This window comes from Mucilaginibacter sp. Mucisp86 (genome assembly GCF_047324315.1).
Lineage (GTDB): Bacteria > Bacteroidota > Bacteroidia > Sphingobacteriales > Sphingobacteriaceae > Mucilaginibacter.
Window position 1 is genome coordinate 4,437,105 of the sequence record NZ_CP168503.1, and the last position, 57,671, is coordinate 4,494,775.

At 42.9% G+C, this 57,671-nt stretch carries 49 protein-coding genes and 1 tRNA gene (2 of these 50 cut by a window edge); 29 read left to right on the forward strand and 21 right to left on the reverse strand.

The window, feature by feature from the left end; genetic code table 11:
• The 3 genes in view from ACEN9X_RS18890 to ACEN9X_RS18900 are tightly spaced (at most 12 nt apart) and all read left to right on the forward strand, a layout consistent with a single transcriptional unit that may run on beyond the window.
• Positions 1 to 111, forward strand: partial view of an RNA polymerase sigma factor gene (locus tag ACEN9X_RS18890; protein ID WP_413666595.1) — the 3' portion only. The gene continues 441 nt to the left of window position 1, outside the view; 111 of the gene's 552 nt are visible here — the last part of the coding sequence; its start codon lies off the left edge, out of view; its stop codon occupies positions 109 to 111.
• Positions 92 to 364: a hypothetical protein gene (locus tag ACEN9X_RS18895; protein WP_413666596.1), complete on the forward strand. Its 273-nt coding sequence runs from the start codon at positions 92 to 94 to the stop codon at positions 362 to 364. Before ACEN9X_RS18890 ends, ACEN9X_RS18895 begins: the two co-directional genes overlap by 20 nt.
• Positions 365 to 376: 12 nt before the next feature.
• Complete coding sequence (locus ACEN9X_RS18900; RefSeq protein WP_413666597.1) at positions 377 to 1,072, forward strand: ATP-dependent Clp protease proteolytic subunit; 696 nt, start codon at positions 377 to 379, stop codon at positions 1,070 to 1,072.
• A 112-nt stretch (positions 1,073 to 1,184) separates the two neighbouring features.
• Here the strand turns inward: ACEN9X_RS18900 and ACEN9X_RS18905 are convergent, their stop codons facing one another.
• From ACEN9X_RS18905 to ACEN9X_RS18925, 5 genes are all read right to left on the reverse strand, one after another.
• Positions 1,185 to 2,057, reverse strand: a complete 873-nt coding sequence (locus ACEN9X_RS18905) for a creatininase family protein (RefSeq protein ID WP_413666598.1) — start codon at positions 2,055 to 2,057, stop codon at positions 1,185 to 1,187.
• Positions 2,058 to 2,163: 106 nt separating this feature from the next.
• The gene (locus ACEN9X_RS18910) at positions 2,164 to 4,029 is read right to left on the reverse strand and encodes an ATP-binding protein (RefSeq protein ID WP_413666599.1); all 1,866 of its coding nucleotides are present in this window, start codon (positions 4,027 to 4,029) and stop codon (positions 2,164 to 2,166) included.
• Between the two features lie 203 nt (positions 4,030 to 4,232).
• Positions 4,233 to 4,934 carry an NUDIX hydrolase gene (locus tag ACEN9X_RS18915; RefSeq protein WP_413666600.1) on the reverse strand — a complete coding sequence of 234 codons (702 nt, stop codon included), beginning with the start codon at positions 4,932 to 4,934 and terminating at the stop codon, positions 4,233 to 4,235.
• Between the two features lie 168 nt (positions 4,935 to 5,102).
• The gene (locus tag ACEN9X_RS18920) at positions 5,103 to 5,525 is read right to left on the reverse strand and encodes a secondary thiamine-phosphate synthase enzyme YjbQ (RefSeq protein WP_413666601.1); all 423 of its coding nucleotides are present in this window, start codon (positions 5,523 to 5,525) and stop codon (positions 5,103 to 5,105) included.
• A gap of 97 nt (positions 5,526 to 5,622) precedes the next feature.
• The gene (locus ACEN9X_RS18925; RefSeq protein WP_413666602.1) at positions 5,623 to 5,940 is read right to left on the reverse strand and encodes a hypothetical protein; all 318 of its coding nucleotides are present in this window, start codon (positions 5,938 to 5,940) and stop codon (positions 5,623 to 5,625) included.
• Between the two features lie 176 nt (positions 5,941 to 6,116).
• On the opposite strand from ACEN9X_RS18925, the gene ACEN9X_RS18930 reads away from it, so the two are divergent.
• Positions 6,117 to 6,527, forward strand: coding sequence for a VOC family protein (locus tag ACEN9X_RS18930; RefSeq protein ID WP_413666603.1), 411 nt, complete (start codon positions 6,117 to 6,119; stop codon positions 6,525 to 6,527).
• Between the two features lie 2 nt (positions 6,528 to 6,529).
• Here the strand turns inward: ACEN9X_RS18930 and ACEN9X_RS18935 are convergent, their stop codons facing one another.
• Positions 6,530 to 6,925 carry a hypothetical protein gene (locus ACEN9X_RS18935; RefSeq protein WP_413666604.1) on the reverse strand — a complete coding sequence of 132 codons (396 nt, stop codon included), beginning with the start codon at positions 6,923 to 6,925 and terminating at the stop codon, positions 6,530 to 6,532.
• A 142-nt stretch (positions 6,926 to 7,067) separates the two neighbouring features.
• Between ACEN9X_RS18935 and ACEN9X_RS18940 the strand changes: the two genes are divergently transcribed.
• From ACEN9X_RS18940 to ACEN9X_RS18950, 3 genes are all read left to right on the forward strand, one after another.
• Positions 7,068 to 8,006: a sugar phosphate isomerase/epimerase family protein gene (locus tag ACEN9X_RS18940; RefSeq protein ID WP_413666605.1), complete on the forward strand. Its 939-nt coding sequence runs from the start codon at positions 7,068 to 7,070 to the stop codon at positions 8,004 to 8,006.
• Positions 8,007 to 8,078: 72 nt separating this feature from the next.
• A complete protein-coding gene (locus tag ACEN9X_RS18945; RefSeq protein WP_413666606.1) occupies positions 8,079 to 8,246 on the forward strand; it encodes a hypothetical protein in 168 nt (55 codons plus the stop codon).
• A gap of 45 nt (positions 8,247 to 8,291) precedes the next feature.
• Complete coding sequence (locus tag ACEN9X_RS18950; RefSeq protein WP_413666607.1) at positions 8,292 to 8,543, forward strand: hypothetical protein; 252 nt, start codon at positions 8,292 to 8,294, stop codon at positions 8,541 to 8,543.
• A gap of 17 nt (positions 8,544 to 8,560) precedes the next feature.
• Here ACEN9X_RS18950 and ACEN9X_RS18955 read toward each other — a convergent pair whose 3' ends face one another.
• Together ACEN9X_RS18955 and ACEN9X_RS18960 are read right to left on the reverse strand one after the other, a co-directional pair.
• Entirely contained in the window at positions 8,561 to 8,953 is a 393-nt protein-coding gene (locus ACEN9X_RS18955) for a response regulator (RefSeq protein ID WP_413666608.1), read from the reverse strand.
• Positions 8,954 to 9,212: 259 nt separating this feature from the next.
• Positions 9,213 to 9,566, reverse strand: coding sequence for a hypothetical protein (locus tag ACEN9X_RS18960; protein WP_413666609.1), 354 nt, complete (start codon positions 9,564 to 9,566; stop codon positions 9,213 to 9,215).
• Between the two features lie 379 nt (positions 9,567 to 9,945).
• On the opposite strand from ACEN9X_RS18960, the gene ACEN9X_RS18965 reads away from it, so the two are divergent.
• Positions 9,946 to 10,527 carry an RNA polymerase sigma factor gene (locus tag ACEN9X_RS18965; protein ID WP_413666610.1) on the forward strand — a complete coding sequence of 194 codons (582 nt, stop codon included), beginning with the start codon at positions 9,946 to 9,948 and terminating at the stop codon, positions 10,525 to 10,527.
• Between the two features lie 24 nt (positions 10,528 to 10,551).
• Here the strand turns inward: ACEN9X_RS18965 and ACEN9X_RS18970 are convergent, their stop codons facing one another.
• From ACEN9X_RS18970 to ACEN9X_RS18990, 5 genes are all read right to left on the reverse strand, one after another.
• Entirely contained in the window at positions 10,552 to 11,352 is an 801-nt protein-coding gene (locus tag ACEN9X_RS18970) for an SDR family NAD(P)-dependent oxidoreductase (protein WP_413666611.1), read from the reverse strand.
• Between the two features lie 142 nt (positions 11,353 to 11,494).
• Entirely contained in the window at positions 11,495 to 12,328 is an 834-nt protein-coding gene (locus ACEN9X_RS18975; protein ID WP_413666612.1) for a helix-turn-helix domain-containing protein, read from the reverse strand.
• Between the two features lie 14 nt (positions 12,329 to 12,342).
• Positions 12,343 to 13,389: an SDR family oxidoreductase gene (locus ACEN9X_RS18980; RefSeq protein ID WP_413666613.1), complete on the reverse strand. Its 1,047-nt coding sequence runs from the start codon at positions 13,387 to 13,389 to the stop codon at positions 12,343 to 12,345.
• Between the two features lie 89 nt (positions 13,390 to 13,478).
• Positions 13,479 to 14,492, reverse strand: coding sequence for a phosphotransferase (locus ACEN9X_RS18985; RefSeq protein WP_413666614.1), 1,014 nt, complete (start codon positions 14,490 to 14,492; stop codon positions 13,479 to 13,481).
• A gap of 10 nt (positions 14,493 to 14,502) precedes the next feature.
• Positions 14,503 to 14,934, reverse strand: a complete 432-nt coding sequence (locus ACEN9X_RS18990; protein WP_413666615.1) for a MarR family winged helix-turn-helix transcriptional regulator — start codon at positions 14,932 to 14,934, stop codon at positions 14,503 to 14,505.
• 217 nt (positions 14,935 to 15,151) lie between these two features.
• Here ACEN9X_RS18990 and ACEN9X_RS18995 point away from each other — a divergent pair, with 217 nt between their 5' ends.
• From ACEN9X_RS18995 to ACEN9X_RS19020, 6 genes are all read left to right on the forward strand, one after another.
• Positions 15,152 to 16,363, forward strand: coding sequence for a FecR family protein (locus tag ACEN9X_RS18995; RefSeq protein ID WP_413666616.1), 1,212 nt, complete (start codon positions 15,152 to 15,154; stop codon positions 16,361 to 16,363).
• Between the two features lie 227 nt (positions 16,364 to 16,590).
• A complete protein-coding gene (locus ACEN9X_RS19000) occupies positions 16,591 to 20,121 on the forward strand; it encodes a TonB-dependent receptor (RefSeq protein WP_413666617.1) in 3,531 nt (1,176 codons plus the stop codon).
• 15 nt (positions 20,122 to 20,136) lie between these two features.
• Positions 20,137 to 21,996 (forward strand): RagB/SusD family nutrient uptake outer membrane protein, encoded by a 1,860-nt coding sequence (locus ACEN9X_RS19005; protein ID WP_413666618.1) that lies wholly within the window; start codon positions 20,137 to 20,139, stop codon positions 21,994 to 21,996.
• Between the two features lie 34 nt (positions 21,997 to 22,030).
• Positions 22,031 to 24,868, forward strand: coding sequence for a SusC/RagA family TonB-linked outer membrane protein (locus ACEN9X_RS19010; RefSeq protein WP_413666619.1), 2,838 nt, complete (start codon positions 22,031 to 22,033; stop codon positions 24,866 to 24,868).
• Between the two features lie 24 nt (positions 24,869 to 24,892).
• Positions 24,893 to 26,578 (forward strand): RagB/SusD family nutrient uptake outer membrane protein, encoded by a 1,686-nt coding sequence (locus tag ACEN9X_RS19015; protein ID WP_413666620.1) that lies wholly within the window; start codon positions 24,893 to 24,895, stop codon positions 26,576 to 26,578.
• Positions 26,579 to 26,656: 78 nt separating this feature from the next.
• Positions 26,657 to 27,688: a DUF1735 domain-containing protein gene (locus ACEN9X_RS19020; RefSeq protein ID WP_413666621.1), complete on the forward strand. Its 1,032-nt coding sequence runs from the start codon at positions 26,657 to 26,659 to the stop codon at positions 27,686 to 27,688.
• Positions 27,689 to 27,923: 235 nt separating this feature from the next.
• Here the strand turns inward: ACEN9X_RS19020 and ACEN9X_RS19025 are convergent, their stop codons facing one another.
• Positions 27,924 to 29,294, reverse strand: a complete 1,371-nt coding sequence (locus tag ACEN9X_RS19025; protein ID WP_413666622.1) for a two-component regulator propeller domain-containing protein — start codon at positions 29,292 to 29,294, stop codon at positions 27,924 to 27,926.
• 347 nt (positions 29,295 to 29,641) lie between these two features.
• On the opposite strand from ACEN9X_RS19025, the gene ACEN9X_RS19030 reads away from it, so the two are divergent.
• From ACEN9X_RS19030 to ACEN9X_RS19045, 4 genes are all read left to right on the forward strand, one after another.
• A complete protein-coding gene (locus ACEN9X_RS19030; RefSeq protein WP_413666623.1) occupies positions 29,642 to 30,691 on the forward strand; it encodes a sensor histidine kinase in 1,050 nt (349 codons plus the stop codon).
• Positions 30,663 to 31,430, forward strand: coding sequence for a LytR/AlgR family response regulator transcription factor (locus ACEN9X_RS19035; protein ID WP_413666624.1), 768 nt, complete (start codon positions 30,663 to 30,665; stop codon positions 31,428 to 31,430). The genes ACEN9X_RS19030 and ACEN9X_RS19035 overlap by 29 nt, the downstream gene beginning before the upstream one ends.
• Positions 31,431 to 31,716: 286 nt before the next feature.
• Positions 31,717 to 32,298: a porin family protein gene (locus ACEN9X_RS19040; protein ID WP_413666625.1), complete on the forward strand. Its 582-nt coding sequence runs from the start codon at positions 31,717 to 31,719 to the stop codon at positions 32,296 to 32,298.
• A gap of 132 nt (positions 32,299 to 32,430) precedes the next feature.
• A complete protein-coding gene (locus tag ACEN9X_RS19045; RefSeq protein WP_112575124.1) occupies positions 32,431 to 32,652 on the forward strand; it encodes a DUF6965 family protein in 222 nt (73 codons plus the stop codon).
• A gap of 9 nt (positions 32,653 to 32,661) precedes the next feature.
• Here the strand turns inward: ACEN9X_RS19045 and ACEN9X_RS19050 are convergent, their stop codons facing one another.
• Positions 32,662 to 34,767 (reverse strand): AAA family ATPase, encoded by a 2,106-nt coding sequence (locus tag ACEN9X_RS19050; protein ID WP_413666626.1) that lies wholly within the window; start codon positions 34,765 to 34,767, stop codon positions 32,662 to 32,664.
• A 287-nt stretch (positions 34,768 to 35,054) separates the two neighbouring features.
• Here ACEN9X_RS19050 and ACEN9X_RS19055 point away from each other — a divergent pair.
• Positions 35,055 to 35,127, forward strand: a tRNA-Gly gene (locus tag ACEN9X_RS19055).
• A 36-nt stretch (positions 35,128 to 35,163) separates the two neighbouring features.
• Here the strand turns inward: ACEN9X_RS19055 and ACEN9X_RS19060 are convergent.
• The 3 genes from ACEN9X_RS19060 to ACEN9X_RS19070 form a co-directional block, all read right to left on the reverse strand.
• Entirely contained in the window at positions 35,164 to 35,964 is an 801-nt protein-coding gene (locus ACEN9X_RS19060) for a helix-turn-helix domain-containing protein (RefSeq protein ID WP_413666627.1), read from the reverse strand.
• A gap of 44 nt (positions 35,965 to 36,008) precedes the next feature.
• Complete coding sequence (locus ACEN9X_RS19065; protein ID WP_413666628.1) at positions 36,009 to 37,034, reverse strand: SDR family NAD(P)-dependent oxidoreductase; 1,026 nt, start codon at positions 37,032 to 37,034, stop codon at positions 36,009 to 36,011.
• 546 nt (positions 37,035 to 37,580) lie between these two features.
• The gene (locus tag ACEN9X_RS19070; RefSeq protein ID WP_413666629.1) at positions 37,581 to 37,967 is read right to left on the reverse strand and encodes a VOC family protein; all 387 of its coding nucleotides are present in this window, start codon (positions 37,965 to 37,967) and stop codon (positions 37,581 to 37,583) included.
• A gap of 235 nt (positions 37,968 to 38,202) precedes the next feature.
• Between ACEN9X_RS19070 and ACEN9X_RS19075 the strand changes: the two genes are divergently transcribed.
• Positions 38,203 to 39,315, forward strand: coding sequence for a YncE family protein (locus ACEN9X_RS19075; protein ID WP_413666630.1), 1,113 nt, complete (start codon positions 38,203 to 38,205; stop codon positions 39,313 to 39,315).
• Between the two features lie 340 nt (positions 39,316 to 39,655).
• The gene (locus ACEN9X_RS19080) at positions 39,656 to 43,297 is read left to right on the forward strand and encodes a family 78 glycoside hydrolase catalytic domain (protein WP_413666631.1); all 3,642 of its coding nucleotides are present in this window, start codon (positions 39,656 to 39,658) and stop codon (positions 43,295 to 43,297) included.
• A 413-nt stretch (positions 43,298 to 43,710) separates the two neighbouring features.
• Here the strand turns inward: ACEN9X_RS19080 and ACEN9X_RS19085 are convergent, their stop codons facing one another.
• Both ACEN9X_RS19085 and ACEN9X_RS19090 read right to left on the reverse strand, forming a co-directional pair.
• Complete coding sequence (locus ACEN9X_RS19085) at positions 43,711 to 44,121, reverse strand: cupin domain-containing protein (RefSeq protein WP_413666632.1); 411 nt, start codon at positions 44,119 to 44,121, stop codon at positions 43,711 to 43,713.
• 144 nt (positions 44,122 to 44,265) lie between these two features.
• A complete protein-coding gene (locus ACEN9X_RS19090; protein WP_413666633.1) occupies positions 44,266 to 46,710 on the reverse strand; it encodes an outer membrane beta-barrel protein in 2,445 nt (814 codons plus the stop codon).
• A gap of 125 nt (positions 46,711 to 46,835) precedes the next feature.
• On the opposite strand from ACEN9X_RS19090, the gene ACEN9X_RS19095 reads away from it, so the two are divergent.
• Positions 46,836 to 47,108, forward strand: coding sequence for a hypothetical protein (locus tag ACEN9X_RS19095; protein WP_413666634.1), 273 nt, complete (start codon positions 46,836 to 46,838; stop codon positions 47,106 to 47,108).
• A 19-nt stretch (positions 47,109 to 47,127) separates the two neighbouring features.
• Positions 47,128 to 47,736, forward strand: coding sequence for an alpha-ketoglutarate-dependent dioxygenase AlkB family protein (locus ACEN9X_RS19100; RefSeq protein WP_413666635.1), 609 nt, complete (start codon positions 47,128 to 47,130; stop codon positions 47,734 to 47,736).
• Here the strand turns inward: ACEN9X_RS19100 and ACEN9X_RS19105 are convergent, their stop codons facing one another.
• A complete protein-coding gene (locus ACEN9X_RS19105; RefSeq protein WP_413666636.1) occupies positions 47,737 to 48,645 on the reverse strand; it encodes a VOC family protein in 909 nt (302 codons plus the stop codon).
• A gap of 288 nt (positions 48,646 to 48,933) precedes the next feature.
• Here ACEN9X_RS19105 and ACEN9X_RS19110 point away from each other — a divergent pair, with 288 nt between their 5' ends.
• From ACEN9X_RS19110 to ACEN9X_RS19135, 6 genes are all read left to right on the forward strand, one after another.
• Positions 48,934 to 49,308 (forward strand): hypothetical protein, encoded by a 375-nt coding sequence (locus tag ACEN9X_RS19110; protein ID WP_413666637.1) that lies wholly within the window; start codon positions 48,934 to 48,936, stop codon positions 49,306 to 49,308.
• Between the two features lie 559 nt (positions 49,309 to 49,867).
• Positions 49,868 to 53,128, forward strand: coding sequence for a SusC/RagA family TonB-linked outer membrane protein (locus ACEN9X_RS19115; RefSeq protein WP_413666638.1), 3,261 nt, complete (start codon positions 49,868 to 49,870; stop codon positions 53,126 to 53,128).
• An 11-nt stretch (positions 53,129 to 53,139) separates the two neighbouring features.
• Positions 53,140 to 54,585: a RagB/SusD family nutrient uptake outer membrane protein gene (locus tag ACEN9X_RS19120; protein WP_413666639.1), complete on the forward strand. Its 1,446-nt coding sequence runs from the start codon at positions 53,140 to 53,142 to the stop codon at positions 54,583 to 54,585.
• 15 nt (positions 54,586 to 54,600) lie between these two features.
• Positions 54,601 to 55,293, forward strand: coding sequence for a fasciclin domain-containing protein (locus ACEN9X_RS19125; protein ID WP_413666640.1), 693 nt, complete (start codon positions 54,601 to 54,603; stop codon positions 55,291 to 55,293).
• 172 nt (positions 55,294 to 55,465) lie between these two features.
• Entirely contained in the window at positions 55,466 to 57,157 is a 1,692-nt protein-coding gene (locus ACEN9X_RS19130; protein ID WP_413666641.1) for a glycoside hydrolase family 28 protein, read from the forward strand.
• Positions 57,158 to 57,303: 146 nt separating this feature from the next.
• A protein-coding gene (locus ACEN9X_RS19135) for a polysaccharide lyase 6 family protein (RefSeq protein WP_413666642.1) crosses the window boundary here: on the forward strand, positions 57,304 to 57,671 show its 5' end (the start). It continues 1,051 nt past the right edge of the window; 368 of the gene's 1,419 nt are visible here — the first part of the coding sequence; the start codon lies at positions 57,304 to 57,306; the stop codon falls past the right edge of the window.

Consider the following 57,671-nt stretch of genomic DNA (forward strand, 5'->3'; position numbering starts at 1 on the left):
TTTGGCTACGCAGGCGAGCGCTCGGCTACTGTGCAAAAGTATAAATGCATTGAAAAAGTAAGGGAAACAGTTAAAGAACAATCACTGGCTTATGAGGACTTCATTGAATGAGATAAAGGAGATTGATGATCATGTTCTTAAACAGGCAGCACCTGACGAAGCGTTGCTGTTTGAGGCCAAACTGATCATCAACCCTGAACTTAAGTACCAGGTGTTGTGGCATAAGCAAACCTTGAGCCTGGTGCAGCAATATGGCCGTAACAACTTCAGGGCCGAGATTGAAGCTGTGCATCAAAAACTATTCAGCCAACCTGAGCATGAGAGTTTCAGGCAAAAGATCATGCGTTTATTTCGCAAACGCTAAAAGCTAAATTTTATGAATATCAATCAAAATGAGTTCCGCAAATACGCGGTGGGGCATCGCCGTGTCCAAAGTTTACATGTCGACAGGTTTATCGCACAGGTAAACAACAGCAAAATAAACATGGGTATGACACCCTATATTATGGAGGAGCGCCAGCTCAATATATCGCAAATGGATGTTTTTTCGAGGCTGATGATGGATAGGATCATTTTTTTGGGTACTGCGATAGATGAGCAGGTAGCTAACATCATCCAGGCGCAACTGCTTTTCCTGCAGTCGGCAGATGCAAAAAAGGATATCCAGATCTATATCAATTCGCCGGGAGGCTCGGTATACGCCGGATTGGGGATCTATGATACCATGCAATTCATATCGCCGGATGTGGCTACTATTTGTACAGGTATGGCCGCTTCCATGGCATCTACGTTATTATGCGCGGGTGCTCATGGTAAACGTGCTGCATTGCCGCATTCAAGGGTAATGCTGCACCAGCCATCAGGTGGTGCGCAGGGGCAGGAGTCGGACATTGAAATTGCTGCTATACAGATAGCCAAAATGAAAAGGGAACTTTATGAAATAGCAGCCAAACACAGCGGCCAGAGTTACGAACGGATCCATGAAGTATCCGACCGCGATTATTGGATGATAGCTAAAGAAGCAAAAGCGTTTGGGATGATTGATGAGGTTTTGGGGGGTAGCGAGGATTGAAAAAAATATGTCATTGCTGAGGAGGAACGACGAAGCAATCGCACGCTATACAGGTCGGATATGCTTCTGTGCGATTGCCACGCTATCGCTCGCAATGACATTTTTTTAACACTTACTTATTCAACGCATCCACCTTATCAAAAAACTCATTTTGGAGTTTAATGGTACTCGTATCGGCCTTGATAGCCTTTAGTGCCTGTATAAAGCTGGCTATTTCGTGTTCGGCTATGAATTTGCCAAATTCGGGTGTGGCCTTTGCGCCTTCGCCCGCGTAGTGATTAGGGTAGGCGGCATACCACCATATAGGGGTATAAACATTGGTTAAATTTAAGCGGTGCTGGTTCTCGCCCGATTGTGATGCTGCCCTGTCCATCTTCATCAGGTCTGGGCGATAGTAAAGCATTGATGCAGTTTCACTTTCCCCGGCATGCTGATCACCCTCAATAGCCGATTTATGCATTTTGCGGTATTGATCTGTGTATTCTTTATCAGCGCCATGTGGGTTATAAAAATATACCGCATAGTTATGGCGCTTGTTAAGCAGCGATTGCATAAAGAACTGAATAAACTCCGGGTTACCACCGTGGCCGTTCAGGATCACTATTTTATCAAAGCCGTTACGGGCTATTTCATCGCAGGTGGCTTCCAGTAAATCCCAGATCACTTTACTTGGCAGTGCGAATGTTCCGGGTTGGTGGCGTGCTTCGTTAATTTGCCCGTAAAAATAATCAGGGAATACAACAGCATATTCTGATTTAACAGTATGTGCGGCCCACTCACGCACATGGATCAGGTCCGTACCAAGTGGAGAATGAGGGCCGTGCTTTTCCAGGATCCCGATAGGCAGGATACAGGTTTTTGACGATTTTTCGAGTGCGGCAGGGAAATCAGAAGAGACCAACTCGTCCCAACGGGCGGGTATCTGCTGGGCATAGGAATAAGCAGAAAGCAGCAGCGCTGCAAACAGTAACAGGTAAGTTTTCATAAATTATAGGTTTAAGAACAGGTTATGGGAAACTGTATTTGATCCTGAAATTTACAAACTTAAACTATTGCTTTTCAACTCGTAATTTAAAAATTACAATAACATATCAACGGATGTTGGGCAGCGAGTAACAGAAAATCGCCCCCTTTACCTGGTTGTTTTCAACCCAGATGCGTCCATTCATCTTTTCGGTAAAATCCTTGCAGATCATGAGTGCTACGCCGGCACCTTTTTCTTTTTCATTGCTGTACTGCATATTGGCCTTAAAATTAAAGAGCAATTGAAGCTTATCGGGCGAAATGCCTTTGCCTTCATCCTGTACGCAAACGGTTACATCGTTACCTGTCGATGCGCTAACGGTAATGGTTGAGTTATCGGGCGAAAACTTGATGGCATTATGTATAAAATTGCGATGGATGAATTGTACCAGTTCTTTATCGGCGTAAATGATAATAGCCGGATCAACCGTGTTTACAAACTTAAGCCCGCGATCTTTGCCCAGTAAGCTAAAGGGTTGAATAGCCTCATCAATAAGTTCTTTTAACGGTAGCGGCACGGCTTTATAATCAAAGCCAGATAGCTGTTGTTTGATCCATTGCAATATGTTTTCAAAAATTTCTAACGAGATGTTTGAAGAATGCTCCATGGTATCTACCAGTTCCATCAATTCTTCCCGTGTAAAGGAATCGGCATCTTTAAGTACGGTCGCCAGTGTTTTAAGTGCACCTATGGGCTGCCTGAAATCGTGTGCAAGAATGGATACCAGCCGGTTGTTAAATTCATGATCCACTTCCAGTTTATCATTTCTTAGTTGTACCGTTCGGTTAAGTTCTTCAAGTGTAAGGCCGTGCTTTTTTTTGAGGTTGTATAGCCGGTAAGTGAATATTACGGTGATAGCAGTAATTACAAATAAGATGCCCAGCACAATAGCCAGGATCTGCCTGTTTTGACTTCGGATGGTGATAGCTTCAAGCTCCTGATCTTTAAGTGCATAGTCAATGTAATCGACACCCGATGTGTTGGCGAATTTTTCCTCATCTTCATAAAGCTTTAGTAATTTTTCGCTGTAACGCTGTACTTCATCCAGGTTGTTTCGAGCTATATAAATATCATATAATTTTTTTCCGAAAAATTTTTCATAATAATGATAACCACTTTTTTCGGCAATGGAAAGCCCTCGCTTATAATATTTAACAGCTTTTGCTGTATCGTTACTCATATATAAATCGCCAAGATTAATAACTATATCAAGGCTTAAATAAGAAAGCTCCATAGCTAAACCATTGTTAACGGCTTGCTGCAATAACGCTATGCCCCTTTCACGCTCATTGTTTTGCAGGTACAGTAAACCCTGGATCTGATCTGCTTCAACCAGCATCCGGTTATCTTTAAATTTGATCCCTATTTGCCGCGCCTTATCCAGGTAAATTTCAACCGAATCTTTTGGTATCTGCTCAGGGTACAGGAGCAGATAGTTACATAACAGCAGCGACATAATAGAATCACGTTGTAGGGTTTTACCTGTGTTTATAGCGCGTTTAAAAAAATCTATGGCTTTTTTATTTTCGTGGGTTTCATTAAATACCAGACCAATGTTCATTAAACCCTGTACAACGTTTGAGGTGTCTTTTAATTCTTTGTACAGGTTATAAGCCTCATTATAATAACGGAGTGAAAGCTGCAGATTGCCTTTAAGATCATAAACAATACCTATAACATTCAGGGCATCGGCTTTACCTGCTTTATAGCCAAGCCGTTCGGCTATAGTTCTCGCCTTTTTAGCATAACTAAAAGCGCTGTCGATATTTTGCTCATACATAAGCATGCCCAGCCTGTTAAGTGTGTTTACATACTGTAGGCTGTCATGAATTAAAGGAAGGTCTTTTTTAAGTTTATTAACTTCCCTGAATTGGCCAAAACATACAGATACAGCAAGCGACAGTAATACTAAAAAGCTTACTTTTTTTTTCATTAACTAATATTTGAAAACGGGCTAACGGTTCATATTATAGCCTAAAGCTATTATACGGATAAAAAAGTAGTATTGTTGGAGAATGTTAAATAAATAGGTTAGCCTACAGTTGGTTTTAACTGTTGTTCCATGATATCCCCGGCATATTAAACTTTGCAGGTAATATCTATATATGATTAAGTTGAACGTTTTACCTGGAAAATCTATAAGGAATCGGGATTAGGAATGAAATTCATAAACGCCTGGAACTTGGCATAGTAGTTTTGCATATTTAGCTGGTAATAATAGGCACCGCGTTTTGAACCTGCTTTATCTTTATCGGCCAGTTTAATAAGCAAGCCGGTAGCCAGTACTCTTTTACTGAAATTGCGTTTATCAATAGTAGTATTAAACACACACTCATAAAGGGTTTGCAATTGCGGTATGGTAAACTTGGTGGGCAAAAGCTCAAACAGGATAGGGTGCATTGCAGCCTTGTAACGGATGCGTTTGCGGGCCTGCTCAACCATTTCCTGCTGGTCAAATATCAATTTAGGGGCACGTTTAAGCTGAAACCATTCGGCCTGATAATCGTCACTTATCTGGGCCTCATATTTATGGATATCAACCAGCGCAAAGTATGCCACAGATACGGTTCGCTCAATTGGATCGCGCTGAGGCTGCCCAAATGTATATAACTGTTCAAGGTACACACCCTCCAAACCGGTTAATTGCTTTAAAATTCTGTTGGCGCTTTGGTCAAGGCTTTCATCGGGCTGAACAAAGCCGCCCATCAGGCTCCAGTTTCCCTTTTCGGGCTGAAAGCCTCTCTTTATGAGTAAAATTTTTAAAACTTCGCCATCAAAGCCAAAAATGATACAATCAACAGCCAATAATAACCTTGTTTGCTTGGAATACTTGAGCATTTATAATCAGTAATAATTTTATGGTAAAAACAAATATAGAATAACATTCGATATAAGATGGCAAATTTGCTGTGTTATACCGGTTAAAAAAGTATTAATTTACAATAGTTAGTCAAATGTGTAAATTAATTGTGCTTTTTACAATAATTATTAACATTTATTCTTTATTTATTCGCCCCAGGCCGATATTACCAGCATGCGGTTGCCACCATAGTTGCGGTGTTCACACAAATAAATTCCCTGCCACGTGCCCAAAGCCAGCCTGCCGTTACGGATGGGAATGGTTACCGAACTGCCAAGCATCGCAGCTTTGAGGTGGGCAGGCATATCATCAGGGCCTTCGTCATCGTGTAAATAGTCGGGATCATTTTCGGGGACGGTTTTATTGAAATACATTTCAAAATCCTGCCTTACGGTTGGATCGGCATTTTCATTAATGGTTAGTGATGCCGATGTATGCTGGATAAATACCTGGCAAATTCCGGTTTTTAGCTCATGGATTTGAGGCAGGGCATTAACAACTTCGGACGTAATGAGATGGAAACCTCTTTTGCGTTCCCTGAGCTGAAGCATTTGCTGAAATATTTTCATAAATAGTTTGCTTTATAGCGACGTTGCAAACATATCTATAAAGATTGTTCCGGTTTTATTTTTGTACCACTTATAATTTTACCGGTTTTGTAAAGTTTTATGCAATAACAGCAGGATTTAGTTGGGGCCCCTGGTTAATAAACAGCCGGTTGATGAATGCCTTTATTTTTTCAAAAAAGCTTTTTCTGACAGTTTTTTGAATAATTTGAATTTGATCATCATCCGGAGGCTTCGGGTTATCTGCATCCTGCATTTCCTCCAAAACAATTTCACGGATCTCGGGGTCACGGTTTACAATCTCATCCAGTTCGGTGAGTTCGTTAAAGGTGGCGATACCATTTTTTTGCCGCTTAATAAGTATTTCAAAACGGTCCTGGTTGAAAGTTCGCCTTTCCAAATGCTTGCCGTGTTTCATAATATATAATAATCTTTTATAAGAACTCAAATTAAGTGCCATGTATTTATATTATTGATTGTCAATATTTTAATTTAATACTGCCTTTCGCATTTGCATCATTTTGACACATGGATCGTTCGTTTTCGTGCAGGTAGAATGTATACCTTTATATGAAACATAAGCTTCATAGATAGATGAATATCCTCGCAAAACAAATGCAGGGAATGGCCCCTCTGCTCCAGGTTTTTGATATGCCTGCTGCTTTAAAATTTTACCGTAATGTGCTGGGCTTTGAGGTTATACAAGCCTCGGGCAATGGAGACGACATGGATTGGGTTTTATTGAAGCTAAACAGTATAGAACTAATGCTCAATACCGCGTACGAAAAGGAAAACAGGCCTCCGGAACCCAATGAACAACGGATAGCCGCTCATGCCGACACCTCTCTTTATTTCGGCTATCCCGATATTGATGAGCTATATGGCTATTTATTAAGCAGAGGTATGCACCTTAAAGAGCCTCAAATTACCGGTTACGGCTGGAAGGCCATCTATTTGCTTGATCCTGATGGGTACCTGTTATGTTTTCACTGGCCGGTAGCATAATGTTATAACCGCTCGTAGTGGTCTTCGGGCCCATCGGCTGCGAGAGGGACTGTGCCATAAAAGGTGAGTATTTTGCCTTCTATCTTAAAAAAAGTAATACTATTGGCTGAGGTATCATTGTCGAACATGATCTGTTCATGCGCATTATCATATCTGCGGGTACGGTAGTTACCGCTTTTTATCAGGGTATCCTTGTGCATCCGTTTGTAGGTATCGGCTGTAAAAACAATAATATTGCCATTACCGGCTTGTACGGCAGACAGATCTTTGGGCGGTTCACAATAACAATCGGTGCCGCGATATTCCCACCTGCCAATTAACTGATCATTATTAGGGGTTTTATCTTTTTTACAGCTTAGCAAAACGGCGAGTACGCCAAATAAAAACAGCTTTTTCATACCATAAGGTTTACTTTATATTACGGTATCGCAATGTAAAATGATACAAATTAACTTTGGTTAGTAACAGTTTTAATACACAATTTGCTGGCATCAATTAATTGATAACTTTGGTATAAACCAATGTATTTCCTATACCATCATGAAACAGTATAACTTATCAAGGCGCAGGTTTATCGGTAGCGCAACGCTTGCGGCAGCCGGATTTTTGGCGTTTTCAAAATCGTCATTTGCAGGTGTGATAGCAAGTGGTTCCGACAAACCCAGCTCGCTTATTAACGGTGTACAAATAGGGGTGATCACTTACTCGTTCAGGAGTATGCCCGGTGCTATTGATGATTTGCTGAAGTATTGTATCGACTGTAATATCAACGCCATTGAACTCATGGGTGATGCCGCCGAAGTTTATGCGGGTGCCCCCAAACGTGAGGCTAATGAAGATTGGGCTGCATTTGGTAAAAAAATGGCCGAATGGCGTGCCTCTGCTTCGATGGATAAGTTTAAGGAGATCAGGAAAATGTACCATGATGCTGGGGTAAACATTTATGCCTGGAAGCCCAATGCCCTTGGCCCTAAAAACACTGATGCCGAAATAGATTATGCTTTTAATGCAGGGAAAGCTCTTGGCGTAAATCATGTAACGGTTGAACTGTCCGATGAGGCGCAAACCAAACGTCTCGGTGATATTGCTGCTAAACACAAAATGATGGTAGGCTACCATGCCCACACACAGGCCACCCCAACGCTTTGGGATACCGCCTTAAGCCAGTCAAAATATAACGGTATCAATCTTGATATTGGCCACTACGTTGCAGGTACCAGCAGCAGCCCGGTGCCATTTATTGAAAAATATCACGACCGCATAACCAGCATGCATATCAAAGACCGCAAGTTTCATGATGGCCCCAACCAACCATGGGGGCAAGGTGATACCCCGATAAAGGAAGTGTTGCAACTGCTTAAAAACAACCATTATAAATTTCCGGCCACTATTGAATTGGAGTATAAGATTCCTGAAGGATCAGACGCTGTGAAGGAAGTGAAAGTTTGCCGCCAGTTTGCTGCCGATGCATTGGCATAAAACTGTGTATTTAGTTTGTATAGGATATTAATGGCCTGGGTTTTGTAAATTTATGTTTATTTGGACAGCGCTATGAATAACTCAGGTAAACTAAAGCTGGAATGGATTCCGGCCGCTTATGGTGCGATAGATAAAGGCGTTAATGATACATCTGCTAACAAACCAAAGCAGGTATACCCGGTGAACGGAATTTACAAAAGCGGCAATGGGTTTGCCAAAGTATATAAAAGGAAAGTATAAGATGTTATTTTGCCGATGCTCGGCCTAATGGCCTATCTTTATCCAATGGAATCTAAAATATTTTCGTACAAAGTGGATGGCATTGTGCTTACTCCTGTTGATGATCTGTTAAGCCTCAGCCCGGTATTTGATCGTAAGGAATTACTAAACAAACTAAAAGAGCTTTTTAAAGACGATGAGTACAAAGTTGATGACCGTACCCTCGACTATAAAATTAAAGACGGCCAGCTTTATATTGAAGGTGTAGTTACCAAACAAGCTGAGGCAAAGTCGATAGGTTTTATGAGCGGAAAGTAGGTTGTCAATTTCAGCCGTCAATTAATCGCCCTGAAACTGGTAAAAGTTTCTCGGGTAACGGGTTTAGTGTAATATGATTTTACGTGTTGGTACTGCCTTGAACGCATCAGATCTTTGGGAAGTATCGAGAAGGTAACGATATAAATGTCAATAGTTTTCCTGATCAGGTGATGGATTTTGGTAAATTCATCCAGGAATTCCCATCCGCTGAAGGGGTTCATATAAATATCAAGAAAGATAACATCAGGAAGCTCATCCTCATTTTGTAAATGTTCCCTGATGTAGCGGATAGAATATTCCGCATCAGTGCTGTATGTAACAGAATCAAATGCAGGGTATTTGTCCTGCATTCCTTTAATAATGGCAATATCTATCTGATTGTCATCAATATATAAAAGCGTTTTGGCCATTTAGGTTAGATTTAGATCACTACTAATATATAGCTAAAAGCTATATTGGTAAGGGATAATGGCCGGTGCCGATAGCTAATCAGGAGAAAGTGAGAAATATGTGATGTTGGTTAATTATTTGTTTGTTAGTTGCTTGTATTGTGTTTTTCAATCGTTTTCACATTATTGTACAATTTTGTTTTTGATTAATAGCACAGCCCGTATACAATAATTGAACAGAGAGAAGTTATTGTGAAGATGAAATTATATGCAGATGGAACTATTGTTCTACAAAGTGCCAGCAAACGCCAGCAATATCTATAATATTAAACTCTTTACCGTAGGATTCTTGTGTGATTTCGCTTATCCGTATCTTAAGGCGTTGAGGTAATTGCTTATCTATAACCATTTGTCTGAAAGCTGCCACATCGCTCACTTTTACGCTCAACATAAAGTTCTGTGCAAACCCCGGTTGATCGTAACGTTGCAGGATAAAGCGGCAACTATCTTTTTGAAATCCTATATAATCGCCCGAATCCCAATTGATTTTAAATCCCAGCTCCTGGAAAAGTTGTTTAGAGCTTTCAAAGTCGCTGCCGGAGGGAACGAAAGGCTCAAGTGATAAAAATTCCATGTTGTTTAACAGTTGGTAAATATTTGTAAACATAAACAAATGAGGGCGATTAATAATATGATTGAAAAACAGGACATGGCGAACGTGGCTACAAATCTGTATGTTACCTGAAAGCTGGCGTTATTTCAGGTTTGATGCAATAAAATTAATTTGGCTTCGTTATAAGTTTTCCACAAATTGCTGTTTTCGGGCAAAAAAGATCACATACTATATGGTGTAGTTTTTACACCTTAAGCATTGATTGTCAGTTATAAAAGCATCTGGCTTTGTTAAAAAAGTACCACTACAACAGCACTACTTCAATTTATTATCATGTTTTTGCTGTGTTAAATTAAAATTTACTTTTTACTTTTATCTCACCAATTATAATTAAACTACAGTGGGTAAGAGTATTAACAGCAATCATATCCAACAATTGATAGCGGGTGATGAGGCCGCTTTCGATTTGATTTATGAAGCGTATAGCAGCAAAGTTTACCGGCTGGCATTTCGGTTTTTGAAGGATGCGCAACAGAGCGAGGAAATTGTGCAGGAGTGTTTTATAAACCTTTGGACCAGCCGCGAAAAACTGAATGCCCTGGGCGATATCTGGCTATACCTTTATGTTATCGCAAAACGTTTGTCACTAAACTCATTAAGGCAGATGTGCCAGTCGCGCGAGTTTTCTGATAAGCTGGTTAACCATATAGCTACCGTTCATAACGATACCGAAGAAGATTTACTGGTAAGCGATCTGGAGCAATTTACCGAACGGATTATTAACAAGCTTCCGCGGCAGCAGCAATTGATTTTCAGGCTGAGCAGGGTAGAGCACCTTACTCATAAAGAAATTGCCGATCAGTTACAGATCTCGCCAAATACGGTAAAAAATCATATGGTTGAGGCCTTGAAAACCCTCAAATCGCAACTGCAATACTCCGATCTTATTTTTATGCTTGCCTTGTTCTTCTGGATCAACTAAAGGCAAACCCCACCTAACCTTTTTTCAATCAAGTCTGTTTACCCTGTAATTTAACGCTGCCGTTGTGCCTCCGGTTACATCGATGGTTACGCCTGTAATTTGGCCAGCCAGGTTTGATGCCAGGAAAACGGCTGTATTGGCAATATCAGCCATCAGAGGAAGCTTCTTAAGCATGGTATCGGCCTCCATTTTTTTGATGATAGGGTCCATAACATCGGGCATGGCATCAATAGCACTTTTAAACACCCGCGAATCAGGTGAACCGCCTGAGCGGATGTTAACTACACGGATACCATAAACCCCAAGCTCAGAGGCCAGCGTACGCGAAAAACTTTCAACTCCACTGCAAGCCGGCCCAAAGCCTCCTGTAAGCGGATAACCTATACCCGCAGGAGTAGCCGTAAGTGATAAAATTACTCCCGATTTTTGCTTCATCATCACCCTGGCGGCTGCTATTGCCGTCATGAAGCGGGTTTGCATGGTGAGGGTAATAGGTTTCACAAAATCTTCGGCTGATATTTCGGTAAGCGGAACGTTTTGCACCACATCAACCCCGACAGCGTTAAAGGAAATATCAACTGCTCCGACGCTGTTTATCATTTGCTGCAAATGCTGATTGATTGCCGCCTCGTCAAATGCATCTACTATAGCTGTTTCGGCTAAGCCACCCAAAGCAATAATTTCGTCTGCTACCTTTTGGATAGATTCCTGGTCGGGGCCGGTTAAAAACACTTTTGCACCGGCGGCTGCTAATGCTTTTGCCACTGCGCCGCCCAACGAACCGCCTGCGCCATATATAACGGCATTTTTATTTTGGAGTATCATATGGTTAGTTTGTTTAAATATAGCATTTGAAAATGCCAGATTACATAACAAACATAATTGTAAATGTTATTTTAAAAGCGGGCTAAAGGTGACAAATGAAGGGTTAGTTTATGACAATGCGAGCCAGAGCAAATTGTATACATCAATTTTGCGTTTCACTTATCTCACGTTTACTTTTTGAAAGCGTTGGATTATACCCAAACTGCTTTTTAAAAGCGTATGAAAAATGCGATAGGTTCTCAAAGCCTAATTCAAAGTAAACTTCGGATGGTTTGCGGTTTTGTTCAACTATTTGATAATGGGCGGTTTGGAGGCGCTTCTGAGTGAGCCATTTTTCGGGCGTGTTACCGAAGGCTTTTTTAAAATCACGTTTAAAGGTGGTTAAGCTCCTGCCGGTTAGGTAGCCGAACCGTGCAGCGGTGAGATTAAACATGTAATTTTTCTCCATAAAATCCGCCAGGTTAATTTTACCAGGGCCTTCAAAATGTCCCAGCAAATTATCAACCGATTTATCAATAGATCGTAATACAGCAATGGCTTCAGTTATTTTGATGTTCGCTATTTCTTCGGGCAGGTCATCAGCTACTTCAAAATAGGGCATTAAAGATCCAAACAGGCTCTCAAGTAGCGGATGCTGATTGAAGTATTTAACATCCGGTGGAACCGGGGTAACATGAACCTGCGGAAGTGTTGCGTAATACCGCTGTAGTGTCTCCTGCGGAAAGCAGATAGATATCGATTTAAAAAGTTCCCCGTTTAAAGGCACCTTGCTCATCCTGCCCAACTGGTTACGCGGCAGCAATACGATATCCCCGGCATGGAAAATAAATTGCCGGTCGGCCGAAGCGATCCTCATTTCACCGGATAACACGCACACCAATGCATGCCACGGAAGGATCACTTCGCGACTGTAATGCTTTTCCCGCTTACAGGATACGAATACCATTGACCTGCTGGCTGCTCCCGGTTGTTCCATTTGTGTAAAAATAATTATTTAATTATTCCCAATTGTATCAGGCTTTCGGCAGTTGCAACAATCGCTTCTTCTGCAGATCGTGGCGACCAGCCGAGCATGCGTTGGGCTTTCTCGCTGGTAGCGTTCATGTTTTGGTCGAGCATCGGGATAATAGCTTTTGCGGTTGGGTTCCAAAGCGCAGTTAAACGTACTAACCAGTTAGGCACATTTTGAGCTTTAACTTTTTCTGCATAATTACCCATGCGGCGCTTCAGAATTTTGGCTATGTCAATCATCCATAAGCTTTCACCCGAAATAGCCAAAAAACGCTGACCTTTCGCAGCCGGGTTGGTCATGGCGCGTAAATGCAGGTCGGCCACGTCACGTACATCAACCAGGCCGGTATTGATACGCGGAGTGCCTTTTAGTTTGCCAAACAACATGTTTTGCACCAACTGAATAGAATGCGAATAATCGGGACCTAAAACCGGGCCTGCAACTGCAACGGGGTTTACCGTAACCATTTCCAGGCCCTGGCCTTCAGTTTCAATGAACTTCCATGCAGCCTGTTCTGATAGTGTTTTTGATTTTTGATAGGCCGGTATGCTATCGTTTATTGGTGTCCAGTCGGTTTCATTAAATGGGGTAGTACGTGCTTTGTGTCCAAAGCCAACCGCGCCAAATGCCGAGGTAAATACAACCCGTTTAACACCTGCATCTCTGGCTGCTGTCAGCACCCGTAATACACCCTCTCGGGCAGGTATAATCATTTCATCTTCATGTTTATAACCCTTTAGCGGGGTAGGGGATGCTACATGCAAAACATAGGTACAGTCTTTTACAGCTTCCGCCCAGTTTGCATCCGCAGCCAGATTGGCGGCTATGAATGATAGGCGGTCGCCCGCTTCAACGCCGCCTGTTTTGAGCATATCTCGTACTTCAGTTTCGCGGTTTAGTGAACGTACGGTTGTTTTTACCTTATAACCTGCTTCAATAAGTTGCAGGATATAGTGCACTGCTATAAAGCCCGAGCCGCCGGTTACCAGTACCTGTGTATTGCTGTTTGAATTTGTTGTTGTCATTGCATTAAAATTTATAGTGCAAAGTTGCCTCAAATAGCTACAGGCAGGTTTGTTTAAAAGACCGAAGATGGTTTGTTTAAAAGGCCATTTTATTTATCGGTTACTGGTTGTTGCGCGAATTGGGCCAGTGAAGTAGCCCAACGTACCGAACGCATTTGATTAACCGCAGTATTCAGCAATGCTTTTCCATACATTAATTGGCCATCATAATTAGCCAGGGATATTTCTCCTTTGCCCATTAGTCCAAAAAATAGTTGCAAATCAATTCCTTCCATTTTTTGATCATGTTCATAGTTTGTTGGTTTATGCTGTGCTGCCAATTGAAACATCAGCATCGAGTAAACAATCCGGCAAACCTGCCGCATGGTAAAAAATCGTGCTTTTTTGTATTCGTTTACATCGCCATCAAAATAGGCCGATAAAAACATTTGTTCCTGTTCGTCTGTGTGGACAAAAAAATTGGCCAGATTTGCGAGGTCGATATAGCGGTCGTTTAAATGGGCTGCATCCCAATCAATGATCCACATCCGTTTACCATCACATAAAATATTATTAGGATTGAGGTCATTATGACTGAACACCCTATCCGAATCGGTTAGTACGATACGACTTTTAAGTATAGCGTAATTGACAAAACATTCATCGAATACTGGTCCTGACAATATTTTTTTTTGTTTAAACTGGCTGATCAGTGAATCAACTGTTTCAAACAGCGGTGCCCCATCTACGCCCGATGGTATCAAATGAATAGCTTTGACTATAGCCGCAATCTCAGAGATCAGCTTATCCGGCGTAAAAACAGCGCGCACGGGCTGGCTTTCTATGTAATCGCTGATGGTAATTCCGGTTAGGGTATCCTGATAATGCAATGTTGGGGCAATATTGGCATCAGCGGCAAGTAATAAGTTAGTTGCGCTTAAATTAGGTGGCGACAGCTTTAAAACATACATTTGGCCATCCACTGTTAACTGATAGGTATGCGCCGAAGAAAGACCGCCGGCAAGTGTTGTCACATTATCAATAACAGTAGTACCAAAAGCGGCAAGTAAGGCTGCTTCAACCGCGTCTTTCCTGTGCGGTGGGAACAAAGTAGAAAATTTCATAATGTTTATATCATCTTATATTTCCGCCAAGCATTAACAATAAATCGGCGACAGGAGGAGATTTTTTCAGGTATTCGTCAGGAATAATATCTTCGGAAATTGCGCTGGCCGATGGCAAAGCTTCCTCATAAATTGTTTTGCCTGCATGCGTTAGTTTGGCATAACTTACCCTTGCATCCCGCTCGTTGGCGCCCCGTGTCACCAATCCTGTTTTTTCCATTGGTAATAACAGGCGTGTGATACCTGATGCGGTAAGGCCTATTTTCTCGGCCAGTTCTGTACGGCGTAATTGGCCGCCGGGCGCTTGCTGCAAAAGATGAAGGATCAGAAAATCGTTAAAACCTATCCCATGTACAGTCAGGCCATCAAATTTTCGGGAGATCACTGCCTGTATTTTAGCAAGGTTCATGAGCAGTTTTAAAGGTTGATTTATTGTTGACATATACTTGACTTATCAATGATTATTCAAATATATGAATTAATTGGATATCCCTTTATGTTTAAACATAAGATATTCCGGAAGCCTGATGTGATTCCTCGAAAAGAGAGAATTTATACATTTTTCAAAAATATTTCACTTACAGGTAGTCCTATGCTTTGAGTTGTGTGTTCTATACACAAATGCCCCTCTCCGGGGAATTTGTATATAGACCAAAAACATGAATAACGAAAGGCTCAGGAGTTTACTTGAACAGTATTTTAACGATGCTATAAACGATACCGACCGCGAGGAGTTGCTCAACTATTTGAACAACAATCCCGGCGAGATATTGAGCACTGTTGATGAAGATATCCTGAACCTTGATGGTGCCCCTGAATTTGATAATGACCGCGCACAAAAAGTATTGGCTGATATTAAAGCTGATTCAAGATTCAGGGATACTGTTACACCGGTTGTACCTGTTATCCCTAAAAACAATATTTTTAAATTATACAGTGGTTGGCTGAAAATTGCAGCTACAGTTTTAATTTTTGGAACCGTTGGGGTTTACTTTGTACAACGGCAAAAAACGGGCGCTGTTAAAAATAACATAGCAGCCAATACCAATGCCAAAATTGTACCGGGCAGCAATAAAGCCATACTTACATTGGCAAGCGGTAAAAGTATCGTACTGGATAGTGTGGCTAACGGTGCCGTTGCCAATCTCGGGAAAAGCCAGGTAAATAAAGTTGCCAATGGCAAACTGGTTTATGACGTGCTGCCAAATGCCACCCACGCAGGGGTTAACGCAGTTTTATACAATACACTCACCATTCCGCCGGGTGGCCAGTACCAGGTGGTGCTGCCCGATGGTACGCAAGTATGGTTAAACTCATCATCATCATTAAGTTACCCTACCGAATTTACAGGTAATAGCCGTACTGTAAAACTCACCGGTGAAGCCTACTTTGAAGTGGCTAAAAATAAAGACAAGCCTTTTTATGTAGAGATGAACAGCGTACAGGTAAAAGTGTTGGGAACGCATTTCAATATCTCGGCCTATACCGACGATAATGATTTGACTACCACACTGCTTGAAGGTTCGGTACAGATCAGTAAAAACGGTAGCCTGGCTATGCTGAAACCGGGCCAGCAGGCGGTGGTAGGAAGCAATGCTAACGCCATTACAGTTTCAAAAGCAAACATCAACGAGGCAATGGCCTGGAAAAACGGCTATTTCATGTTTGATGATGATAATATCGTAAATATCATGAAGAAGGTATCCCGCTGGTACGATGTAGATATTGAGTACCAGGGTAACTTTATTAACCAGCGTTTCGGCGGTACGTTTACCCGCTCAAAAAGTATAACAGATCTGCTTAAAAACCTCGAACAAATAAGTAACGTGCATTTTAAAATTACAGGAAGGAGGATCACCGTTATGCAATAAATCTACGTTCTCAACTATCCCAACCAATTATCTATCAGCATAAAAAATAAAGCCAGGAGCGTTTCGGACCGCCCCTGACCTAAGCCGTGTTATGGCAATGCCAGATAGTAAAACTAATTGCAGCGATTACAACCACTTATTAATAAACTGACATTCAAATGTATAAAAATTTTACTGCATTTACTTGCGGCAAACATCGTGGGCGCCTCTATAAACCTGTGCTTATTATGAAACTGACACTTATCTTGCTAACAGTTACCTTCTTACAGGTGTCTGCCGCAACTTATGCACAGAAGGTTACTTTAAAGGTTAAACAAACAACTTTAAAAGAAGTCTTTGAAGAGATCAGAAATCAAACCAATTATGATTTTCTGTACAATTCTGAAGATATTAAGTTGGCTAAACCGGTAACTGTTGATTTGACCAACGCTACTATAAACCAGGTCATGGACCTTTGTTTAAGCAATCAGTCGTTAACTTATACCATCGACAACAAAACAATTCTTATCCGTAAAAAAACAGCGGCAGAGAGCAATGCCCCTAAAAAGATCAGCGGCAAGGTTGTTGACAGTAAAGGGTTACCTTTACCCGGTGTAACTGTTAAACAAAAAGGTTCTGCCGCCGCAGCCATAACCGATTTAAATGGTAATTATGCTATTAACGTTACAGATGCTAACGCTACTCTTGTATTTTCATTTGTAGGTTTCAGAACTAAAGAAATTGCCCTTAATGGCCGTTCGGAAGTAAGTATTACACTTGAAGATGCCCCGCAAGACCTTACCGAGGTTGTTGTTGTTGCTTACGGCGTACAAAGAAAAGAAACCGTAACCGGCGCTATTACATCAATTGGCACCAAAGACCTGGTGCAGTCGCCGGTTGCGAACCTGAGTAATGCGCTGGCCGGTCGCTTATCGGGCTTAACGGTAACGCAAACCAGCGGTAAGCCGGGTGATGACGGCGCTACGCTTTATGTGCGTGGTGTGGGTACTTACACCGGTCAAACCGCTCCGCTGATTATGGTTGACGGTATCGCCCGCGACAGCTATAATGATATCGACCCTAATGAGGTTGAATCCATCAGTATCCTGAAAGATGCTTCGGCCACAGCGGTATACGGTGTGCGTGGTGCAAATGGTGTTATCCTCATCACTACAAAACGCGGTAAAGAAGGAGCTCCTAAAGTTAGCGCTACTTTCCAGACTGCTATTTCGCAGTTTTCGAGCATGCCAAATTTTGTTAACTCGTACCAGTATGCCACGCTGTTAAATGAGCAGAGCTATGAAAACTACTGGATCCAGCATTCAAGGGATGCCGACGTGAAAACCTGGAACGATTTTGTGACCAAACGTGATGCAAACTGGATCAAGGATGCTACTATATATTACTCGCCCGAAGATTTGAAGTATTATCAAAACGCGCATACGCCAACTATTAACGGGCAGGCAAACCCTTATTATGATCCGTATGGCCACCCTGATCAGGACTGGAAAAAACAGATCTTTAATAAGTTTGCGCCACAAACACAGGTAAACGCCAACATTACAGGTGGTACCAAGGCAACCAAATACTTTGTTTCGTTAGGCTACCTGGCACAGGGCGGTTTGTTCAATACCGATTACATGCCTTTTTCGGATGAGATGCAGTTTAAGAAGAAACGTTATAACCTGCGCTCCAACCTCGATTTTGATGTGAACTCCGATTTCAGGGTATCGGTGGATGTATCTACCCAATACGTAACCATTACCGGTATGGACAATGATGGTTACACCTGGGAAAAAAGGATCTTGTGGTCATCGCCGCTTGGCTCTCCTGGTATTATCAACGGCAAGTTTGTAGTGCCATTCTCTAATCAAAACGACCAGCTAAACCCGCTGTATGCTATCGCTAACAGCAACAACTATAATATCACCACCAACAGTACTTTAAACTCGGCTATCAAGTTAAGCTATAAACTGGACGACATTACGCCCGGTTTATCGGTAAACGCACGCGGTGCTTACGATAGCTATTTCCAAAGCCGCACCGGCGGTAAGTACACTCCGCTGTTATACGGTCTGCGTCCAAATCCTAACGGTAACAAACTCGATCCTATCCTGGTGCAGTTAACAAATGACGTTGCACCTGCACGCTGGACAGATTTTTACACCGATAAATGGCGTAAAGTATACGGCGAGTTTTCGATCAATTATAACCGTGTATTTGCTAAAAAGCACACCATTACCGCTTTGATTTTGGCCAACGCCGAGAAAAAATATGATCCGAATTTGTTATACGATCTTCCGCACGCTTATGAAGGCGTATCGGGCAGGGTGACTTATAATTATGCAGATCGTTATTTGGCCGAATATAACATGGGTTATAACGGTTCGGAAAACTTTCCTGAAGGTAAAAGGTTCGGTTTCTTGCCGGCTTATTCATTAGGGTGGCTCGCCAGTAATGAATCTTTCTTCCCTAAGCAGGATTATGTTACTTATTTAAAAATCCGCGGGTCATTAGGTAAAGTAGGTAATGACGGCATCAATATTCCAGGTACCTCAACATCAGCCCGTTACCTGTATTTGCCTGATACATGGCAGTATGTTAACGGCTACAATGCAGGCGGCGGTTATACATTTGGTACCCTTAATGATCGTAACAGGATCCAGGGCGCACGGGAAAACGTATTGGGTAACCCTGATGTAACCTGGGAAACAGCAACCAAATCAAACATAGGTTTAGAAACCCACCTGTTTAATGATCGCCTTTCGCTTATTTATGACCACTACAATGAGCACCGTAAAAACATCCTTTCATATAAAGGAAGCGTACCGGGCATAGTGCAGGCAACCCTGCCTCCGTATAACCTGGGCGAAGTAAAAAACTGGGGCGACGAAATTGAATTGAGTTACACCAGTGCTCCGGGTAAATTTACCTGGTGGGTAAAAGGTAACGCCTCAACCAACCATAATAAAATCCTCTTTAAAGATGAAGCCATTGCGCCGGGTTTAGAGTACCAGGCAGCTACCGGCAGACCTATTAATCAGGGCTCTTACTTACAGGCAGATGGACTTTACACCTCATGGTCGCAGTTATACAACATTGATGGTAACGGTAACCCAATACTTTCGCAGCCTGTGCTGGCAGTTGGTGCCGATGGCAAACCTTACAACAATGCCGCAGGTAACCCGGTTTATCAAAAAGATCTGGGCTATGCAGGTGCACCGTTACAACCGGGAGAGGTTAGGCTTAAAGATGTTAATGGCGATGGTGTTATTAACGAAAAAGATTATGTCCGTTCGGGCAAAACCGACCTGCCTACCTTAAGCTACGGTGTATCATTTGGCTTTAGCTTTCATGGCTTTGATTTTTCAGCCTTGTTTCAGGGGCAATCAGGTGTGGCTAAATATGCTATGCAGGAACTTCACTTCAACAAACAACAATCACTGTTTGATGTGGATTTGAACAGGTACACCCAGGACCGTTATGATCATGGCGATCGGATTGATTTCCCTATTGCTGCTTATAACCAGGATGCAGCCTACAATACGTTCTTTTTGAAAAGTACAGCTTTTGTAAGGCTTAAAAACGCCGAGATAGGCTATACGCTTAAGCCCGAGCTTTTGAAAAAGATAGGTGTCCGTTCGGCTCGTTTTTATATCAACGGATATAACCTGTACACATGGTCGCCAAACAAGATCTGGGGCGATCCTGAAAACCTGGGTTACATCGGTTATCCGCTTACCCGCACCTATAACGTAGGCGTTAATGTTAATTTTTAATCATAAGATATAGCAATGATGAAAAGAACAAATATTATTTTACTGCTTGTGGCTTGTTTCATAGGCGGTATGCTTTCAACAAGCTGTAAAAAAACTTTTCTTGAAAAGCCTAAAGGTGGTGCGGTAACAGTTGATACCATTTTTGATACCCGCAACCAGGCACAATATGCGGTGGCGCAAATGTATATGTTATGCGTTAGAGGGTATTTTCCAGAAACGTATGATGGTTGCCGTCCCGAAGCGCTTACCGATCAACTTTATATCATCCATCCGGCTTATGACTGGGCTTCAAATACCATTAACACCGGCTCATATATTACCGGTAACATGAGTGCCGATAATAATTGCGATTACGGCTTTGGCCAGGATAACGGCGCCGGTTTTTACTGGCACTATAAGGGCATCAGGCAAGCTAACCTGGTATTGAAAAATATTGATAAGGTAGCCGATGCTGATAACGCATGGAAAACCGACGTTAAAGGCCAGGCTTTGTTTTGCCGTGCTATGCAACACTATGAGTTATTCAGGTATTATGGCGGTGTGCCTATCGTGAACAAAGCCCTTGACGGTACTGTAAAAATAGCCATCCCACGCAGTTCGGTACAATCGGTTGTTGATAGCGTAGTTAAATGGTGTGATCAGGCTGTTGCTATGTTGCCGGCTACCCGCCCGACTGCTGATTTTGGCCGCGTTACCAAATTGGCTGCCATGGCTTTAAAAGCAAGGATATTGCTTTATGCTGCAAGCCCGCTTTACAACACACCTGCCAGTATGAAAGGGGAGGTATCAGGTGCAAGGTTTAATGACAGCCGCGATACGGTATTGGCTTATGCCAGCTATGATAAAGAACGATGGAATAAAGCTGCCAAAGCTGCTAAGGATGTAATAGACAACGCAGCAGCAGGCGGTGTTTCATTATTTAATACCGGTCATCCGCTCACAACCGGCGAAACTTATGCCACCTTAGGCGATTATGAATCGGTATGGAATGTGTTCGCCAACCAGGAACTGATTTTAGTTAATACCTCAAACCAGGTTCCGGGTGCCGGAGGTGGCTGGGGCGATGGTTCGGCCTGGGGCCAGTACCTTTCATCAAAGCTACGTTTGGCGCAGTGGGGCGTTAAAAACAACGTTCCTATTGAGTTCATTCAGCAATATGAAAAAATTGATGGTACCAAATGGACAATGCCTGCAAGCGGTTCAGATTTACCGGTTGATGTTGCAGCCTGGAACCTCGACCCACGTTTTTACCAAACTATTGCTTATGATGGTAAATACTATAGTAGCCAGCGCGGCATTCTTGCCTATTACAAAAAAGGCGACTACAGTACCGATGGTAACCTGGCCAGCAGCGATGCCGGTGTTGATGGTTATGCTACCGAAACCTACAAATTTGTTGCAAGGGTTGATAACATGACCGATAACCATTTTGCATGGCCGGTGTTTCGCCTTGCCGAGTTTTACCTTGGTTATGCTGAAGCGCTTAACGAATACCAGGGCCCAAGCGCAGAAGCTGCAACTTATCTGAACAAGATCAGGCAACGTGCCGGGATGCCTGATAAAAATCCGGCCACTATTGATGCGTTCAGGGACGCGGTTCAGAATGAGGAAACCATTGAGTTTGCTTACGAAGGACATCGCTATAACGACCTGAACCGCTGGTTAAAAGCCAAAACTGTTTTGAATACGGTGTTACACGGTATCCAGACAACTGCCAGGAACGTTGGCGGACAATTAAAACGCACATGGACAACTGTTCCATTTGTTACAAGGGTGTTCCCCGCCAGGTATTACTATGTGCCATTTCCAAGTACCGAAATCAGTTTAAGGTATTTAGGCAATAGTAGCTGGGACGGACAAAATCCAGGTTGGTAATAGGCTTTTACACATTAACAATTAGTGAAGAACAATGAAAAAAGATTATAAAAACTTTTTGGCCTGGATGCTTGCGTTCTGCAGTTTTTCGGCGGCAAACGCCCAAACCGCAGGTACGGCACCAGCCGATACCATAAAAAAAGCAAGCTCTTATAAAGACTTTGTCGACGGGGGCTTAAGGATAGATAAATCATGGCGCAACACCGGCGCAGTTTTTACCCTCTCGGGCGAAGACCTGACCCGTATGACCTCGGGCAACCTGCTTAACACACTACAGGGTCGCATTCCTGGCTTAACCGTAGTTACCGGATCGGGCGAGCCTGGTTATGATAACCCAACCTTTTATATGAGAGGCGTAAGCAGCTGGAACCTGCAAGGCAACCAGGTATTGATTTACCTCGATGGTTTCCAGGTTGATATGGGGGCTATCAGCGGCCTTTCGGCTTATGAAATTGAATCGGTTACCTTATTGAAAGATGCGGCTGCACTGGCAGTTTACGGATTGGAAGGCGGCTCGGGCGTGTTAAGTATCCGCACTAAAAAAGGTGCTGTGCTGAATAAAACGCAGGTATTTGTAAATGGTAAGTATGGTATACTAAGCCCTATCGACTTGCCTAAGGTGATGGACGCTTATGGTTATACCACAAACTATAACAATGCACTAACTAACGACGGTTTGCCAATTAAATATGCAAATCCTGAGCTGTATAAAGCAGCCAATGATCCTTTTCACCCAAATGTGAACTGGTACGATGAGTTGCTGAAGAAAACTTCGGCTATCCAGGATTACAACTTCGGTTTCCGTGGCGGTAATAACACGGCCAAATTCTTCGTGCTGATGAACTACACCAACTTTGAAGGCTTGTACAAAAATGCCGATGTCATTGACAAGGACTTTGGTACCAATGCCAAATACACCAAGTTAAATCTCAGGGCAAACATTGAGCTGCAGCTCAACAAAAATCTCGTAGTAACAGCCAATATCAGCGGTATTACTGAGGACAGGAACACGCCTTCAGGCTTCACGGCTGCCCAGGTGTTCAACAACATTATGGCTATCCCGGCTGCTGCTTTTCCGGTTAAAAACCCTAATGGTACCTGGGGCAACAGCTCGGTATATAAATTTAACCCCATTCAGCTTTTACAGCAAAATGGTGTTTACCAGTCGCATACCCGTAACCTGCAAACTAATTTCAGCTTTGTGCAAAAGCTGGATAAGCTAACCAAAGGCCTCGACCTTAAAGGCGAAGTATCCTTTGCCAACCAGTATGTGGGGATCTACCAGAAACAATTCTCGGTAAACTCGTACGAAATTACCGGTCAGGATGCGCAAGGTAAGGCCATTTATGGTTCAACCCCGGTAACACCCATCAGCCAGTCGAGCAGTGATGGTGGTGGTGCACACTGGAACCGTACCACCGTAAGGATGGGTTTTGATTACGACCGTACTTTTGGCAAATCAACCTTTACTGGCATGATCCAGGCACGCAGGCAGGGTTATACGCATGATGGTATAGTTTACCAGGTACGTACGCAGGGCATTGCCGGCAATGTAACTTATGATTATGATAAAAAGTACATCGTTGACCTTTCTGGCTCATACAGCGGATCTGCCGATTTTGGCCCCGGTCATCGTTATGGTTGGTTCCCGGCCGTAGGTTTGGGCTGGATAGCTTCAAAGGAAGATTTCCTGAAGGATAATTCAACCATTAACTTCCTGAAGGTTCGTGCATCATACGGTACTGTTGGTAACATCAATGAAGCTTATCGCTTTTTGTACCAGCAGTTTGCAGTTGGTGCGCCAGGTTGGATCACAGGTACAGGCAATACTGCGCATGGTGGCCTAACTGAAGGCCCTTTTGCTAACCTTGATTTTGCCTGGGAGAAAAAAACAACCCTTAACATTGGGTTAGACTTCACCTTGTGGAAAAACCTTTCGGGTACGTTAGATGTATTTACCGAAAAACGTACTGGCATCCTCGAAATCCCATCATCAGGAGTGCCTGATTATACAGGCTTTAACCTGCAATATGCCAATACCGGCGAGGTACATAACAAAGGGTTGGAAGCATCATTAAAGTATGAGCAAAACGATAATAAATTCAAATATTATGTAGGTGGCTCAGTTGCTTACGCCCGTAACAAAATAGTTAAGCGCTCAGAAAACCCTCAGCCATTTAACTACCTGTATACCCAGGGTTATCCTATCGGCCAGATGAAAGGCCTGGTATATACAGGCTTTTACCAGCAATCGGATTTTGATGCCAGCGGAAACCTTAAACCAGGGATAGTAGCGTCGTCATATACCAATGTTAAACCAGGCGATTTGAAATTCAAAGATCAGGATGGCAACGGTATCATCAACGACTATGACAAAGTGCCGATGAACTATGCGAAACTGCCTGAGATCACTTTAGGTTTTAATCTTGGTTTTAAATATGCAGGTTTTGATTTTGATGCTTACCTGCAGGGTGTACTGCACCGCACTGTTAGCTTGCTTGATGATGCTTATACCTATACACACCCATTTGTATTCAATAATAACATCTCTGAGTTTTCGGCAAATAGCTGGACGCCTCAAAATGCCGCTACTGCTACTTCGCCGCGTTTATCAACGCTTGCAAATCCTAACAATGATCAGCAATCTGATTTCTGGATGCGTAATGGCAATTTCCTGAAACTACGCAGTGTTGAACTGGGATATACTCTGCCTCAGCGTGGGTTTTTAAGAAAGCTTGATGCGGTAAGGGTTTTTGTGAATGGTACCAACCTGTTTACATGGGATAAGATACAGGATCTTGAAGCCGAGCGCCTTTCAATGGGGTATCCTTTAGTAAAAGCAGTAACATTTGGCATGAAAGTGAAATTGTAGTATTAATTATTTGATTACAAGGAAATGAAAAGAAATCGATATATAATAACAACGCTGGCGCTGGGTACGCTGCTTTACTCATCATGTAAACATGACTACCTGGAAGTACAGACCATTAAGGCCGATATTACCACCGATAAGCTATACTCAAATTATACCTATGTACAGCAGCAGATGTGGAATACCTACAGCTACCTGCCCGATGGTTTCGCCAATCTTGATCTGGAAACAGCTACTGATGAAGCCGAAGCAACAAACTCGGTTGAACGGGCGCAGCTTTTTAACTACGGTACCTGGAACCAATATACTAACCCTGATAATGTTTGGGCTGCTAACTTCGATGGTATCCGTCAGGCAAACCTCTATCTGAAAAACAAGGGTACGGTTGATATCAATTACATTAAAGATAAAATCACATCAACCGATTCAACTACTTATTACAACGCCCGCAATAACGTTAAGTTTATGGAAGGCGAGGCGCTGTTTTTAAAAGCTTACTTTTATTTTGAGTTGGTAAAGCGTTATGGTGGTGTGCCTATTTTTGAGCAGCCGCTTGATTATAATGATCCCAACTCATGGAAAAACATACAGCGTAACTCGGTTGATGAATGTATCAAATACATTGCTTCATTATGTGATAAGGCTGCTGCTATTATTCCGGCTAACCTTTCGCCGTATTCGTGGTATGATGCCGGCCGGGTTACTAACGGCGCTATCAAAGCGTTAAAAGCAAAAGCATTGCTTTACGGTGCAAGCCCGCTGTTTACCGCAAATGGCTCAAGTACAACCTGGGCACAGGCTGCCGCTGCTGCGCATGATGTTATCGCTTTGGGCAGTTATTCACTTGATGCCAATTATTCAAATTTGTTTGGCGCAAATAACACTACATCGGGCGAGGTGATTTTTTATCGTCGCTACGGTGCAGCGAATGCTATCGAATACAATAATTACCCTATTGTATTTCAAAATAGTAACGGTAACAGCGTAACGCCGGCCGAAAACCTGGTTAGTGATTATGAGGTACTTATTAAATCGGGAAGTACAATCACAGGATCGGTTCCGTTTGATTGGAATAACCCGGCCCATGCCGCTGCTCCATATACTAACCGCGACCCGCGCTTTGCTGCAACTGTAGTATACAATGGTGCATCGTTCAAATCAACTACTATCCAGACTTATTTTGGTGGTAACAGTGGTTTGCCTAAGCAAAATGCTACTAAAACAGGATACTATCTGTCAAAGTGGATTAATCAGTCTGTTGACCTGATCAACAACACAACTACCAATCATGCGTGGGTATATTTCAGGTATGCCGATATTTTGCTAAGCTATGCCGAAGCGATGTTCAATGCTTACGGGCCAGATGCTGATCCGCAGGGCTATGGTATGACAGCTCTGCAGGCGATTAACAAAGTAAGACAACGTGTTCAAATGCCGGCACTTACAGCAGCGCAGTTAAACCAGCAGGCTATTGAACATGAGCGTAATGTTGAGCTTAGCTTTGAAAACAACCGCCTGTGGGATGTACGCAGGTGGAAAAAAGGTGTAAGCTACTTTAGTAAGCCTATAAACCGTATTGATATTACATCTGCCGGTGTTTATACTGTAAAAAAACTGGAAGACAGGGTGTTTACCACTAAAATGGAATGGTACCCTATCCCTCAGTCCGAAATTTCAAAAACAGGCTGGACACAAAATCCGGGCTGGTAAATACAAGCTTTCCATCACCCTCAAAGCGGGGTGATGGGCTGTTAAATGATTTAAATTAATAATGTAAAAAATATTTTCATGAAAATTAATGCATCATTAGTAAAGCTTTCGGTAGCATGCCTGTTGCTGGGAGTTGCAGGTTGCAAACAGGAGCACCTTAATGGGGTGAAGTCAAACCCTGATGTGAAAGTTTACCTGCCCGATTCTGAAAAGCCAAATGGCCTGGTTGATGTAATGGCCGGAAGTTCGCTTAAGGTTGACAGCGCAAAAAGTACGGTGAATTTTTCTATCCCGGTATATCGTGGTGGCGAATCAAATTTTGAAACGTTAACCGTTGATGTAAGTGCCGATAACAGCGCTATTGCCGGTTTAATTACTGCCGGTACATTGCCGGCCAATACCGTAGTACTTGATCCGGCCGATTATACGTTGGACGCTAAGGATACAGTAGCGTTTAATAATAACATCATGAAAGGCAGCATCACACCTAAAATAAAAATTGCCAGCCTTAACAAATATGATGGCAAAGTCGTTGCCCTCGGTGTTAAAATTGCAAACTCGTCAAAACAGGAAGTAAATACCGATATGAACAAGGCTATCATTTACTTCAGTGCAGCAGACCTTATTGACGCTATTACGCCTAAAACCAATTTGATAGATAATACCAAATGGCAAATTTATCACCGTGGTGATGGTGTAACCTTTAAGGTAAATACTGATGGCAGCGTGCTGGCAACCGGTGGTAACTGGGGGCAGCAGGGTATTGTTCAACCTGTGGAAGTAAGGGCGAACAAAAAATATAAAATCGATATGACAGTAGCCGGTTCAGGTGCTACCGATTGCTGGTTTGAGGTTTATGTTGGCCAGGCGGTACCTTCTGAAGCAAGTGATTATGCTGATGGTGGTACCCGCATAGCGCTTAATACCTGGAATGGTTGCGGTAAATCACCTTTCAACGGCTTATTATCATCAATATCATGTGCGGGTAGCGGTAATGTAGTATCATTCCCTACAAGTGGTACGGCCTATGTACTTATCCGGTCAGGAGGTTCAACGCTGGGCACAACCGGGATCAAGATCACCAATATTGATTTCAGAAGAGTGAACTAAAATCTCCGAAAAAACAGCCAACCGGTTCTCAATGATAAATTGAGATTTAGTTGATTAGTATATCACTATACTATGAAACGCCCCGGGATGAGATCCGGGGCGTTGTTTTTTAGCCTGTAGATAAAAGTAGTTTTAGCAGACAATAATGATTTGGGTTATCAATGATAAAAAATTATCAAGAAACAAAAAATAGGTGTGGCAAATGAGGAGAAGGGGATAGGCAGTTAATATAACCCTACGCCCCCGCCTTTTTCCTGATCCTTAACAAGCCATTGGCAGTAGTGGCGTAAATAACACCTTTTGAATCCTGTACTATCTGGTAAATGGTAAAGCCAGGCAGCGGCGAGTTGTTGTTGTGGTAGTTTTCCCAGCCATTATTCAGGTCAAACCTGGCAATGCCCGATTCATCTGTGCCCAGCCATAAAACATGCTCAAACTTGTCGTATAACATCGTATTAACATGGTTGGCAGGCATGCCCGAGTTTTTATCGTTATAGTGAAGCCAATTGCCGTTAAACTTTAATACCGCTATGCCTTCTTTATCACTATCGCTTTCGCCGGCTTGCTTTTCGCAATCAACCAGCGAGAAGTAAACATTTCCTTTTTCATCTTCTACCGCGCCCGAAATGGTTGCATTTTTTAGCGGAGTATTATTGAGACTGTTAAATGAGGTAATAACGCTTTTGTCAATCATGATAGTGCCTTTTGAGGTACCTATCCAAAGTCGTTTCTGACTATCTACATAGGCAAAAAGCACATTGCTTGATGGCATTTCGGGCATCGATTTTTTGTTGATTACAACTACTTTGTCTTTCCTTTTTACAACCAAACCGTTTTGTGTAGTAAATAATAACTCACCGTTACGACTGTTCAGTACCTGGTTAACGCCGCCTGCCAAAAACTGTTTAAAGTCGAACAGCTGCCAGCCGCCACTGCCATACATGAATATTTTATTATCGTAATAAACCCATTTGTTGTTATCCCTGTCGATCGTTACCTCTTTGATGTTGGCATCTGACGGAAATGGCGAGTTGTATTCATTAACCGGTATAAACGTTGTTCCTTCAAAGCGTGTCATGCCCTTTTCGGTAGCATACCATAAAAGGTCTGATTGGTCCATTGCAGCTGATTTGCTGATGTTATCAACCAAAGGCGAGTTGTATTTTGTCCAGGTTGTAAAATCGTAGTTTTTTAACGACGGATTGGCGTAGGTTACAGTCTTATTGTAAATTATCGGATCGCCCGGCGGTTTCATCTCGGCAAGGTCCATTCTTTGAACCTGGCCATAAACACCTCCGCTTATAAAACGGAAAATAACGTTTACTGAAGTGGCTACCGGTTTGCCATTTAGTATAGCCGGTTTCCAGATACAGCCATTAAGATAGGTGATCAACTCATTGGTGAGGGCGCTTTTGGTAGCATCGTTATGGCTGAGCACGCAACTAAAACCACGTTCATCAACCAAAACCTGGAACGTTATTGAGCCGGTGGCATCTTTTAAAAGGTAGCGGTTATTGATCCGTGCAGATACAAAATCGATGGCAAGCTGGTCGCAGCTGGCCTTAACATCACCGCAGTCCATGCAATAATTGGTGATATTACACATCTCTACCTTTTGTAAAAAAAGATTTTGAGCCGATAGGGCCGAAGGTAAAATAAAGATAAACAGGCAGATAAATAATATTCTGCGGATTTTAGTTGGGGATAACAATGCCAGCATTACGCTTATAAATAAAAGAAAGCAAACCCGAAACTCCAAGCGAATGATAGTTAAATAATGTTAAACAAAGATACGCATCATAAATGAGGATAATATGAAGCCTTTTGCATTTGAGTGCGTTTGTAACAAAACAATTCCATTAAACCGTTTAAAAGTCTCTTGAGGTTCCTTTTTGCCCGCTTCGGTGGCAAATTGATACAGTGCTTGTTGCCTATTAGTTATCTTTGAGTAATATGCCGTCTCCATTACCAATTAAAAGCCTTATTCGGCTTAACTGGCTGCTTGTATTTACTTTTACCGCGATCATATCGCTGTATTTTATTTTTTTGCTGGACGAGACTCCTATATATAAGGTGTTTTATATGGGTATGACTGCGCTGGGAATAGGCTCAGTAGCTTTTGTAAATGTCAGGATCCTGATTTTGTTGGCACGTAGCTATAGCTTCAAGGGGAAAGCATTTAAACGCTACCGTTATTTTTTTACCTATGCAGCAAGCGCCACTATATACCTGATGCTGGCACCTGCGTTTGATTATTTTGAACATAAAGGCCGGTTATACCCTTTCCCGGTTTTTCTGGTGATATTCTTTATTTCCAGCATCCTTGTTAATACCGTTATTATCCTGCTTCAGGACTTTGTGATTCTACAGGCTGATAAGTCTCATGCAGATCTTGAACTTTCCCAGATCAAAGCCGCTCATGCCGAAGCTACAAACCTGCTTTTAAAACAACAAATTCATCCTCACTTCCTGTTTAACGCGCTTAACACACTCAAGGCACTTTACCGGAAAGATCCAGGTGCCGGGGATAATTATATTGTTCACCTGGCTAACTTTCTCAGGGCTTCTGTTTATAATCATGCTGCAAAGACCTCGAGCCTTGCAGATGAGCTGGCCTTGTTGCTTGATTACCTCGAAATGCAAAAAATCAGGTTTGGTTCGGCATTAAATTGTAATATTGACTTACCGCTCAATCTATTGAATGATCATTACCTGCCATCCTTTTCATTACAGCCCCTTCTGGAAAACGCGATCAAGCATAATGAGCTAACCCAACAGTCGCCGCTTGTTGTAAACATTTTTTGTTCGGAAGAGAGGATAATTGTATCCAATACGCTTAAGAAGAAAAATCTTAACGTAACTTCAACTCACCATGGGCTTGCAAACCTTGCCGAACGGTACAACCTGTTATCAGGCGATGAAGTTATAATCAGTGAAAGTAAAGACACATTTTCCGTAAGTATCAAATTGTTAAATGATGAATATAGCGATCATAGAGGATGAGCCTGTAGTAGCCGATGACCTGGAACTGAGTATAACACAACTGATCAGTGAACCGGTAACTGTAGTACAGCTTCATTCTGTAAAAGAAGCCGTTTCTTATTTTGCGGGAGGTAACGGGGTGGATCTGATATTCAGTGATATTCAACTGGGAGACGGGTTGAGTTTCGAGATATTTGCTGCAATACCTATTGATGTTCCTGTGATTTTTTGTACAGCATACGATGAATATGCGTTGGATGCATTTAAGGCAAACGGAATAGATTATATCTTAAAACCGTTTACAACGCAAACGCTTCAGCAGGCGCTGGAACGTTACGGGCAGCTGAAAAAAGTATTTCAAACACCTCAGCCACCGCAGTATGAAGTGCTTATGGAACTGCTGACCAAAAAGGAAACCACCAAGCCTTCTTCGGTATTAGTTTATCACCAGGATAAGATCATTCCTATAAAATTAGATGATATCGCATTGATCCACCTTTCAAACGAAGTTTCGCATTTATTAACCTTTTCAGGTAAGGTCTTTTATCCTAACAAAAATTTAGATGAACTGGAAAAAACATGTGGAAGCTACTTTTTCAGGGCTAACCGTCAGTTTTTAATTAGCAGGAAAGCTATTATTGATGTTTCCAGTTTTTTTTCCCGCAAACTGTCTCTCAACCTCAACATTACATTCAGCGAAAGGATTGTGGTAAGCAAAGGCAAGGCTTCCCAATTTCTTGCCTGGCTGGCAAAAGCCTGATAAATGAAAGCCGAACGCAAAATGCATAAAGCTAAAAGCTAATTGGTTGATTTTTAATTAGTGTTAGTCGGTTTAGTTGTGTTTATTGATAGGCGCAATGCAATGCCTTACTTTATCATGTTGCCGCCGTAACAGATCTGCCGATTTTTTCCGCTTCCGGCGCCAGTTTGCCCGCTTCGATTACCTTTTCCTTTCCCGGGCCGGTTCATAGGCCCACCTTTGCGCTAAATAAAACAAATGCGCTTTCGGGCCGCAACAATTATCTCAAATATTGAAATTAAAATTTATGAAAAAGCTACTCATCATCTTTACTTGTTTAATCCTGGTATCAACTAAAGGTTTCAGTCAGGGCATCCTCTCACGCCTCGAGTTTGGGCTTAAAGCAGGCGCCAATTATAGCAACTTTACCAATGCCAGTTTTCCTACTGATCCGTTGGTTGGCTTTCATGCAGGTGCTACTGTTGCGTTTAAATTCACCGATAATTTCTTAGTACAGGAAGAGTTTTTATTCTCATCACAGGGTGCAAAAATTAAGGGCGGCTCACTTGGCGATCAAAACCTCAAACTTTCCTATATCTCTGTTCCATTTTTGTTGAAATACCGTGCTAACTCAGGGCTTTATATTGAGGCAGGTCCGCAGGTAGGTATGAAAGCCAAAGAAGATGTTTCGGGATTAAGTGCCGGGGATTTTGCCAAGAAACTGGATTTGGCGGCAGCCGGAGGTATCGGATACCAGTCAAAACTGGGGCTTGGTATTGGTGTAAGATATATTTACGGCCTCTCAAAAGTTGGCGACTTTAATATCTCCAACATCAACAACGATTTTAAAAATAATAACGTTCAGGCCAGTTTATTTTACGTGTTTTAAACAGCCGGGAGGTATTAACGGAATTAAAACAATTGAGCGGTTAGCTTTTAGCTTTATGCATTCTGCTTTCAGCTTTTTATTTAAGCTCGAATGCCTGGTATGAAAATGCCGGGCTTTTTTTACTTTTGCGTCATGAGCTACGAAGAATTGAGTGAATACTTTAGTAATGTTACGTTACCCCAGGAATTAAGGTTAGACCGCGCTACAACTCAGCTCCATGTTGCCGATTTTGTTAAGCAATTATTGAAAAACATGAAAAACTATCCTGATAACTGGCGTCACCAATACCAGTTAATGAGGATCAAACACGCACTTGAAAACCCCTACAACGGTCCGGAAATTCCGAGGTTTTAGATATTGTGTTTAGGAAAACAAGTCGTTTTCACCTAAATAACTCCTGATCATTTTTAAAATAGGTTCACCCAGATCGGTTGCTTTGGCATCGCCAAAACTTTTTAACTGCGAAAGCTGGTTTAATGACCGCGGTAGTTTCGAAGTAATGTCCCGAAGCATATTTTCAGACACCAGCGTATGTTCGGGGATTTTACGTTCGAGGCTGGTTGCTTTACGCCAGTTGAGTAATTGCTTGTAAAGTTCGGGGTTAACAATTTCCTTTTCTTTTGGTAATGCTTTAGGGTTCCAGTTTTTATATACCGGTTTGTAACTTATCCCGGCCTCCTGTACCGATGATAGAACATCTCGGCCTGATGTGGCAATAGGTAGGCGCACAAAGGCTGCCGTTTTTGCCTTCAGGTTAACCAATAAATGGTTTAGGCTGTCGTAAAATTCGGCAGGAGGGTTGGTGTTGTTTATAGCAGTATAAAAACTGTTAATAGCTTCTGAAAAAGCATTTAATTTAGGCAGAAAATAGTTGGCGGCATTTTTTAGCCTGCCTATAAAAGGCGCATTGTTCCAGATAAGCTGATCATCAGGTAAAGCGCCCAGTTCCTTTCGGATAAAACGGTCGCCGATAGTTTTAATTTCAGTTTCCCAGCTGTGATCGGTTTTGTTGATGTTTTCGGATAATGGGCTATTTTTAATCGCCCCGCTCAGCATGATGGTTTTAAGTTGTTTCCATGCACCTGTAAGCATCGAAAAATCAAAGATATCCTTCATCTCTTCCAGTGCTATTTGCCGGATGGTGCTCTCCAGCAGATTTTCATCAGGCGTGGAGATAGCCGCATTTTGCATAAAGCTGATGATCTCCGGATCGGTACGGATATTTTCGGGGCGTACAGGCGATTTCAGGATCATGCCCTCAAGTGAGCGGCAACGGCTTAAAGCCACATAAGCCTGTCCGAAAGCAAAGGCTGCATCGACGTCAATAACCGCTTTTTCAAATGTAAGCCCCTGGCTTTTGTGTATGGTAATGGCCCAGGCCAGTCGCAGCGGATACTGGCTGAACGATCCGTTGTTTTGTTCGTTTACCTTTTGCTCATCTTCGGCCAGGGCATATTTTACGTTTTGCCAGCTTTCGGGGATCACCTCAAACTCCGATCCGTCGTCAAGAAAACTCAAGCGGATATTGCCCGGCCCCATAGCAACTACGCGCCCTGTACGGCCATTATAATATTGTTTTTTGCCCGAGCTGTCATTTTTGATAAACATTACCTGTGCACCAACTTTTAATACTAACTCTTCTTCGGCGGGATATGCCTCTTTCGGGAAATCACCCGTAACCGTTGCTTTAAAAGTTTGCGCTTCGCCATCAAGCTCAGTCAATCGCTGCTGGTTAATTTCATTAACGAGTTGGTTATGGGTAGATAGGGTTACGTAATCCTTAAGCCAGTTGGCATTTAAGTTAGGGTTATAATGGGCATTAAGTTTGTCGAGCATTTCGCCGTTGGCATACCCATTCCTGATACTATTGAGTATCTCTACAAAAGCGGGGTCTTTCTGGCGATAAACCTGGGTGAGCTCAAAAGTTAATACCGGAAATTTTTGAAATGCAAGGCTATCAAAAAAATAAGGCCCCTTGTAAAAATTTCTGAGCACGGGCCAGTCCTTTTCATAAACCGGGGGGAGCTGAAACAAATCGCCGATCATCAATAATTGTACACCGCCAAAAGGCCGTGCCGATCCTTTAACCTGCCGTAATACGGTATCAATATAATCAAGTGTATCCGCCCGCACCATACTGATCTCATCAATAATGAGCAGGTCGAGGCACTTTAATATGTTTGATTTTTCGAGGCTAACCTGTCTTAGCAGCGTGTTGTGACTGTTATGATCAGTTACGGGCACCTGCGGCCCGAAAGGTACCTGGAAAAAAGAATGGATAGTTACGCCGCCGGCGTTGATAGCTGCTACGGCGGTAGGGGCTACAACAGCCAGGTTTTTGGTAACGTTTGCCCTGATCCAGCGCAGGAAAGTGGTTTTACCGGTGCCCGCCTTGCCGGTTAAAAATATTGGCCGGTTAGTATTTTCAATAAATTTAAGTACCAGTTCATGAAAAGGCTCCAACACCATACGCTTGCTATTTTATTATTGTTTTCCGGATCAGGAAACATTTTCAAATTTAATGATTAGGTATGAGAGTGGGGATTTGGGTTATCAACAGTGTTAAATAGGAAGCGCTTTCTTTCTTTTTTAGCTTTTTTGAATGCACTTTTTTATCAAAATCAAAAATGTTTGATCAAATGTTGAATTTTAGTCCATGTAAATATTTGATTAAAAGCATGTTAATTTTAATGTGCAAAAACTTGAAAAAATATTTTGCACGCATATACATGATTTATATCTTTGCGGCCACCAACGCGAAAGTAGCTCAGTTGGTAGAGCACGACCTTGCCAAGGTCGGGGTCGCGAGTTCGAATCTCGTCTTTCGCTCAAAAGCCTTTCTCCGAAAAGAGAAAGGCTTTTTTGTTATATGCCCGTTGGCGAATAACTGAAATGCTTTTTAAAAGCATAAGTGAAATGGGATAGGTTTTCAAAGCCAACCTCCGCATATACATCCGAAGGTTTCCTGTTTTGCTCCCTGATGCGATAATGCGCAAGTTCCAGTCGTTTTTGAGTTAACCATTTTTGCGGAGTAGTGTCAAAGCTTTTCTTAAAATCCCTTTTAAAAGTGGTTAGGCTACGCCCCGTTAAGTAGCCAAACTTTTCCATGGGCATATTGAACATGAAATTCCGCTCCATAAAATTAGTCAGATCAATTTTACCCGGTTCCTGGAAATTGGCCAGTATACCATCTATATCGCTGTCAATTATTCTCAGAATATTGATTGCCTCTTCAATTTTTAATGATGCGAGATTTTCAGGCAATCCATCCTTCAGATCAAAATAAGGAATTAATGATGCCAGGCAGCTTTCCAACAACGGGTGCTTACCGAAGTTTCGAATCCCGGGCGAATGCTGCAGACGTGCTTTAGGGGGATTTTTAGCATAAAACTCCTTTAACATAGGCATGGTAAGGTGCATAGCCACGGTTTTATGTGGCAAACCGTCTTTCGGATAATTAATAACCGTGGTTAATTGATTTCGGGGGATCAGGAAAATATCTCCTGCACCAAAAATATGTATCGAATCGGCCTGCACTATTTTTGTTTCGCCCGAAATAAACCAGATCAGCATATGGTGTTCAAAAAGTACTTCGGTACGGAATGGCTTATCTTCAAAGTGCGATAGTTTAATATCCGGGCTTAAATAGTGCGTTTTAAATTCCATGGTTCATCAAATGCTGCCAGTTAACAATAAAGCTACAACGGATCTTAGTTTGCTGCAAATTTTACGCCCGTCATTTCTTCGCTTAGTGCCCATAGTTTTTTTGCGTTTCCCTCGTCAACAGCATATGGTTTTACACCACGCAGAGTTAGCGGATCATCATATTTATGTTCAATGTCTCCAAAATCTAAATCAGCCACATCTGCGTTTTCGCAATAAACACCTCCGATATGATCAAGCTGCGGACTGGTGGCACACCAGGCCGAAGTTGCTGCACCCTGCTCTACGGTTTTAAGTCTGGCTGCCACTTCCGGAAAGATATTGCCATCGGCATCAAACATGCCCATTTGCTGAAACAACTCTACCGAGGCGGCCCTGCCAAGATCAGTACCATTTACAGAACCGGGATGCAAGGAGTAGGAGCGAACACCGAAATCTTTACCGCGATGGTCAAGTTCTACCGTAAAAAGATTGTTGGCTGTTTTAGATTGGCCATAGGCCGACAGCGTTTCATAATGGCGGTGAAGAAAATTTGGATCATCAAAATTAAAAGGTGCGATCTGGTGGCCGTATGAAGATACGTTAATTACCCTTGCGCCATAGGCTTTTTTTAGAGCAGGCCAAAGGAGTGCAGTAAGTTGAAAATGCCCCAGGTGATTAGTTGCCAGTTGGGATTCGTGGCCTCTTACGTCGCGCTGAAGGGGCACCCACATAATGCCCGCATTATTGATGAGGATATGCAACGGTTCGGCAGTTTTGAGAAAGTCGACCGCAAAGGTGTCGATAGAAGCGGGATCCATCAGGTCCATCGCTTTAATCATCACGTTGGGTACGCCTGTAAGATTCGTGGCTGCTTTGTTAATATCACGTGCCGGTACAATAACTTTTGCCCCAGCCAATATCAGCGTTTTTACGGTTTCCAGGCCAATACCTGCATAGCCGCCTGTTACTATGGCTGTTTTGCCGGTAAGGTTAATGTCCTTTATAACATCGGTAGTAGTGGATAGGGCTGTAAATCCAGATCCCAGCGGCTTTTGCAGTGCACCGTTATAATTATCTTTTATTTGTTCCATTTTTTTATGATTTAATGAAACAAAAGTATAGGCAGTTATCTACAACGTTTTTGTTTTAAAGGCCGATGTTTTTTGTTTTAAAGACCATTTTTTAATGTTGACCGATATGTAACAAAGTAGATACAATAAGGTCGGTGAAGAAGGCCTGATAGCAGAGTGCCTTGGGCAGGGTGAATTCTTCCCCGGTTCGGGAAAGTTTATATACGCCTATTTTACCTGTGAAAAGATAAAAAGGTCTGTTTGCGGATAGATTCCTGTTATATTTCAGGAAAACGTTTTGCGGTAACTGTACCAGCGGATAACTTTCAGTAGTTCCTCTTCTGAAATGTTATCGCCGTCTGTTGGCTGAAAAGCCATTTCTTTATCCAGTATAGTGGCCCGTAACGGTTGTGGAGAGCCTGGATTTGTTTGTGTTTCCGGTTCGAAAACGCAGACGTAACTCCCTGAACCAGGGATTAAGATTACGTCGACCCCGTCAATGGAGTTCAGTAAATAATTTTGATCCATACTTTATCCCGGCAAAAAGTGTTCCGGTTAGCGGCTGCACTAACGCGGTCGGCCAAAGAATAAAATATATCCGTCAGTATCTTCCAGTTCAAATCCACGTAAACCATCGTGGGTATCTTGTAGCGGGATAGTGAAAGTAGCACCCCGCGATTCAAATTCGGCGGCCAGTATATCCGGGTTAGGAACACTGACATAAGCATCCCAACGGGCATCGGGGGAGCGCTTGTGGTTAGGGAGTGGGGCGGCGTCAACAGATTTGAGGAAAATCATCGCCTCATCGCGCTGTACAATGGCGAAAAAAGGATCATCGGCGGGCTCTTTAAAAACTGCTTCAAAACCAAGTTTTTCGCTATAAAAGTCAAGCGCTACTGTAACGCTGTGAACGATGAAGAATGGTGCAATGCCGGCGATGGATGGCTGATTCATGCGTTAAATATTGAGGTTGCTGATATAAAGGTATGAAGCCAGTTGCGGATAAACAATTTGGGAGATTTTAGTTTTACGGGGGCTTGTCTATCAGGAATAGCTTGTAGTCGGTTATCTCCCCGCCCTGGTCGATTCATCCTCTAAAAATCAGGTAGTTCAGTATATTTGTTTATAGGGAAAATCATTTCTTATGACCGAAACCAATATTAACCTGTTTCTCCAATCTGCTAATCCTATGAAGAAAATCGCTCACCGCCAAATTTTAAAAGCTATAAAATTCAGCTCGTTTAAATTGCTTGCTGTAAGCTTCTTATGGATACCGATAGCTTTTAACGCGACCAAATGCCAGGCACAGGCTACGCCTTCACGTTCGCTGCTTGCACTTTCAAAAAGTGATCATACCCTGGCTATCATCGATCCGGTTACCCTGAAAGTTCTCGCACGTGTCCCGGTAGGTTCCGATCCTCATGAGGTTATTGCCTCCGCCGATGGAAAAACGGCTTATGTTTCCATCTATGGAGGTGGAAGCCTGCACGAGTTGAGCGTAGTTGACCTTGTGGCGCAAAAAGCGCTACCAGCCATTGATACTAAACCATTGATGGGGCCGCACGGGTTAACATTTGTAGCAGGAAAAGTTTGGTTTTCGGCCGAGGGGGCTAAAGCAGTTGGCCGTTACGACCCTGCTACCGGTAAATTTGACTGGGCCATGGGAACGGGCCAGAACAGAACGCATATGATTTATGTAACCAATGACGGGAAAAAGGTTTACACCACAAACGTTTCGTCGGCAACTGTAAGTATTTTGGAAGATAGCCTTATGAAGCCGATGGGGCCTCCGGGCGGAGGGGCTCCTCCTGCGGGCACAGCACCTCCGCCCGGATTTGCACCTCCGGCACGTCATGACTGGATACAGACAGTTATCCCGGTAGCCAAAGGCTCCGAGGGTTTTGATGTTTCGCCTGATGGTCGTGAACTATGGACTGCAGGTGCAGAGGACGGCAATATTTCAATCATCGATATCGCCGCCAAAAAGGTAACTACTACAATTGATGCGAAGGTTGTGGGTGCCAACAGGCTTCAATTTACACCGGATGGTAAGCGCGTATTGGTTACCAGCCTCCGCACTGGCGACCTGTTTATTTTCGATGCGGTATCACACCAGGAGTTGAAACGTATAAATACCGGGCATGGCGCTGCTGGTATCCTGGTTGATGATGACGGATCGCGCGCATTCATTGGCTGCACCGGCGATAATTATGTGGCGGTGATCGATCTCAACAAATTGGAAGTGACCGGGCATATTGAGATACGCGGGGCTGATGGTTTGGCCTGGGCGGTTAGGCGATAGCAGGCTATATCAATTCATATTGAAAATGGGTAATGCTTTGACTCCGATACAAGAGTGAATTTTAGTATCGGAGTCGAGCCATAAAATATCCGGGATCATCAAAATTGATAACTAAGCCCGCCCTGAAATTAAAATGAGTTTTGATTATAAGCGATGTTATCTACGCGGTCATTAAGTTTCGCAAACCACTCAAACGGTACTTTCTGATCCATATTAAATGTTTTTGGGGCATTTTTGAAAATAATTGATACTGATATATCAATGGGGTAGGTACAGGACAGTTATGCGCTATTTAATACGCATATTGCTTTATCCAATTATTTTTACTGTAAACCCAATTATGACAAAAAATCGCGCCCCGATAGCCAAACCGGCTGTTCTGATTTTATTACTGCTATTTTCATTCATACAAATTAACCTTTACGGCGCTGTAAAGGCCCCCCGGATAGTTAACCTGCAGGTGGAATATACAGATCATCCTATCGGTATTGATGTTAAACTGCCGCGGTTTAGCTGGCAGATGCTCACGCCCGAAGGTGTAAGAGGATATACGCAGGTTGCTTATCAGATCACCGTAAAAGATCCGCAGGGAAAAGTAGTATGGAATAGCAATAAAATAAAAAGCGGAACGGCGCTGGCCGTGGTCTATGCTGGTTCATCGCTTAAAGCAACAACCCGCTATAACTGGACGGTAAATGTATGGGATCAGACGGGAGGTGTTTCATCCGCAGGTTCATGGTTTGAAACAGGGTTGACGAATACCGGCATGTCGGCCTGGGATGGTGCGCAGTGGATTGGGGGAGGGGATAACGACCTGGTGCTGTATGCCCATTATTTGCCGCTGTATGACCTAAAATATAAAGTAGCAATTGCTCCCGGTAGTTCAAAGGCAAGTATTGTTTTCGCCGCAAATGATCCTCGTTTGATGGATAGCAACCGGAACGTTTTCCAGCTTGCCAATAAAAAGAACCAGTCGTACTTTAAGGTTGAGCTGGATATTTCAGGTTTAGAGCAGGGAGGTAATGCACGGATCAATGTATACAGGGCCGGGTATTCGGAAAAAGATACATTGGGTAAAGTATTTAAAAGCTTCCCGGTAAAAGCCGACCTGATTGGTAACGGTAACAAAAATAAACCGCATACTATCCTCATCCATAGCGAGTTTGGTACGCTTAGGTTTACCGTTGATGATGATAAAACATTTTTAGCCGATGAAAAAAATGAGACAGCGGTAGCCCGCCCGGTACCGGCAAACCGCGGAGCGGTAATAACGCTTAACCCGCTTGGCCCGGGAGGAGATGTTGTATCTTATGGAATGTTAGGTGAAATAGGCTTTTCGGCAGATCAGAACCAGAAAGCTGAATTCTCTGATCTTACGGTTTCTAACGTAAGGTCGCCGCGAAGTACTTTATTTAGCGAAAAACCTGAAGAAAATAATTACAGCGGAATTTTTAAAGAAGCCATTGCCACTCCATCATCAGGATTGGCTATAAAAGATGGAAAATATGAAGTGAGCGGCGGGAGTGCCGGGGCATTTATCCTTGCCGATCCCAGCCATAACGCTATGCCCATGCTGCGCTCGGTGTTTAATGCCGATAAAAGTATTTCACAAGCCAGGCTTTACGTAACTGCAAGGGGGATTTATGAAATCTATCTTAACGGCAAACGGGTTGGTAACGATTATTATAATCCGGGCCTTACCCAATACAACAAAACCCACCTTTACCAAACTTATGATGTAACCGGTATGGTAAGTAAGGGGAAAAATGCCATCGGCGCTATGCTTGGTGAGGGCTGGTGGAGTGGTTTGCTGAGTTATGGCAATGTATGGAATCATTTTGGCGACAGGCAATCTTTACTCGCCAAGCTGGTAATTACTTATACCGATGGTTCGGAGGAGGTGATCAAAACCAATGATAAAAGCTGGAGATATTTTAATCATGGCCCTATAGTTTATAGTAGCCTGGATATGGGCGAGGTTGATGATGCCACGCGTGAAGCCGCAGTTAAAGGCTGGAATACAGTAGCCTATGATGATCACAACTGGCAAAAAGCGCAGGAAGTATCATTAAAAGGAACAACATATACGGGTGATGACGTTGACTACTTCGGAAAAAAGATCCCGCTTGATTTTGATCATATTTCGATGATCGGGCAGATTGGAACCTCGGCAGGAATTTATAAAACGCTGACTGCAAAAGGTGTAAAGGAAGTTAGGAAAGGTGTTTATGTATATGACATGGGGCAAAACTTTGTAGGTGTGCCTAAGATCAGCATTAAAAATGGCATCGCCGGAAAAAAACTAACCCTGCGTTATGCCGAGATCCTTTACCCTAACCTGAAGGAATCCGGTAAAAATGTAGGTATGATCATGACCGAAAATTACCGTGCGGCCCTGAGCCAGGATATTTATATTATGAAGGACGGCGACCAGGTAATCCAGCCGCATTTTACATCGCATGGTTATCAGTATATAGAAATTACCGGTATCGATAGCCCGCTGCCTCTTGATGATGTGCAGGGCTTGGCAATCAGCTCGGTAAAGAAACTTGCGGCCGATTATGCAACTTCTAACCCGAAGGTGAACAAACTATGGTCGAACCTAACATGGTCAAACATCGATAACTTTTTGACCATACCAACAGATTGCCCTCAAAGGAATGAGCGGATGGGCTGGTCGGGCGATATCAGTATATTTTCGCGCACTGCCACTTATGTATCTAATGCAGATCAGTTTTTGCGCAGGCATATGCTGGCCATGCGCAACCTGCAAACCGAGCAGGGCAGGTTTACCGACATTGCACCTGTTGGCGGTGGCTTTGGCGGTGTGATTTGGGGGAGTGCCGGGATTACCGTAGCCTGGGAATCTTATCTGCAATATAATGATGTAGCCCTGCTTGCTGAACATTATGATGCCATGAGCAAGTATATGGACTACGTGGACTCAACCATCGACCCCGAAACAGGTTTTAGCAAGGATGGGGTGCTTGGCGATTGGCTTGGCCCCCAGTATATGCAGCTGGGTACTGCTTTCCCGGTTACCGCCTATCATGTTTATGATTTGGGCATCATGGCAAAGGTTGCCGGCGTTTTAGGCAAAAAAGATGACGCCGAAAAATTCAGGAAAAAATATGAAGAGCGAAAAGCTTTCTTCAATAAAACATTTGTTAACGCCGGTAAAAAGGCGGTCGGCCTCATTGGAGGCGGAATGTTTGGCGAACCGGGCAAGAAAGAGTTTAAGGTTTCGGATACGCAAACTGCCTATGCAACAGGTCTGGCACTGGGTGTATTCAGTGACGAAAACGTCAGTTATATGGCCAAAAACCTGCAAGCTGCTGTTGAACGTGAAAATAAAGATGACCAGGGCATTGTCCGTCCGGCTTATTCGCTTATGACCGGTTTTGTAGGTACTGGCGGTATCAGTAAAGCGCTTTCAGATTACGGGTATTCAGACGTGGCTTATAAACTACTACAGAATGAACATTACCCTTCATGGTTATATGCAATTGATCAGGGTGCAACAACTATCTGGGAAAGGTTGAACGGCTATACTGTAGAGAATGGATTTGGTGGAAATAACAGCATGAACTCATTTAACCATTATTCATTTGGTGCTATAGGCCAGTGGCTGATTGCTTATTCTATCGGGATCCAGCGCGATGAACCCGGGTTTAAGAAATTTATTTTGCAGCCAGAGCCAGATCCGACAGGTAAGATGACCTGGGCCAAAGGATCATATGATTCGCCATATGGCCGTATAAACAGTGGTTGGTCGGTAAGCGGAAAAAGGTTAACCTACAATGCTACTGTTCCGGCAAATACAACCGCTACCCTGTTTTTGCCCACAACCAACGCTAAACAGGTAACGGAGGGCGGCAAACCTGTGGCTGGTGTAAAAGGCGTCAGCTTTATCAGGTTTGAAGGAAACAAAGCTGTTTATCGTTTAGTATCCGGATCTTATCGGTTTAAAGCAAACTTGTAATGCTGTGCGGGAATATTTTTGGAAGTATTGATTCGCGTATCCTCAAAGTCTCTCGCTGATTTAAGTTTACCCACAAAATCTAAATACGCGCTAAGCAATGGTTGGAAAGCAAGTTTACGATTACGAGACTCCGCTGGAGTCCAATATCTCTTTAAATTTTGTCTATAAACACGTGGCCTCTCTGAGGCCGCCTGGCACGTCAGTTATATTCATTATGTTATAAATATTACCGGCCCCATCGGGGCCACGTGTTTATAGCGCTAAAAGAATACATTTTTTGGCTCCGTAGGTGCCTCGTTTTGAAATTGCAGGTTGGTGAATTTTGTGTGGGTTAACTTAAACTCGCAGAGGACCCTAATGGTACGTTAAACTCATTTCAGGACAAGACAATTTTTACAATTCCTGATCAAATTTCACTTAATTAACGTAACAAGCGGTTTATCTTTTTCAACAATATAAGTAGCAAGTTCACTTGCTTTGGTAGTGCCCACATTTTTTACGGCGTGTACAGTTCCGTAAGGAATAAATAAAACATCGCCGGCTTTGAGTGTTACCGGTTGTTTGCCCTCTACCTGGTATTCTAACACACCTTCAAGCACATAAATAATTTCTTCGCCGGGGTGCTTGTGCTGCGGATATGATTGTCCTCTTTCAATATCTACACGAATCTGTACCATTTCGCGGCCCGGGGTACTGAGGTCATGGCGCTGTAGTTCTGTGCGACCGTTTACAGTTTGCTGAGCCATAACAGATGCAGGAAGCATAAAAGCTGCAAGGGCAGCAATAATGATAGCAGTAGCCAGTTTGTTTTTGTTGGTTTTCATAGCCTTTGGTTTTAATTTTTAGTAAAACTACGGGCTCAAACAGCTTTTAAATAGTGCCATTTGCATGAACCGGGCTAAACTCAACATAAACCAGACATTCGTGATCCCGAAATGACAGCATGAACTTAATGACGAAATGATTTCCTAATGTGCCCTGCCTTGTTCGCTTTCAGCCCCTCCTGTATTACGTTTGGCCGGTACATTGGTTGATTTGCCGAAGCTATAGGTAAACGTAAGGGTTGCCACTTGGGTATCCACAAAGTTATGGTAAGTTGCGGTTGCGCCAACGATATTGGTAATGGTGCCGCTTGGGCTAAATGATTTAAAGATATCACGCATATTGAACTTGATTGTTCCCTTGTTGTTCAATATTTTTTTCTGAATAGCCGCGTTGAGCATTCCGGTAGGAATAGAAACAAACTGCCCGTAAGTACCGCTTGTGTTATAGAAACCACTTATCTCGGCACTCCAGGTTTTGGATAAGGTGAATTGATTATTACCATTGGCGCTAAAGGTAGTTTTGGACTCGTTGAGATAGCCGGAGTAAAATACTCCCTGGTAAGTATTATTGTAAACCTCGGCATATAAATTAACAGACCACCATTTGGCGGGCTGGAGGTTACTGCTGATAGAAAAATCTAATGTTTTTTGCTGCCCTATGTTACCGGTAGTACTGATAAATGTATTATCAACTTTATGGATGGTTTCATTTTGAACATCAGTTGTACGATTATAGGCAACTGCTACTGTAAACAGGCTCTTGAAGCTATAAGCCAGTTTATAATCGTCGGTAAACTGTGGTTTCAGGAAGGGGTTGCCCGAAAAGTAGGTAAACTTATCTACGAAAAAGGTAAATGGATTTAAGCTTCCATAACTCGGCCTGCCAATTCTGCGACCATATGAAGCAACCAGTACGTTATGGCCTGCTGTATCAAGGTTGTAGGAAAAATAGGCGGTTGGGAAAATGTTGGTGTAATGCTTAACAAATGATGAATCGGCCTTTTGCGCATTACCCAGCTGATGCCCGTCGCCGTTTGTGTTTTCCAAACGCAATCCTGTTTGTAATGAGAATCGGCCAAATGTTTTATTGAAGTTCAGATAAGCGGCATTGATATTCTCCTTATATAAAAAGCGGTTGGTGTTGTTGTAATCAATAGTACTTATATCATCAATAACATTAAAATAATTAGCGGCATTATCGGTATTTACATAACTGCTTTTTACGCCAGCCTCCAGTTTGGCTTTACCCTTGAGCGGATGTGTATAATCAATCTTTGCCGAATAGATATTAATAGTAGCGGGCAGATCATCTTTAATTGTTTGCGAGTTTGTTAAAGTGCCATCGGGCAAAAAAGTATTGTTGATAAAAAACTGGTTACTGCCCGATATATCGCGAATATAATCCAGGTCAAATGTGAGTGCCCTGCCAGCGCTGTCAAACTTGTGGGTATAGTTTACGTTGATCCCTTTGCTGTCAAACTTATTTTTGGAAGTGTTGAGGGTGTTGATGGTAGAGTCCAATTCGCCGGTTTTGCCATATAGTAAGCTGTAAACCGGGCTGCTGTCATGATCGCGCGAGATAGTACCGGTAAATACTACGCCCCAGGTTGTTTTGGGAGATATAAAATAATCTAACCCAGCTTTGATATTGGTATTATTGCTTGAGGGCCTGAAATAGGAAATATCCTGCAGTGAGGATGTTTGATTGCCGTTTTCATCGAAATAATTGCGGTCTATTTCAAGTCTCCTGAATGTTTTCTGCTTATTGTAGGCTACGTTAGCAAAGAAATTGACCTTATCTATCCTGTAGTTAAAGTTGATGCTTGCATCAGACCGGACGTAAAAGCCCTGGGCTAAATTCACGGATGTTACGGCGTTAAATCCCCTGTTGGTATTTTTCTTTGTTTTGATATTGATCACTCCTGCATTCCCGGCAGCATCATACTTTGCCGGTGGGTTATCCATCAGTTCTATCTGATCTAAAGAAGAAGATGGCAGAGACCGCAGGTAAGTAGCCAGGTTGGCCGCCGAAAGGTAGGTAGGTTTATCATCGATCATCACCAGTACCCCGCTTTTTCCTTTAAAGGTAATGTTGCCGTCGGCATCTATTTGGACACCGGGTGTCTTTGACAATACCTCTAATGCATTAGCGCCGGTGTTGGATATGAGCGCTCCAACGTTAACAACAGTACGGTCGATCTTTTGCTGCACATAAGATTTTTTGGCGGTTACGGATACCTCATTCAAGGTTTTTCCGATTGAGGACAGCATAATTGCCGGCAAACTAACCGGTTTTTGGCTAATTGCCATCGGGCCGCTTACGTAGCTTTTATAACCCATGTAAGTTGCCTTAATGATATATGTGTTGTTTTTTAAGTTTTGAAATGAGAAACTGCCGTCCGCTTTGGCGAGGCTGGTACTAATCACCGTAGAATCTTTTGCTGCGAGTAAAACCAGGGTTGCACCGTCGAGTGGTTTTTTAGCTTCATCAGATACAGTCCCCGAAATGCTGCCGCCTGTGGTTTGTGCGTGGGCGAATTTGAATAAAATCAATGTGAACAAGGTGAAGAATAGTTGCAGTCGTCTCATAACTATGAGACAGCGTTTTCGCTGATATAGTTACAACAATTTTTATGATTTAACATTTTGTTACAATTTGAATGCTAAAAATATTAGTATTTTTATACCTTTGAATAAAGTTTATATCGTTTAAAATGAATACGCACAGCTATCTGACCAGGGAGGCTAAGGCCTTTGTAAAACGCAGGAATGGTCCCGATGAGGTTATACGGGTGGTGCCCGATCTGCTGTATAAAAAAGCAGTTCAATGTTACAGGTTGTATACAGCTTTTGAAGAAAAGCCTGATGATCTGGGCTGCATTTTGTTTGACGGTCAGGGTTTCTGGATTTATGATGGTAATCTGCTATCTGTAGCCGAACAGGAGCAGTTGGCAGATTTTATTATCAACTATGTAGAAAGGTTGTAAAAAGCAATTAAAGATAACCATGGAACAATTAAGTTTTTTTGCAGAGGCGGGGCAGAGCAGGGGATTACCAAAAGAACTGTTGGAATACCACGCTAATTTTATTGATCAGAACACCGGCGACTACCTGCTTCAAAAGTTCATAACTGAATCACCCTGGAAGCAGACTACACAAAAAATGTGGGACAAGGAATACCTTACGCCCAGGCTTACCGCCTGGCATGGCGATGTAGGTACAGATTATTCTGTATCCGGTAAAATCTCCAATCCAAATCCCTGGACGCCGGAATTGTTAATGCTGAAACAAAAAGTAGAAGCTGCTGCCGGGATCAGGTTCAATAGCGTTTTGCTGAATTATTACCGGGATGGTAATGATTCTGTGGCCTGGCACAGCGACCGGGAGAGTGTATTGGGCAAAAATCCCGTTATTGCCTCGGTCAGTTTCGGGCATGTGCGCTGCTTTGATATCCGGAATAAAGCCGATCATAAGGAGCACTATTCCGTAAAGCTGGAGCACGGCTCCTTTCTGCTAATGAAAGGAGGTTTGCAGGAGCACTGGGAACATCGGATAGCTAAATCGCATAAGCCGATGAAGGCCAGGGTTAACCTGACCTTCAGGGTGGTAATTTAATTATTGGTTTGGAGCATATGCCTGTTGCAAGGCTGCTATATCAACTTTCTTCATTGTCATAAAAGTTTGCGTAATACGTGCAATTTGTTCAGGGCTGCCGTTTTTCAGAGCATTAAGCATAACCGTTGATGCAACCTGCCAGGATACACCGTATTTGTCTTTCAGCCAGCCGCATTGTCCGGGTTCGCCATCAGCAGAAAGTGCCGACCAGTAGTAATCGATCTCTTCCTGCGTTTCACAAGGGATCAATAATGACACGGCCTCGTTAAAACCAAAGCCGTGAGGATGTGCGCTGTCCATGGTGGCTATCCAGGTTTGGTCGATATAAAAATCGGCGAACATCAGTGTGCCGGCTTTGTCCGGGCCCATATCTTCCGGGCGCGGGGCTGTTGTACCGCGTTTACTGTCTTTAAATACCGAGCAGTAAAAGTTAATAGCGTCATCGGCTTTACCGGCTACCGGTCCTGTATACATCAATGACGGAACAATCACAGGCCTTTCTTCACCGGCAGGGTTGGTAAGTATCAGTTGCCACGAAACGCCATATTTATCGCCTATCCAGCCGTAACGTTCGCTGAAAGGATAGCGGTCAAGCGGCATCATTACCTGGCCGTTTTCTGATAGCTTGTTCCATACTTCGTCAATGTGTTTGGCGGCGTCCGGGTCGCGGGAGGGATCAAAATTGATCATAAAGGAAATGGAAGGGCTGATGCTTGGTCCGGGCACACCGCTGATACCGAAGAACGACTGGCCTGCCAGCGTAAATTCAACCACTTCGCATTCATGATCAGACACATAGAAATGATTAACATAGCTTAAAACCGAATCGGGCAGTAAGGTGGTATAAAATTCGGCAGCGTCTTTGGCTTTATTCTGGCCGAACCAGATATGTGGTTTGATGGGTAACATAGGTAAATGATTTGGTGTTAATATTTAGTTAAAGATCGTAAGTATGTAAATGTTTTGACTGATTACATCATTGGCTAACGCTTTACCGTTAATCTCCATGAAAGCCAGCGCTGATGATATCTAACTCATTCAAAGTTAAACGGTTTTTGTCCGGAGATCAGGGGGGATTAGTGACATTTTGGGGGTGTATTACGACAACGCTTCAACCTGGGCAAACTTTTTTCGAACTAAATGAACCCCATTTATTTTTCATGCGGGTGAGCTATATTGCATTCTCTTTAAGCAAGCATGAAAAAACCGATGCCTTTTGATTTTCTGCTGGATTACCTGCCCGCCGGTATCATGGTGAAGCCGGCTGTAGGTATGTTCTATATTTATTTTGACCGGAAGATAGTATTGATCTTCCGAAAGGTGGGTAAGAATCCGCAGCATAACGGCATCTGGATCTCTACCCAACGGGAGCATCATGAAAGCCTGAAAGCCGAGTTACCCGAGATCACTGACTTTGTATTAGACGAGGGCTTTGATACAGCCTGGCTGCTGCTCAGCGATAATCATGATGATTTTGAAAAAGCTGCTATTCAGCTCTGCGAACTTGTTTCACAAAAAGATAAGCGGATTGGAAAGGTAACCCCTAAAAGCACTGCTATGTTTAACTATTAAACCCGCAAGCAGGTTGCAGTATCCGTTATTCGAAATCAGCACGGGAATTCTTCTGCCACGCTGGTCATATTGCTTAATAGTATAGATAATATACACAATTGTAAACTGAGATTAGTAAATGGTCAATATTGTTTACTACTGCCCTGTTTTTCCCTCCTAAATTTAGCGCTACCAATTACAGGCATTTCTCCGTTGTAAATGCGCTTATCAAACAACCCTGCTGCTTATGTTAGATATTGCTGTTAAAAAATTGCTATTAAAAGTAGCGCATCACGGCGCTCCGGCACCTTTTCAAAAAATCTGTTTTGTGTATTACGAACAGCTGTTAAAACTGGCCTGTCCTTTTATGAAAATAACCGAAGTTATTGGCAACCTATCAATACTTCAATTACTTATTAACCCAAATGTTTAACCTGAAAATATGCGTATGATAAAACTTGACAAATAAACCTGCATTAAGCCTAAAAGCGGAGAATGTTGGCGCATTCCCCGCAATAATTGGTAACTAATTTACGAGTCTTTCTTAAACCAATAATTACAGTAACCTAAATACTAAATTATGAAAAAAAGTGCTTGCCGCATAAGCAATATGCGGTTGCGAAGCTATTTGAAAATATTTCTTACGGCAAAGTGTACCCTGATCCTGATACTTATATCTTCCTTTCAGGTTTTTTCAAAAGGCCATGATCAAAACAGGATCAGCATCAACCTTCGTAATGTGTCTGTGAAAAATACGCTTACAGAAATTGAAAAAACAAATACTTACCGTTCTGTTTATAATGACGCTATAAATACTATACCTGTTACCGGCCTGGTGGTAGATAATAAAGGACCTTTACCCGGAGTAAGTGTAAAAATTAAAGGCACTAATCTGGGCGTACTGACAGATAACAACGGAAAGTTTTCGATCAATGTGCCCGACAATAACGCAGTCCTGGTATTCACATTTGTAGGGTATGTTTCAACCGAAATTACAGTTGGCGACCGCAAAAACATCAACGTAACGCTTAAAGAATCGGCAACAGATCTGAACGAGGTTATCGTAACCGGTTATGGCCAGTCGGTAGCCAAGCGTGACCTTACAGGGGCTATAGCAACTGTTTCGGCCAAACAGATAGAAGAGCGCCATCCCATTAACCTGGTCGATGCTCTGCAATCGCAGGCATCGGGCGTGTTGGTAGTAAATGATTCGGGCGAGCCTGGTGCCTCCGGCTCCATCCAGATCCGTGGCGGTTCTACATTTTCAACAGCAGGCAATGCGCCGTTGTTTGTAATTGACGGAATTTTAAGCCCAACTGCCGATAATGTTAACCCTAATGATATTCAATCAATTGAAGTGTTGAAGGATGCTGCTTCGGCGGCTATCTATGGCTCGCAGGCAGCCAATGGTGTTATATTAATTACTACCAAGCGGGGCCAGGCGGGCAAACCACTTATTAATGCCCAGTACGCCCGCATTTTTGGCGTAATGGCCCATAAGCTGGAACAACCAAATTCAAAAGACCTGCGTGTAGAACGGAATTTATATAATGGTAACAGTCCGGATAAGCCAACCACCACCAACGACTCGCTGAATGTGGTTTTTAATTCTGATAATGACAATCAGGATGTAATTACCCAGTTGGCAAAAAAAGATATTCTTGATTTTGGCGTTAGCGGCGGCGAAAAAAACATGACTTACTATTCAAGCCTCAGGTATATCAATGATCAGGGCCTGATAGTTAATAGTTATTCAAAAACACTGCAAGCCCGTTTCAATCTCGATTACCAGGTATCCCCGAGGTTTAAATACAGTAACCGCCTTTCTTTCGGTTATAATACTAACAATAACATTAATGAAGGTAATACCATTAACCAGGCCTTTCAACGGCCCTCAAATTTAGCGTTATACTACCCCGATGGTACTTTAACCGGCTACATCAGCGGGCGCCGTAACCAGTTATCGGTTGCCTTGCTCGAGGTTAACGTAACCAATACCTATACCGGCGATTTGTTTAACCAGATTGATTATACCATCAGCAAAGACCTCCGTTTAACCAATAACTTTGATTTTGGATTATCAACACCGCACAACGTATTTTTTGATCCAAAGTTGTTAAGCAGCGCCAGCCCTACAGTTAACTCAGGTAAAGAAAGCTTTGCAGTTAATACCAACTGGGCTTACCAGGGATTTTTAAATTATAGCAAAAACCTGGGTAATCATTCCATAACGGGTTTGATTGGGGTGAGTGCCGAAAAAACACAGAATAACAGCTTTAAAATAGCCGGAACAAACTATGCCAATGAAAGCATCTATACATCAAATGTTGCAGGTACTATTGATTTGACCAATACGGGCACTAATGCGGGCTCTACCAGTCGCGAATCACTTTACGCCCGCGCGGGTTACAGCTACAAAAGCCGCTATATCCTGAGCCTGGTTTACCGCAAGGATGGATCGTCGAAATTTGGCAGTTCAAACCAGTATGGTGATTTCTATGGTGCATCCGGCGCCTGGCGATTCTCGGATGAACCATTTATGGCCTGGTCTAAAAAGTTTCTGGCTGATGCTAAATTGAGGGTAAGTTACGGGCAGGTTGGTAATGACCGGATCCCGGCCAACTCAAACCTGCTCATTTATACTTTTGGTACTTCTTTTTATAACGCAATTAACGGTGTGGTTTTAAGCGATCAGTTCGGAAACACACAATTAAAATGGGAAAGCAATATCCAGAAAAACATTGGTATGGATCTGCAATTTTTTAGGGGACGCTTAAATGTAACTGCAGACTACTATCAAAAAACAACAAAGAACCTGCTGTATCAGCGTAATATCCCGGTTGAAACCGGCTTTACCAATGTGTACGTGAACGTGGGCGACGTTACCAACAATGGTGTTGAACTTTCTGTAAATGCCACACCGGTAACCAGTAAAAACTTTAACTGGAATATTAATGCCAGCTTATCTGTTGAGCGTAACAAAATCAAGAGCCTTTATAATCATCAGCCGTTCCTGGCTACATCAGGCGGTGCTACTTACCTGGTTCAGGAAGGGGGCAAGATCGGCGATTTCTGTGGATACAAAGGGCTGGGCGTTTATCAGTATGATGCATCAAATGCCTACGACGGCAACTGGAACAGGTTAACGCCGGTAGGGGTTTCTGCGGATGGTAAAACGGCTGCAAGCTACACCCTGAACGGGCAAACATACACCGGTACCGTGCATCACATGTATGCCGGCGGGGCATTGCTGCTTGGCGGCGATATGATATTTGATAACGTTAAGAAAGACAGTGTAATAGATGCCAACGACCGGCAGATACTGGGCAATGCGCAACCATCATTTTACGGCGCCATTATCAATACCCTTAGTTATAAACAGTTCAGCTTGTCGTTCACATTTAATACCATCTGGGGTGGCGAGGCTTATGATAGTCCGAGGCAAACACTTAATAACCTGGCTACATCAGGCATAGTTGCCGATAATAATACCACCTATAATTCATGGAAAAAGCAGGGAGATGTCACCAATATACCTTACATGGGCCGGAAAAATTCGGTCGCCAATTTCCCGGGAACTCAAAGCCGTTTTCTTGAAAATACTTCGTTCATCCGGCTCAGCTATGCCAAATTCACTTATAACCTGCCCGCAAATATAGCCTCGCGCATTAAGATGAAAAATATAGGGGCATATGTATATGGCGCAAACCTGCTTACCTGGACTAATTACACCTGGTACGACCCTGAGTTTTCATCAAGCTCGGCCTTAACACCGGGTAATGATAATGGCCGTTATCCGCGCAGGCGCGAAGTTGGTTTTGGACTAAATGTTAATTTCTAATGAATCTGATCATGAAAAAAATAATCATTACTTTTTTAATGTTCTCCGTTTCGCTGCTCAGTTGTAAAAAACTGCTGGATCAGCCACCACAAAGCCAGCTGGCAGCCAGCAAATTCTGGAAAACATCTGACGACGCCAAGGCTGGTATTGCCGGCATATATGATGGTATTCAGGATATGTTTAGCAGCCAGTATATTTATTGGGGCGATGGGCGTAGCGATAACTTAAGTTATCATCCTACCTATAATGACGGTTTGCCGCTTGCATTAAATGTTTTAACGCCAACCACCAATGGTGCCGACTGGACGCTGATATATGCAACCATCAGCCGCGCAAATTTTGCTATTAAATATATCCCCACCATTGATGGTATTGACCCTGTTTTATCAAAGGACCTGCAGGCGCAGGCCCTTGGGATAAGGGCTTATTGCTATTTCTGGCTGATAAGGCTTTGGGGAAATGTACCCGTGTGGACAGAGCCCTATGAAGACCTGAGTACCGATCCATACAAAGCGGCAACACCAGCCGCCGATATTGTAAAAAACGTTATTCTGCCCGATCTGCTGAAGGCTTATGACTTGTCAGACCATACTGCATCTGTAGTATGGAATCTAAACTCGGGAGGCATAGCCGCCATGTTGATGGATGTTTACATGTATAACCATGATTATAGCAATGCTTTGCTATGGTGCGATAACCTGTTCAAATTAAACCGTTACAGCCTGGAAAGCACTGCCAACTGGAAAAATAATTTTATAGCGCCAACAAATACCAAAGAGTGTATCTGGAGCTTAAACTGGGATTTTACCGTTGATGGAGGTAATAAAACTTCGCAGGAAATTGGTGCTGGCGATACCAACAGCGACTTTTCTGTTGATCCTGCATTATGGACATATTTTACCACAACCACAACAGATATCAGGGGCGCATTAAGTGTTGATTTTAAAGTGAATAACCACGATAAAATATGGAAATACTATGCAGTTAACTTAGATAAGAACGGCAACCAGATCTATCCCAACTCGCCTCAGGCCAACCTGCTTTTCCCATTGTACCGCCTTGCAGATATTTATCTGTTAAGGGCCGAGGCTTTAAACAGGACGGGAGATTTGGCTAACGCACTGGTTTATTTAAACATGGTACATACCCGGGCAGGTTTACCCGCCTACCAGGCAAGTGATTTTGCCAATGCCGATGCAATGCTTTACGGCACACCGGTTAATGCTAACGGCATATTACGCGAAAGGCAACTCGAGCTATTCTGCGAAGCTAAACGATGGTTCGATTTGCAAAGAAATAATATCATCATCAGCATTATGGACCCGATAATCAAGATCAGGCAGGTTAACAAAGGTTTCCCTGCTACCGGCTTTGGCGATCCCCGGAAAATATTCTGGCCAATTGATCAGGATGTATTAAATGCCAATACCAAGCTAACTCAAAATCCACCTTATTAATTAAATTATATCATAATGAAAAAGATGAAACAAGCAGGTTTGTGGTTTGCCCTGACAGGCCTTTTAATAAGCATGGCAGGTTGCAACCTTGCCGGGTTAAAGATGCAGGAAAATGCTGAATATCATCCTTATGTGCTTGATCCGCATATTAATAAAACAACCTGGCAGTTTATTAAAGACCGCAGCTATAATTTTGCCGGGAAGGATACTGTTTTTAAGCTGATGCGCCAGGCCATTGAATATTCGGGCATTGATACCAATTTGTATATAAAAACCGATTGCACGTTTATATTACTGCATAATGATGCCGTTTACAGAACAACGGTAGTAAATAAAGTACCTACCATCACTGCAGATTGTTACTGGGGCAAATACCTGGTGAATGGCAAGCCCGCCACAAAATGGAGCGATTATCCTAAAGAGCAGGTTAAAAACTACCTGCTGTATTTAATTGTACAGGGAGCGTATTCGTTTAATAATTTAACGCCCAGTAACGTTGTGGCTACCACACTGCAGCCGGTAAACTATGATCCCTTAAACCCCAATTCGCTAATGACGCTGCGGGTTAATGACGATCAGAACTTTACCATGAGGCTAAATGATTTCTCAAATTCCGTAGGTTATGTAAGTGTACGTACCAGCAATATTCTGGCATTAAACGGAGCCATACAGGTAATTGACAGGGTGCTTTACTATCAAACCAAATAATACTGATCTCAATTATCGCCGGTCGTGATTTCGCTGCCGGTGTTAATTGAGGATGGATCCATCAATTGTTTTTACGTAAAGCAGCTAATTGTTTTACAATCAAGTTGTTGGCTTTAAGCTTTGTGCATTCAGCTTTTAGCTTCTATATAAACACACCAAAATTAAATTACTGATGAAAGATCAAGACAATAAAGCAATATCGCGCCGCAACTGGCTGGGTGCAATGGGGAAGGTTTCTTTGGGTACAGGATTAATGGCAGTTACGTCAAACACCCTGGGCTTTGAACACCCCACCCAGATAAAAGCAACCGGCAACGACACTGGTGCCCGTATTTATAATATCCGTGATTTTGGTGCAAAAGGAGATGGCAAGTCATTGGATACCGCTGCTGTACAAGCGGCGATTGATACCTGTAATAAAGAGCAGGGCGGCACTGTATTGGTGCCTGCAGGGGTATTTGTCATTGGAACGGTTGAGTTAAAAAGCAACGTTACTCTGCACATAGCCGCACAAGGAAAATTACTGGGGACTACCGACGGAAAACAATACCATGCCAGCGATGTCATTCCCCTTGACATTGGATGGACAATGAACGATGGGAACGTAGGACTAATATTTGCAGCCAATGCTGATAATATTACCATTGAAGGTAATGGCACTATCGATGGGCAGGGCGCGCAATTTCGCAGCGATACTAAAGGTGTATTACCGCCGGCCGGTATTACTGGCAACCACCGGCCATATCATTTACTTTTTTACCAATGTAAAAACCTTACGGTCCGTAATATCTCGCTCATCAACAGTGCTTATCACTCGGTGCGGGTTTGTCTTTGCTCTTATGTAAAAATGGAGGGGTTATTTATCCGCGGCAAGGTGATCCACAATAACGACGGCTTTCATTTTATTGGGAGTACCTATGTACATGTAACCAACTGTGATGTACAATGCCAGGATGATGCCTGCGCATTATTTGGCAGCTGTAAATTCGTAACAGTTTCTGATTGCTCCTTCAGCACACGATGGTCGGTGTTCCGTTTTGGAGGCGGCGAGGCCGAAAACATCACCGTTTCAAATTGTCTCATTTATGAAACCTATGGCTGCCCTATAAAAATGCGTTGCTCCCCCGGATCCCGGTTCGAAAATATCTCGTTTTCAAACCTGGTGATGAAGGAAGTTACCGGCCCCATCTCTATAGGCCTGGGGACTGAGAAATCTTCAGTTAATAGAACAGTTGATACCCCCGGAATTATACGTAATATTTCTTTCAGTAATATCCAGGCTACCGTGGTAAAACCGGTCCCGCTTCGTGATGCGGAATTTGCCAGCAGGTACAATCCCGGCGAAATATTTTCATGCATCACCCTGAATGCTATGGACGATGTTTTTTTAGAGAATATTTCTTTTAACAATGTGCATGTCACTTTTCCGGGCGGGGGTACCGAAGAACAGGCCGCAGTAAGGGATGTTCCTAAAGTGGCGGGCGAATATTATCAGATTGGTATTCCTCCGGCTTATGGTATGTATGCCCGGAATGTGCGCGGCCTATCGCTTCATAACGTCAGGTTTACCATGGAAAGCCCGGATCTGCGCCCTGCCCTTATCCTGGATAATGTAGAAGATGCAGCGGTGAATGGCCTAAGTGCCCAGGGACAAAAAGGTGCTGAATCATTATTACGTTTCATCAACACGCGGGATGTTTTGGTAAGCGCCCTGCGTGTATTGACACCTGTAACAAATTTGCTGCAAGCCGAAGGCAAAGCATGTGCTAATATTAAAATAGAGGGCGGGGATATTTCAAAGGCTGATAAAGCATTGGTTTTAGCCTCCGGTGCATCTGCACAGGCGGTGAGGTTGCGGGAATAATATCTCCTGGTTATCATAACGATTTGTAACAATAATGATAGAGCCAATTGAGTGTATTAATTGGCTTTTCTATATTATTAAACCGCTGGAAAATAGAGCGATGTTAGTGGTATAGCATTCCTTAATCATCATAAAAAATTGTAATAATGTATAAGAAACATCTTCAAAGCTATATAAAAGCAGGAATTACAGGATTGGCTGTAGTACTTGTTACCTTACTGCTATTATCTTCAAAAACCCTTTTGGCAGGCACAGTTACTGTTTCATCCATTGCCGACCTGCAAAAGGCTATTACGCAAGCAAAACCGGGCGATGTTATTTTACTGGCCGATGGGGTATATCCAACCACTGAGGATATTATTGTTAATGAAAAAGGCCTGCAGGGTAAAAATATTATTATAGCTGCCCAACATCCGGGAGCAGCAGAAATTACCGGTAAAGGAGGTTTTAGTTTAATAAGCCCGGCGGCCTATATCACTATCCGGGGATTTAAATTTACGCATGCTGCATCAAG

Excerpts from the sequence above, each read along its gene's own strand:
- ACEN9X_RS18990 (WP_413666615.1), bottom strand. The coding sequence starts at position 14,934 with ATGTCAACAATAAATCAACCTTTAAAACTGCTCATGAACCTTGCTAAA.
- ACEN9X_RS19105 (WP_413666636.1), bottom strand. The coding sequence starts at position 48,645 with ATGTTACCCATCAAACCACATATCTGGTTCGGCCAGAATAAAGCCAAA.
- ACEN9X_RS19120 (WP_413666639.1), top strand. The coding sequence starts at position 53,140 with ATGAAAAAAATAATCATTACTTTTTTAATGTTCTCCGTTTCGCTGCTC.
- ACEN9X_RS19000 (WP_413666617.1), top strand. The coding sequence starts at position 16,591 with ATGAAACTGACACTTATCTTGCTAACAGTTACCTTCTTACAGGTGTCT.
- ACEN9X_RS19015 (WP_413666620.1), top strand. The coding sequence starts at position 24,893 with ATGAAAAGAAATCGATATATAATAACAACGCTGGCGCTGGGTACGCTG.
- ACEN9X_RS18940 (WP_413666605.1), top strand. The coding sequence starts at position 7,068 with ATGAAACAGTATAACTTATCAAGGCGCAGGTTTATCGGTAGCGCAACG.
- ACEN9X_RS18925 (WP_413666602.1), bottom strand. The coding sequence starts at position 5,940 with ATGAAACACGGCAAGCATTTGGAAAGGCGAACTTTCAACCAGGACCGT.
- ACEN9X_RS18935 (WP_413666604.1), bottom strand. The coding sequence starts at position 6,925 with ATGAAAAAGCTGTTTTTATTTGGCGTACTCGCCGTTTTGCTAAGCTGT.
- ACEN9X_RS19130 (WP_413666641.1), top strand. The coding sequence starts at position 55,466 with ATGAAAGATCAAGACAATAAAGCAATATCGCGCCGCAACTGGCTGGGT.
- ACEN9X_RS19100 (WP_413666635.1), top strand. The coding sequence starts at position 47,128 with ATGGAACAATTAAGTTTTTTTGCAGAGGCGGGGCAGAGCAGGGGATTA.
- ACEN9X_RS19045 (WP_112575124.1), top strand. The coding sequence starts at position 32,431 with ATGAGCTACGAAGAATTGAGTGAATACTTTAGTAATGTTACGTTACCC.
- ACEN9X_RS18910 (WP_413666599.1), bottom strand. The coding sequence starts at position 4,029 with ATGAAAAAAAAAGTAAGCTTTTTAGTATTACTGTCGCTTGCTGTATCT.
- ACEN9X_RS19110 (WP_413666637.1), top strand. The coding sequence starts at position 48,934 with ATGAAAAAACCGATGCCTTTTGATTTTCTGCTGGATTACCTGCCCGCC.
- ACEN9X_RS19085 (WP_413666632.1), bottom strand. The coding sequence starts at position 44,121 with ATGAAAACCAACAAAAACAAACTGGCTACTGCTATCATTATTGCTGCC.
- ACEN9X_RS19115 (WP_413666638.1), top strand. The coding sequence starts at position 49,868 with ATGAAAAAAAGTGCTTGCCGCATAAGCAATATGCGGTTGCGAAGCTAT.
- ACEN9X_RS19065 (WP_413666628.1), bottom strand. The coding sequence starts at position 37,034 with ATGGAACAAATAAAAGATAATTATAACGGTGCACTGCAAAAGCCGCTG.
- ACEN9X_RS18980 (WP_413666613.1), bottom strand. The coding sequence starts at position 13,389 with ATGACAACAACAAATTCAAACAGCAATACACAGGTACTGGTAACCGGC.
- ACEN9X_RS18955 (WP_413666608.1), bottom strand. The coding sequence starts at position 8,953 with ATGGCCAAAACGCTTTTATATATTGATGACAATCAGATAGATATTGCC.
- ACEN9X_RS18970 (WP_413666611.1), bottom strand. The coding sequence starts at position 11,352 with ATGATACTCCAAAATAAAAATGCCGTTATATATGGCGCAGGCGGTTCG.
- ACEN9X_RS18960 (WP_413666609.1), bottom strand. The coding sequence starts at position 9,566 with ATGGAATTTTTATCACTTGAGCCTTTCGTTCCCTCCGGCAGCGACTTT.
- ACEN9X_RS19060 (WP_413666627.1), bottom strand. The coding sequence starts at position 35,964 with ATGGAATTTAAAACGCACTATTTAAGCCCGGATATTAAACTATCGCAC.
- ACEN9X_RS18900 (WP_413666597.1), top strand. The coding sequence starts at position 377 with ATGAATATCAATCAAAATGAGTTCCGCAAATACGCGGTGGGGCATCGC.
- ACEN9X_RS19005 (WP_413666618.1), top strand. The coding sequence starts at position 20,137 with ATGATGAAAAGAACAAATATTATTTTACTGCTTGTGGCTTGTTTCATA.
- ACEN9X_RS18985 (WP_413666614.1), bottom strand. The coding sequence starts at position 14,492 with ATGAAATTTTCTACTTTGTTCCCACCGCACAGGAAAGACGCGGTTGAA.
- ACEN9X_RS19040 (WP_413666625.1), top strand. The coding sequence starts at position 31,717 with ATGAAAAAGCTACTCATCATCTTTACTTGTTTAATCCTGGTATCAACT.
- ACEN9X_RS19020 (WP_413666621.1), top strand. The coding sequence starts at position 26,657 with ATGAAAATTAATGCATCATTAGTAAAGCTTTCGGTAGCATGCCTGTTG.
- ACEN9X_RS19025 (WP_413666622.1), bottom strand. The coding sequence starts at position 29,294 with ATGTGTAATATCACCAATTATTGCATGGACTGCGGTGATGTTAAGGCC.
- ACEN9X_RS18945 (WP_413666606.1), top strand. The coding sequence starts at position 8,079 with ATGAATAACTCAGGTAAACTAAAGCTGGAATGGATTCCGGCCGCTTAT.
- ACEN9X_RS19095 (WP_413666634.1), top strand. The coding sequence starts at position 46,836 with ATGAATACGCACAGCTATCTGACCAGGGAGGCTAAGGCCTTTGTAAAA.
- ACEN9X_RS19125 (WP_413666640.1), top strand. The coding sequence starts at position 54,601 with ATGAAAAAGATGAAACAAGCAGGTTTGTGGTTTGCCCTGACAGGCCTT.
- ACEN9X_RS19075 (WP_413666630.1), top strand. The coding sequence starts at position 38,203 with ATGAAGAAAATCGCTCACCGCCAAATTTTAAAAGCTATAAAATTCAGC.
- ACEN9X_RS18950 (WP_413666607.1), top strand. The coding sequence starts at position 8,292 with ATGGAATCTAAAATATTTTCGTACAAAGTGGATGGCATTGTGCTTACT.
- ACEN9X_RS18995 (WP_413666616.1), top strand. The coding sequence starts at position 15,152 with ATGAATAACGAAAGGCTCAGGAGTTTACTTGAACAGTATTTTAACGAT.
- ACEN9X_RS19070 (WP_413666629.1), bottom strand. The coding sequence starts at position 37,967 with ATGAATCAGCCATCCATCGCCGGCATTGCACCATTCTTCATCGTTCAC.
- ACEN9X_RS19030 (WP_413666623.1), top strand. The coding sequence starts at position 29,642 with ATGCCGTCTCCATTACCAATTAAAAGCCTTATTCGGCTTAACTGGCTG.
- ACEN9X_RS18895 (WP_413666596.1), top strand. The coding sequence starts at position 92 with ATGAGGACTTCATTGAATGAGATAAAGGAGATTGATGATCATGTTCTT.
- ACEN9X_RS19010 (WP_413666619.1), top strand. The coding sequence starts at position 22,031 with ATGAAAAAAGATTATAAAAACTTTTTGGCCTGGATGCTTGCGTTCTGC.
- ACEN9X_RS19090 (WP_413666633.1), bottom strand. The coding sequence starts at position 46,710 with ATGAGACGACTGCAACTATTCTTCACCTTGTTCACATTGATTTTATTC.
- ACEN9X_RS19035 (WP_413666624.1), top strand. The coding sequence starts at position 30,663 with ATGATGAATATAGCGATCATAGAGGATGAGCCTGTAGTAGCCGATGAC.
- ACEN9X_RS18905 (WP_413666598.1), bottom strand. The coding sequence starts at position 2,057 with ATGAAAACTTACCTGTTACTGTTTGCAGCGCTGCTGCTTTCTGCTTAT.
- ACEN9X_RS19080 (WP_413666631.1), top strand. The coding sequence starts at position 39,656 with ATGACAAAAAATCGCGCCCCGATAGCCAAACCGGCTGTTCTGATTTTA.
- ACEN9X_RS18920 (WP_413666601.1), bottom strand. The coding sequence starts at position 5,525 with ATGAAAATATTTCAGCAAATGCTTCAGCTCAGGGAACGCAAAAGAGGT.
- ACEN9X_RS18915 (WP_413666600.1), bottom strand. The coding sequence starts at position 4,934 with ATGCTCAAGTATTCCAAGCAAACAAGGTTATTATTGGCTGTTGATTGT.
- ACEN9X_RS19050 (WP_413666626.1), bottom strand. The coding sequence starts at position 34,767 with ATGGTGTTGGAGCCTTTTCATGAACTGGTACTTAAATTTATTGAAAAT.
- ACEN9X_RS18930 (WP_413666603.1), top strand. The coding sequence starts at position 6,117 with ATGAATATCCTCGCAAAACAAATGCAGGGAATGGCCCCTCTGCTCCAG.
- ACEN9X_RS18975 (WP_413666612.1), bottom strand. The coding sequence starts at position 12,328 with ATGGAACAACCGGGAGCAGCCAGCAGGTCAATGGTATTCGTATCCTGT.